Annotated in this window: 49 protein-coding genes (2 of these 49 cut by a window edge); 17 read left to right on the top strand and 32 right to left on the bottom strand. The window is 58.1% G+C overall.

The annotated features are described in order from the left end of the window. From ACZYGA_RS00195 to ACZYGA_RS00215, 5 genes are all read left to right on the top strand, one after another. Nucleotides 1-1,184, top strand: the 3' portion of a protein-coding gene (locus tag ACZYGA_RS00195) for a TRAP transporter large permease subunit (protein ID WP_479398226.1). The gene continues 97 nt to the left of window position 1, outside the view; 1,184 of the gene's 1,281 nt are visible here — the last part of the coding sequence; the start codon falls outside the window, past its left edge; the stop codon is at nt 1,182-1,184. A 77-nt stretch (nt 1,185-1,261) separates the two neighbouring features. After that, on the top strand, nt 1,262-2,308 hold the full coding sequence (locus tag ACZYGA_RS00200; protein WP_479398227.1) for a TRAP transporter substrate-binding protein: 1,047 nt from the start codon (nt 1,262-1,264) through the stop codon (nt 2,306-2,308). Nucleotides 2,309-2,412: 104 nt separating this feature from the next. After that, a complete protein-coding gene (locus tag ACZYGA_RS00205) occupies nt 2,413-3,348 on the top strand; it encodes a YncE family protein (protein WP_479398228.1) in 936 nt (311 codons plus the stop codon). Between the two features lie 43 nt (nt 3,349-3,391). Continuing rightward, on the top strand, nt 3,392-4,408 hold the full coding sequence (locus ACZYGA_RS00210; protein WP_479398229.1) for an amidohydrolase family protein: 1,017 nt from the start codon (nt 3,392-3,394) through the stop codon (nt 4,406-4,408). Then, complete coding sequence (locus ACZYGA_RS00215) at nt 4,405-5,991, top strand: aldehyde dehydrogenase (NADP(+)) (protein ID WP_479398231.1); 1,587 nt, start codon at nt 4,405-4,407, stop codon at nt 5,989-5,991. Before ACZYGA_RS00210 ends, ACZYGA_RS00215 begins: the two co-directional genes overlap by 4 nt. Nucleotides 5,992-6,102: 111 nt before the next feature. On the opposite strand, the gene ACZYGA_RS00220 is transcribed toward ACZYGA_RS00215, so the two are convergent. From ACZYGA_RS00220 to ACZYGA_RS00255, 8 genes are all read right to left on the bottom strand, one after another. After that, nucleotides 6,103-7,386: a hypothetical protein gene (locus tag ACZYGA_RS00220; RefSeq protein ID WP_479398232.1), complete on the bottom strand. Its 1,284-nt coding sequence runs from the start codon at nt 7,384-7,386 to the stop codon at nt 6,103-6,105. A gap of 18 nt (nt 7,387-7,404) precedes the next feature. Continuing rightward, complete coding sequence (locus ACZYGA_RS00225) at nt 7,405-8,754, bottom strand: undecaprenyl-phosphate glucose phosphotransferase (protein ID WP_479398233.1); 1,350 nt, start codon at nt 8,752-8,754, stop codon at nt 7,405-7,407. Nucleotides 8,755-8,809: 55 nt separating this feature from the next. Beyond that, nucleotides 8,810-9,304, bottom strand: coding sequence for an adenylyltransferase/cytidyltransferase family protein (locus tag ACZYGA_RS00230; RefSeq protein ID WP_479398234.1), 495 nt, complete (start codon nt 9,302-9,304; stop codon nt 8,810-8,812). Nucleotides 9,305-9,393: 89 nt separating this feature from the next. Next, a complete protein-coding gene (locus ACZYGA_RS00235) occupies nt 9,394-11,322 on the bottom strand; it encodes a CDP-glycerol glycerophosphotransferase family protein (RefSeq protein ID WP_479398236.1) in 1,929 nt (642 codons plus the stop codon). Nucleotides 11,323-11,456: 134 nt separating this feature from the next. Continuing rightward, the gene (locus tag ACZYGA_RS00240) at nt 11,457-12,224 is read right to left on the bottom strand and encodes a hypothetical protein (protein WP_479398237.1); all 768 of its coding nucleotides are present in this window, start codon (nt 12,222-12,224) and stop codon (nt 11,457-11,459) included. Between the two features lie 16 nt (nt 12,225-12,240). After that, the gene (locus ACZYGA_RS00245) at nt 12,241-13,686 is read right to left on the bottom strand and encodes a CDP-glycerol glycerophosphotransferase family protein (protein WP_479398238.1); all 1,446 of its coding nucleotides are present in this window, start codon (nt 13,684-13,686) and stop codon (nt 12,241-12,243) included. Between the two features lie 833 nt (nt 13,687-14,519). Continuing rightward, nucleotides 14,520-15,833 carry an O-antigen ligase family protein gene (locus ACZYGA_RS00250; RefSeq protein WP_479398239.1) on the bottom strand — a complete coding sequence of 438 codons (1,314 nt, stop codon included), beginning with the start codon at nt 15,831-15,833 and terminating at the stop codon, nt 14,520-14,522. A gap of 581 nt (nt 15,834-16,414) precedes the next feature. Next, nucleotides 16,415-16,648 (bottom strand): hypothetical protein, encoded by a 234-nt coding sequence (locus ACZYGA_RS00255; protein WP_479398241.1) that lies wholly within the window; start codon nt 16,646-16,648, stop codon nt 16,415-16,417. Between the two features lie 204 nt (nt 16,649-16,852). Here ACZYGA_RS00255 and ACZYGA_RS00260 point away from each other — a divergent pair, with 204 nt between their 5' ends. Further along, nucleotides 16,853-17,044, top strand: coding sequence for a hypothetical protein (locus ACZYGA_RS00260; protein WP_479398242.1), 192 nt, complete (start codon nt 16,853-16,855; stop codon nt 17,042-17,044). A 163-nt stretch (nt 17,045-17,207) separates the two neighbouring features. Here ACZYGA_RS00260 and ACZYGA_RS00265 read toward each other — a convergent pair whose 3' ends face one another. From ACZYGA_RS00265 to ACZYGA_RS00290, 6 genes are all read right to left on the bottom strand, one after another. Continuing rightward, nucleotides 17,208-18,503 carry a TRAP transporter large permease gene (locus tag ACZYGA_RS00265; RefSeq protein WP_479398244.1) on the bottom strand — a complete coding sequence of 432 codons (1,296 nt, stop codon included), beginning with the start codon at nt 18,501-18,503 and terminating at the stop codon, nt 17,208-17,210. Continuing rightward, entirely contained in the window at nt 18,500-19,129 is a 630-nt protein-coding gene (locus tag ACZYGA_RS00270) for a TRAP transporter small permease (protein ID WP_479398245.1), read from the bottom strand. The genes ACZYGA_RS00265 and ACZYGA_RS00270 overlap by 4 nt, the downstream gene beginning before the upstream one ends. A gap of 3 nt (nt 19,130-19,132) precedes the next feature. Further along, the gene (locus ACZYGA_RS00275) at nt 19,133-20,107 is read right to left on the bottom strand and encodes a TRAP transporter substrate-binding protein (protein WP_479398247.1); all 975 of its coding nucleotides are present in this window, start codon (nt 20,105-20,107) and stop codon (nt 19,133-19,135) included. A gap of 413 nt (nt 20,108-20,520) precedes the next feature. Continuing rightward, nucleotides 20,521-21,420 carry a GTP cyclohydrolase FolE2 gene (folE2, locus tag ACZYGA_RS00280; RefSeq protein WP_479398248.1) on the bottom strand — a complete coding sequence of 300 codons (900 nt, stop codon included), beginning with the start codon at nt 21,418-21,420 and terminating at the stop codon, nt 20,521-20,523. 139 nt (nt 21,421-21,559) lie between these two features. Continuing rightward, nucleotides 21,560-21,988, bottom strand: coding sequence for a DUF4440 domain-containing protein (locus ACZYGA_RS00285; protein ID WP_404627525.1), 429 nt, complete (start codon nt 21,986-21,988; stop codon nt 21,560-21,562). A 91-nt stretch (nt 21,989-22,079) separates the two neighbouring features. Next, nucleotides 22,080-23,027, bottom strand: coding sequence for a zinc ABC transporter substrate-binding protein (locus ACZYGA_RS00290; RefSeq protein WP_479398249.1), 948 nt, complete (start codon nt 23,025-23,027; stop codon nt 22,080-22,082). A gap of 132 nt (nt 23,028-23,159) precedes the next feature. Here ACZYGA_RS00290 and ACZYGA_RS00295 point away from each other — a divergent pair, with 132 nt between their 5' ends. After that, nucleotides 23,160-23,948 carry an ATP-binding cassette domain-containing protein gene (locus tag ACZYGA_RS00295; protein ID WP_479398250.1) on the top strand — a complete coding sequence of 263 codons (789 nt, stop codon included), beginning with the start codon at nt 23,160-23,162 and terminating at the stop codon, nt 23,946-23,948. Beyond that, on the top strand, nt 23,948-24,766 hold the full coding sequence (locus ACZYGA_RS00300) for a metal ABC transporter permease (protein WP_479398252.1): 819 nt from the start codon (nt 23,948-23,950) through the stop codon (nt 24,764-24,766). Before ACZYGA_RS00295 ends, ACZYGA_RS00300 begins: the two co-directional genes overlap by 1 nt. 45 nt (nt 24,767-24,811) lie before the next feature. Here ACZYGA_RS00300 and ACZYGA_RS00305 read toward each other — a convergent pair whose 3' ends face one another. Continuing rightward, nucleotides 24,812-25,297: a MarR family winged helix-turn-helix transcriptional regulator gene (locus ACZYGA_RS00305; RefSeq protein ID WP_479398254.1), complete on the bottom strand. Its 486-nt coding sequence runs from the start codon at nt 25,295-25,297 to the stop codon at nt 24,812-24,814. Between the two features lie 133 nt (nt 25,298-25,430). Between ACZYGA_RS00305 and ACZYGA_RS00310 the strand changes: the two genes are divergently transcribed. Beyond that, a complete protein-coding gene (locus ACZYGA_RS00310) occupies nt 25,431-26,300 on the top strand; it encodes an EamA family transporter (protein ID WP_479398345.1) in 870 nt (289 codons plus the stop codon). A gap of 178 nt (nt 26,301-26,478) precedes the next feature. Here the strand turns inward: ACZYGA_RS00310 and zigA are convergent, their stop codons facing one another. The 14 genes from zigA to urtA form a co-directional block, all read right to left on the bottom strand. Further along, nucleotides 26,479-27,696 (bottom strand): zinc metallochaperone GTPase ZigA, encoded by a 1,218-nt coding sequence (gene zigA / locus ACZYGA_RS00315; protein ID WP_479398346.1) that lies wholly within the window; start codon nt 27,694-27,696, stop codon nt 26,479-26,481. Nucleotides 27,697-27,984: 288 nt separating this feature from the next. Further along, complete coding sequence (locus ACZYGA_RS00320) at nt 27,985-28,569, bottom strand: HupE/UreJ family protein (protein WP_479398256.1); 585 nt, start codon at nt 28,567-28,569, stop codon at nt 27,985-27,987. Nucleotides 28,570-28,673: 104 nt separating this feature from the next. Further along, nucleotides 28,674-29,312: an urease accessory protein UreG gene (gene ureG / locus ACZYGA_RS00325; protein WP_054556181.1), complete on the bottom strand. Its 639-nt coding sequence runs from the start codon at nt 29,310-29,312 to the stop codon at nt 28,674-28,676. Between the two features lie 81 nt (nt 29,313-29,393). Next, a complete protein-coding gene (locus ACZYGA_RS00330) occupies nt 29,394-30,095 on the bottom strand; it encodes an urease accessory protein UreF (protein WP_479398257.1) in 702 nt (233 codons plus the stop codon). Beyond that, nucleotides 30,085-30,684: an urease accessory protein UreE gene (locus ACZYGA_RS00335; RefSeq protein ID WP_479398259.1), complete on the bottom strand. Its 600-nt coding sequence runs from the start codon at nt 30,682-30,684 to the stop codon at nt 30,085-30,087. The genes ACZYGA_RS00330 and ACZYGA_RS00335 overlap by 11 nt, the downstream gene beginning before the upstream one ends. Before the next feature lie 48 nt (nt 30,685-30,732). Continuing rightward, nucleotides 30,733-32,436: an urease subunit alpha gene (gene ureC / locus ACZYGA_RS00340; RefSeq protein ID WP_479398261.1), complete on the bottom strand. Its 1,704-nt coding sequence runs from the start codon at nt 32,434-32,436 to the stop codon at nt 30,733-30,735. A gap of 102 nt (nt 32,437-32,538) precedes the next feature. After that, nucleotides 32,539-32,868, bottom strand: a complete 330-nt coding sequence (locus tag ACZYGA_RS00345; protein ID WP_054556303.1) for an urease subunit beta — start codon at nt 32,866-32,868, stop codon at nt 32,539-32,541. Between the two features lie 11 nt (nt 32,869-32,879). After that, nucleotides 32,880-33,182, bottom strand: a complete 303-nt coding sequence (ureA, locus tag ACZYGA_RS00350) for an urease subunit gamma (RefSeq protein ID WP_024952521.1) — start codon at nt 33,180-33,182, stop codon at nt 32,880-32,882. 42 nt (nt 33,183-33,224) lie between these two features. Next, nucleotides 33,225-34,121 (bottom strand): urease accessory protein UreD, encoded by an 897-nt coding sequence (locus ACZYGA_RS00355; RefSeq protein ID WP_479398262.1) that lies wholly within the window; start codon nt 34,119-34,121, stop codon nt 33,225-33,227. A gap of 11 nt (nt 34,122-34,132) precedes the next feature. Further along, the gene (gene urtE, locus ACZYGA_RS00360; protein ID WP_479398348.1) at nt 34,133-34,885 is read right to left on the bottom strand and encodes an urea ABC transporter ATP-binding subunit UrtE; all 753 of its coding nucleotides are present in this window, start codon (nt 34,883-34,885) and stop codon (nt 34,133-34,135) included. A 92-nt stretch (nt 34,886-34,977) separates the two neighbouring features. Next, complete coding sequence (gene urtD / locus ACZYGA_RS00365; RefSeq protein WP_084208277.1) at nt 34,978-35,805, bottom strand: urea ABC transporter ATP-binding protein UrtD; 828 nt, start codon at nt 35,803-35,805, stop codon at nt 34,978-34,980. Further along, a complete protein-coding gene (gene urtC, locus ACZYGA_RS00370) occupies nt 35,802-36,971 on the bottom strand; it encodes an urea ABC transporter permease subunit UrtC (RefSeq protein ID WP_479398263.1) in 1,170 nt (389 codons plus the stop codon). The genes urtD and urtC overlap by 4 nt, the downstream gene beginning before the upstream one ends. A 3-nt stretch (nt 36,972-36,974) precedes the next feature. Next, on the bottom strand, nt 36,975-38,627 hold the full coding sequence (gene urtB, locus ACZYGA_RS00375; RefSeq protein ID WP_479398265.1) for an urea ABC transporter permease subunit UrtB: 1,653 nt from the start codon (nt 38,625-38,627) through the stop codon (nt 36,975-36,977). A 134-nt stretch (nt 38,628-38,761) separates the two neighbouring features. Further along, complete coding sequence (gene urtA, locus ACZYGA_RS00380) at nt 38,762-40,036, bottom strand: urea ABC transporter substrate-binding protein (RefSeq protein ID WP_479398349.1); 1,275 nt, start codon at nt 40,034-40,036, stop codon at nt 38,762-38,764. 653 nt (nt 40,037-40,689) lie between these two features. Between urtA and ACZYGA_RS00385 the strand changes: the two genes are divergently transcribed. From ACZYGA_RS00385 to ACZYGA_RS00400, 4 genes are all read left to right on the top strand, one after another. Continuing rightward, complete coding sequence (locus tag ACZYGA_RS00385; protein WP_024952515.1) at nt 40,690-41,682, top strand: site-specific integrase; 993 nt, start codon at nt 40,690-40,692, stop codon at nt 41,680-41,682. Between the two features lie 115 nt (nt 41,683-41,797). Next, on the top strand, nt 41,798-42,613 hold the full coding sequence (locus ACZYGA_RS00390; RefSeq protein ID WP_024952514.1) for a hypothetical protein: 816 nt from the start codon (nt 41,798-41,800) through the stop codon (nt 42,611-42,613). Continuing rightward, nucleotides 42,603-45,053: a hypothetical protein gene (locus ACZYGA_RS00395; RefSeq protein WP_479398266.1), complete on the top strand. Its 2,451-nt coding sequence runs from the start codon at nt 42,603-42,605 to the stop codon at nt 45,051-45,053. The genes ACZYGA_RS00390 and ACZYGA_RS00395 overlap by 11 nt, the downstream gene beginning before the upstream one ends. Nucleotides 45,054-45,160: 107 nt before the next feature. Further along, nucleotides 45,161-47,749, top strand: a complete 2,589-nt coding sequence (locus ACZYGA_RS00400; RefSeq protein WP_024952512.1) for a site-specific integrase — start codon at nt 45,161-45,163, stop codon at nt 47,747-47,749. Nucleotides 47,750-47,830: 81 nt separating this feature from the next. Here ACZYGA_RS00400 and ACZYGA_RS00405 read toward each other — a convergent pair whose 3' ends face one another. Beyond that, a complete protein-coding gene (locus tag ACZYGA_RS00405; protein ID WP_479398268.1) occupies nt 47,831-51,337 on the bottom strand; it encodes a DEAD/DEAH box helicase in 3,507 nt (1,168 codons plus the stop codon). Between the two features lie 270 nt (nt 51,338-51,607). Here ACZYGA_RS00405 and ACZYGA_RS00410 point away from each other — a divergent pair, with 270 nt between their 5' ends. The 4 genes from ACZYGA_RS00410 to ACZYGA_RS00425 all read left to right on the top strand — a co-directional run bounded on the left by ACZYGA_RS00410 (nt 51,608) and on the right by ACZYGA_RS00425 (nt 56,241). After that, nucleotides 51,608-53,029, top strand: a complete 1,422-nt coding sequence (locus ACZYGA_RS00410; protein WP_404627490.1) for an aminotransferase-like domain-containing protein — start codon at nt 51,608-51,610, stop codon at nt 53,027-53,029. A gap of 547 nt (nt 53,030-53,576) precedes the next feature. Next, nucleotides 53,577-54,992, top strand: a complete 1,416-nt coding sequence (locus ACZYGA_RS00415) for a cytochrome ubiquinol oxidase subunit I (RefSeq protein WP_035160064.1) — start codon at nt 53,577-53,579, stop codon at nt 54,990-54,992. Nucleotides 54,993-55,009: 17 nt separating this feature from the next. After that, on the top strand, nt 55,010-56,017 hold the full coding sequence (cydB, locus tag ACZYGA_RS00420; RefSeq protein WP_024952510.1) for a cytochrome d ubiquinol oxidase subunit II: 1,008 nt from the start codon (nt 55,010-55,012) through the stop codon (nt 56,015-56,017). An 11-nt stretch (nt 56,018-56,028) separates the two neighbouring features. Then, the gene (locus ACZYGA_RS00425; RefSeq protein ID WP_479398270.1) at nt 56,029-56,241 is read left to right on the top strand and encodes a DUF2474 domain-containing protein; all 213 of its coding nucleotides are present in this window, start codon (nt 56,029-56,031) and stop codon (nt 56,239-56,241) included. A 169-nt stretch (nt 56,242-56,410) separates the two neighbouring features. On the opposite strand, the gene ACZYGA_RS00430 is transcribed toward ACZYGA_RS00425, so the two are convergent. Both ACZYGA_RS00430 and ACZYGA_RS00435 read right to left on the bottom strand, forming a co-directional pair. Next, complete coding sequence (locus tag ACZYGA_RS00430) at nt 56,411-56,794, bottom strand: RidA family protein (protein WP_479398271.1); 384 nt, start codon at nt 56,792-56,794, stop codon at nt 56,411-56,413. A 99-nt stretch (nt 56,795-56,893) separates the two neighbouring features. Beyond that, on the bottom strand, nt 56,894-57,671 hold the 3' portion of the coding sequence (locus tag ACZYGA_RS00435) for a DUF3726 domain-containing protein (RefSeq protein WP_479398272.1). The gene runs 11 nt beyond the window's last position; 778 of the gene's 789 nt are visible here — the last part of the coding sequence; its start codon lies beyond the right edge, outside the window — the gene reads right to left on this strand; its stop codon occupies nt 56,894-56,896.

The following is a 57,671-nucleotide window of genomic DNA, read 5'->3' on the forward strand; positions in this document are numbered from 1 at the left end:
TGCATCTGGATCTGTTCAACTCGCAGATCCTGGCCCAGAACCTCGTCAACGGCGCCGACAGCTACACCCTGCTGGCCATTCCCTTCTTCCTCACCGCCGGGGAAGTGATGTCGCGTGGCGGGCTCTCCCAGCGCATCGTCACGCTGGCGATGTCGTTGGTGGGTCACCGCAAGGGCGGACTGGGTTTCGTGGCCATCTTCGCCGCCATCGTCATGGCCAGTCTGTCCGGCTCCGCGGTCGCGGATACCGCCGCGCTTGCTAGCATGCTGCTGCCGATGATGCGCAAGGCGGGCTATCCGCTGGGTCGCTCCTCCGGCCTGATGGCTGCCGGCGGGATCATCGCGCCGATCATCCCGCCCTCGATTCCTCTGATCATCATCGGGGTCGCCGGTGGCATCTCGATCAGCAAGCTGTTCCTCGCCGGGATCGTGCCGGGGCTGATCATGGGCGTGACTCTGGTGGTGATGTGGCTGTTCATGACCCGCAAGGAAGATCTGGTCGTCACCAAGAAGGCCAGCGGGCGTGAGCGCCTCAAGGCACTCAAGGACAGCTTCTGGGCCATCATGCTGCCGGTCATCATCATCGGCGGCATCAAGAGCGGCATCTTCACCCCGACCGAAGCCGGCGTGGTCGCCGCGGTCTACGCCATCTTCGTCGCCACCGTGGTCTACCGGGAACTGGACTTGAGCCAGCTCTACGCCGTCCTCGCCCAGGCCGCGCGCAGCACCGCCATCGTGATGTTCCTGGTGGCCGCCGCGATGGTCGCCTCCTGGCTGATCAGCATCGCCCAGCTGCCGCTGATGGTCGCCGGTCTGCTGCAGCCGCTGGCCGATGATCCGCGCATCCTGATGCTCGCCATCATGGGCATCGTGCTGGTGGTCGGCATGGTGATGGACCTGACGCCGACCATTCTGGTGCTCACGCCGATCCTGATGCCCATCGTCAAGCTGGCCGGTATCGATCCGGTCTACTTCGGGATCATGTTCGTCCTCAACTGCGCCATCGGCCTGATCACACCGCCGGTCGGCAACGTGCTCAACGTGATCACCAGCGTCGGCAACCTCAAGTTCGAGAAAGCGGTCAGTGGCGTCGCGCCCTTCGCCCTCGCCTATGTGGTGATTCTGCTGCTGTTCGTGGCCTTCCCGCAGATCATCACCGTGCCCCTGTACTGGATGACCGACTGACCCGCAATTCTGCAGGTCGCCAGCGCCACTCACGAAAACCGAGCCACTCACGACAACAACGACAAGAGAGCCTTTCCATGACGCCAATGCTTAAGACCTCCCTCGCCAGCCTGCTTCTCCTTGCGCCAATGAGCGCCGCGCATGCAGCCACGGTGCTCAAGCTGGCGCACGCGGCCCCGACCACCGATACCCAGCAACAGGCGGCCGAGCGCTTCGCCGAGCTGGTCAAGGAAGGCACGGATGGCGAGATCACCGTCAACATCTTCGGCAACGGCGTGCTCGGCGGTGACCAGCAGATGATCGCCGGCGTGCGCAGCGGCACCATCGATATCGAGCTGTCCGGCAACCCCAACTTCGCGGGCCTGCAGCCGGCGCTGGGCGCCTTCGATCTGCCCTACATCTTCCCCGACCGCAAGACGGCCTATCGGGTGCTGGACGGCAAGGTCGGCGACAATGCCCTGGCACTGCTCAGGGGAGACAACCTCAAGGGCCTGGCCTTCTGGGAGGTCGGCTTCCGCGCGATGACCAACTCGAAACATCCGATCAAGACACCCGCGGATGTCGATGGCCTGGTGATGCGCACCAACTCCAACAAGTCACTGATCGAGGCCTTCTCCCTGCTCGGCGCGAACCCGGTGCCGATGCCGCTGGGTGAGCTCTACACCGCGATGGAGACCGGCACGGTCGATGCGCAGGACCACCCGATCAGCATCGTCTGGTCGGCGGGCTTCTACGAAGTGCAGGACTACCTGTCACTGACCAACCAGGCCTATACCTCGCTGTTGATGGTGATGAACGACGACACCTTCGAGAGCCTGTCACCGGCATATCAGCAGGTGCTGGTGAGCGCAGCACGCGAGGCCGGTGATTATCAGCGCGAACTGAACGCGAAGAACGAGCAGAAGATTCTCACTGAACTGGCCGCCAAAGGCATGGAGATCGAGACCGACGTCGATACCGCCGCCTTCCAGAAAGTCGTGCTGCCCACCTGGGATAGCTATATCGCCGCCAATGGCCGTGACTGGATCGATGCCATCCAGGGCGCCAGTCAGGCCAGTGCCGATGTCGCGACCGACGCCCAGCCGCAAGGCACGCAGAAGACCACGGCCGCCGTGACTCAGTAACGCCTGAACGGTTGCTCGTTTTATCTATCTGTCACCCCAGCGAGGGCATAAGCCCTCGACATACAGGCCCTAACAAACAGGCCCTCGCTGATTGGAGAAATGTCATGTCCCGAGATGTTCTGCTGCTCAACCAGAAATGCGCACACACCCTGAGCCTTTACGACGCCACCAGCGGCGAGGAGCTCAACCATCTGCGCCTGCCGGATTACCCGCATGAGTTCGTGGTGGATTCCACTGGCCGCTATGCCTTCGTGGGCCACTACGGCATCCTCGGCGCCGACTGCATCGGCGACCAGGGCGGCTGCTCGGTGTTCGTGGTCGATCTCGAGACCTTCACGCTGGTCAACACGCTCAGCACCTGGCCGTACTACCGCATCCATGGGCTGGGCATCGATGAGCAGGATCGTCTGTATGCGATGAGCGAGGGCCACAACACCCTCTTGCTGTTCAACACGCCCCTGACCCAGACCACGCCGGACCTGGCCGTGTCCTCCGGGGGCTACAAGACCCACCTGTTCGCGCTCACCCAGGTAGGCGACTGGGCCTACGGCATCAACCTGCTCAGCAACACCATCACCAAGTTCAAGCCGCACGATGCCACCTTCGCGCCCATCGCGATGATTCCGGGCCGCAAGCCGGAAGGCAACAGCCTGTCCGCCGATGGCCGCACCCTGTTCATCAGCAATCGCGATGACGACAGCATCGTGGCGGTGGATACCGAATCAATGACCGTGCGCGCCTCGGCGACCACCGGTCGTGACCCCAATCGCGTCTACCGTGACCCCAGGGGCCGCCTGATCACCACCAACTACGGCGAAAGCTCGCTGTCATTGTTCGATGAAACGCTGGCACCGCTGGGAACCATCCAGCTTGAGGCGATTCCCATCGCGATGAGCTTCCATCCGGATGGCGAGCAGGCCTTCGTCTCGCTCAAGGGGGATCGCATCGCGGTGCTGGATCTGGAGAGCGGTCAGGTACGCCGAAGCTTCGCGACACGCGCCGAGCCGGACGTGTCTTGCTTGCTGGTGCGTGACCACTGAGTCAGTGGGCACTTGATACTTCTTGCCAGGACACGAGCCAGTCATGACGGATACCCCAATACAGCGCGAACCTTCACAAAGCCAGCCGCTGATCGATGCGCACCACCATCTCTGGGCGCTGGATGGCCAGGTGGCGTATCCCTGGCTGGAAGACTCGCCGCTGGAGAACTTCTTTCTCGGCGACTATGCCGCGATTCGCCAGCCCTTTCAGGTCGCGGATCTCAAGCGTCTGGTGCCTGCGGGCTATCGCCTGGTCGGCAGCGTGCACTGCGAAGCCGAAGCGTCACGCCCACAGGCTGAGAAAGAGACGCGCTGGATTACCGAGCAGAACGTAACCGAGGGCCTGCCAAGTGCGCATGTCGGTTGGGCGGCTTTCGGCACTGAGGCGTGCGCCGCACAGCTTGACGCGCAATGTGACTCAGCGCTGTTTCGTGGCGTGCGTGCCAAGCCGGTCACCGCCGCCACACCCCAGACCCGCCAGTCGGTAACGGGCACTCGCGGCAGTCTGCAGGACCCACGCTGGTGCGAGGGGCTGACGCTGCTCAAAGCTCGTGACCTGAGCTGGGACCTGCGCGTGCCCGCCTGGCATCTCGAAGAGGCGGCCACGACGCTTCAGGACTACCCCGGCTTGCGCGTCATTCTCAATCACAGCGGCCTGCCGTGGGATCGCACGCCGGAAGGCCTCGCCCAGTGGCGCGCAGGCATGCGGGCGCTTTCTGAGAACCCGAATGTCGCCGTCAAGCTCTCGGAGCTGGGCACGCCCTGGCATGCCTGGGATGCCAGCGCCAATCACGAGCTGCTCTGCGAGGTACTGGACATCTTCGGCCCCCGTCGTTGCCTGTTCGCCAGCAACTTCCCGGTCTCCGGCCTCAAGGTCAGCTATGGCGACTGGCTATCACTGGTGACCGGTGCCATTGCGCAGACGGCGTCTCACGACCTACGCCAGATCGCGTTCGACCAGGTTCTGCACGACAACGCCATTCACTGGTATCGGCTGCCGATTGCCGCTATCACCCCCGATGCCAGACTCACCCAACATGCCAGACAGGAGGCACCATGACACTCAACGGCCATCAGCTCATCGGACAGCGAAGCTTTGCCGCCAAGGGCGAGGCGATCCACGCCATCAATCCGGCCACCGGAGAGCGCCTGGCACCCGGCTACCCGGGGGCCAATGCAGGGGATGTGGAAGAGGCCTGCCGACTGGCCGGCCAGGCCTTTGATGCCTATCGCGCCACGACGCCCGAAGAAAGAGCCCTCTTCCTCGAGACCATCGCCGAGGAGATCGAGGCACTCGGCGAGACCCTGACCCAGCGCGGAATGCAGGAAACCGGCCTGCCAGAGGCACGCCTGAACGGTGAACGCGGTCGCACCTGCGGACAGCTCAAGCTGTTCGCCAAGGTGCTGCGTCGCGGTGAGTGGCAGGATGTGCGCGTCGACCCTGCGCTGCCGGAGCGCACTCCCCTGCCGCGTGCCGATCTGCGCCAGCGTCAGATCCCGCTTGGCCCGGTCGCCGTCTTCGGTGCCAGCAACTTCCCGCTGGCCTTCTCGGTGGCCGGCGGCGATACCGCCTCCGCACTGGCTGCAGGCTGTCCGGTCGTGGTCAAGGGACACTCGGCCCACCCGGGTACCTCGGAACTGGTCGGTCAGGCCGTCGCTCGCGCCGCCAAGCGTTGTCAGATGCCGGAAGGCATCTTCTCGTTGCTGTTCGGCCCGGGAAATGAGGTCGGTCAGGCACTGGTCAAGCATCCCGAGATCCAGGCGGTCGGCTTTACCGGCTCGCGCAGTGGGGGCACCGCCCTGCTGACGCTCGCCCAATCGCGTCCGCAGCCGATTCCAGTCTACGCCGAAATGAGCAGCATCAATCCGGTCATCCTGATGCCGGCTGCCCTGGAAGCCCGCGCCGAATTGCTGGGTGAGGCCTTCGTCGGCTCGCTCAACATGGGCGCCGGGCAGTTCTGCACCAACCCGGGCCTGGTGCTGGCAGTGAAAGGCGCAGCGCTGGAACGCTTCAAGCAGGCGGCCATCCCTGCCATCCAGGCAAGCCCGGTGCAGACCATGCTGACACCCGGCATCCACAAGGCCTATGCCCAAGGCGTCGCGAGCCTGTCCGAACAGCCAGGCATCACCTGTCTGGCCAGCGGTGAAAGCGACTCTCCCATCGCCAGCCCGTGTCAGACACAGCTGTTCAGCACCCAGGCGAGTGACTTTCTTGCCAATGAGGCCATGCAGGCGGAAGTGTTCGGCTCAAGTTCGCTGATCATCGAATGCGAGGATCTCGCTCAGCTCAAGCAGGTCTGCAGTGCACTCGAAGGCCAACTGACCGCCACGCTGCATCTCGATGAGGCAGATCACACCGCGGCCTGCCACTTACTACCAGTGCTGGAGCGTCGTGCAGGCCGCATCCTCGTCAATGGCTGGCCGACAGGGGTCGAAGTCTGTGACGCCATGGTGCACGGCGGCCCCTGGCCCGCCACCTCCGACAGCCGCACCACCTCGGTGGGCACCGCCGCCATTCACCGCTTTCTGCGTCCAGTCTGCTATCAGGATCTGCCGGATGCCCTGCTCCCGCCGGAGCTCAAGCACGATGCGTCCTCAGACATCAGCCGCTTGGTGGATGGGGAGCGCCAGGTCATGCGATGACAAACAAAAAAGCCCGCCAATTTGGCGGGCTTTTGTCATTCATATCCATGATACCGTCACGCGATACCTGCAGCATTCCCACGATGCGAGAAGCGGTATCTTCGCGATCCTCTAACAATAACGATAGACACCGTCTTGCTTGAGGATCATCCCATCGCTTTCCAGTGCAGAGAGGTATTGCCGTGCCTTCTCGACATCACCGTCAAGCAGATAGCGATAAATGACCTTGCTCAAGTACGTGATTGAACGCGCAGTTCGAGAATAACGGATATTCGGAGGATCAATACTACAATCGAAACGCGTCACGGGGGTACGCCAATCGCCATAGTTCTCAGTCAAGTAACGATCTGCATCTGCGGCACCTTTGACTACCTGACTGCCCAAGGTGTAGTCAGTCAACGAAAACTCCGAGTTGTCCCACCGATGGATAGCGGAGCCATGCCAGACGACGCTCCCCTCTTGCACATGAACAAAAAGGTCAGCGACAAGGCCGGTATGGTGCACGAGTTTGACAAGTATCGGCTGAGTCAATCTGGAATATCGCACAGCACTCTCGGATACGACTTCCCGGAAAGTACAATAACTTTCTGACTTTATGAACCAGGTATTATTGGATCCAGCAACAGCATCTCGAAGTTGCTTGATATCGAAGTCCTTGGCATCGACACCGATATCAATATCGTAGTCATGTCCCAGAAAATCCTGTTCTCTCACGGCTCCAAGAAGCGTGCCACTGATGACATACCAGGGCCACTCAAGGCTACCCATCAAACTATCGCAATCCTTGATCGTGCGATAGGCATCATTCTTGTCAAACGACTGCGCTGACTTCTGGAACTTATGCGCCACGACAGGCACTGCTGTCGGATTGTCCATGTCAGCGCTAATGATCGACAATGCATGATTGACGCTGGCGCAGAAGGATTTGTCATATTGCCAGAGTGAGTCTTGCGGAGAGATGACCAGACTGCTGGTAGACGTATCACGATCATTATCACACTCTGAGAAATCGGCTTCTTCCAGCTTCCCACCATGCAGATCAGCTTGCCAGATATGGCGCTCAAAGTCAGTGATGCGCCGGTTGTCAGCCAACCAGGCAATGAGGCAGTCGGCCGCCTTGGTAGACATTTCTTCAGAAATATCGAAGAAGAAATCAGATCTGGTCGACACAGGCAGCCACCCGGTATGCGCAAACCAGATGCCTCGCCGCACGACGATTTTCAGTCCATTGCTTCGCGATGCAAGCTTGATACTGTCTGCCGCTACGGCCAGAGGCGCACCCAACATCCACACACCAATGCCGGATAACAAGGCCAAAGGATAACGAAGTAATGGGTGGCGTGGTTTATTCAAAAACCGTAGAAGCCGATAGGATTTTTCGACTTCGATATTCATTTCACTTTCACCAATGTGTCAGTACGCATGTTTATGGATCAAACCCTTGAAGAGAGTCAGCATGATGATACGTAAGTCCAGCCATAATGACCAATGCTCTACATACCACAGATCGCATTCAATTCGCTTGGCCAGGTCCGTATCGCCTCGCCAACCATTGATCTGTGCCCAGCCCGTGATACCGGCCTTGACCATATGCTTTTGCATATAACCAGGAATTTCGTGACGAAGTTTTTCGACGAAGATCGTGCGTTCCGGACGCGGCCCCACGATTGACATGTCACCTTTGAGCACGTTGAGGAACTGCGGCAACTCATCTAGGCTGGTCTTGCGAAGGAACCTGCCCACAAGGGTAGTTCGTTTCGTCTGGGCATTTCCCCATTGCACCCCACCCTTTTCACTGTCGACTGGCATCGAGCGGAATTTCAGCATATTGAAAGGCTTTCCGTTCAGCCCGACCCTTTCTTGGGTATAGAACACCGGACCCGCAGAGGTACATTTCACCAATAGCGCGATAAGCGCCAATAAAGGTGACAGCAGAATCACGATGATCAATGACAACAGGCGATCCTCGATCCACTTGAGAAGCTTTGCGCCCAGCGACATGCGACTGCAACTCAGATCAAGCATGAACAGACCGGCAACATCTGATACATCATGGTTGATAAGGCGGAAATCACGCATATCGGGCATATAACGCACATTGCAGGTCGTCAGGCTCAACTCTGACTGGATATCACGAACCAGGTTACCTTGCGTCAATGGGAGACAGATCCAGACTTCCTGCTCCTGATGGACGATCTGTTGGTCAGGCTGGTAGCGCTCTGGCTCGATCGCGCTCCACCCCCAATGCTCAACCCCCCCAGTCAAGATGACTCGTTCTACATCAAATCCTGCTGTCGGGATCTTGGCTAGCTGACGCACAGCACCAACACAGGTTAAGGCATCGCCAATCAAGAGGACACTTTTGCGATTCTTGCCCTTGGCTCGCAAATGATTGAGGACAGGATAAGCACTCGCACGTATCAGGATGGAGTAGGTCGTAGCACTTACCATCCAGTAACCAACCCACAGCCGGGAGAACTTGTCACCTGTCTTGGTCATGAACATGACCAGCGCCAACAGCCCTCCCAACATCATGTATCCGGCCATGATCTGGAATACCAGGCGGAAGCGGACTTGCCCTCTCCAGGAACGATAGATATTGAAATGCGGCAATACCAGAAGAGCTAATATCCCCCCCAGCAACATGCCCCATCCATATCTCTCGGAAACATCCAGCCCCCCAAAATGGAACCAGTGCGCACTGAACCCTGCCAGAAAGATAATACAGAAATCAACCAGGCGTACCAATTCAGTGGTATACATAGTATAGCCACTCAAGACACGATTTTGAGCTTTCATAGCGTTCGTAATATAATCATTATTCAAGATCTCTACGGAGCAATTCCAAGACTTCGAAAGCCTTGATGAGATCTTCATGAGGAATTGACAAGAACCGCTTCAGTGAGCGCTTCAAATCCGTCGTGGAAATATCCTTGGTGCGCTCCAGATACAGCACCTCACAATATTCCTGCAGGAAGTCGAACTCCCCTTTCCAATCTTCCCCTATTGCGAAAGTATCGACATTATATTCCTTGACGTCGCGTACTTTTTGCTCCCAGTCGTTTTCAGGGATCACGAGATCTACACAATCGATCGCTTCCACGATCTTGGCACGCTGATCGTAGGGAATCAGTGTCTTCTTGCCTTTCAGCAAGTTGAACTCATCAGTCGACACACCGACGATCAGGCGATCACCTCTCTCACTGAGACGCTTCAGGAGGTTGAGATGCCCGATATGGAACATATCAAACGTGCCATAGGTAATAACCGTTTTCACACTCTCATGTGAAATATCTATTGGGTTTTGCTTCATCTAATATAACCTCATCTTAGCTTAACCCTATTCAGGCATCATCAAGGCGGAAGCTAATATCTCTTCACTCTTTTCACATCTGCTTGACGTCAAACAATCTTGAGTGAAGAAAGTGCACTAAACAGCCTATCGACATTGTTGCCATCACTAAACTGATTGATTTCTTTATATCTCGCTTCGTGCTCAGCAGTTCTTACGTCGGCTAAGCTTATCTCATTATCTATTATCACCTCGTCAAGAATAGATCTTAGTTCTATTATAGAAAAACATCTTCGCCCAATATATTCATCATCGCTTGGGATTAAAGTACCAGTTTCTTTCTCATACTCAGCGATGTCTGGCTGGAAAAAAATAATACCTGCACCGCGATAGAAAGAGTTATAACATACAGACGAATAATCTGTAATAAGTAGTTTTGTATCTTTCAAAGCCTCAGAAATTTTCCCGGACCATAATTGACCCTTGAGATCAGTATTGCTTATTGCCTCATATACTTTGGGATGAGCGACAATTCTAACTTCAGAACTATGTAGACGATTTTTTAGCGATCTAGCTATGGCAACTGTATTTTGATAATAACTTGTTGAGGAGAAATCCCTGAAATGCTCTTCGTAAGGCTTCCAAGTCAACATTATTGTAACTATATTTCTGGAAGTACAATCTATGCTGTTGGGCTGAATACTATCAAAAGAGGGCAACCCTACATTTAGCAACCTATCTTCTGGCAATTTTAACATTTTTGATACAATTTGCTTTTCTTTCTCACTACTAACAACCATATAACTTGGCTCTGCTTCTTTACCTCTTGAAAATGCCCCCTTTCTATCCATATTCTTCATATATATAATACCATGCTGCAGAAAAACAAAACTTGTATTTATTAATGCTTTTTTTATATATTTATTATTGCTTCTCAATAAATTGACATGCGCCGGAGCTTCGGTTGAAATTAAATTATTCGCTCTATATAGGTACCAGTAATATTTCGGCGAATACTTTACCACCACTTTAGGATTTCCTTGAATTTCAGGGTAATCATCCGACTCCTTACTGATGACAAAAACATTATTGGAATTATTGCTTTGAATAGACTTACAGAATATTTCGTAAGTCCCTTCTTCTGCTTTAGCGGCAAACTTCTCAAAAAAAACATTACAGCTTTTACGACTAAGATATTTGACACACTTACCGGCGCCATATAATGACAAGCTTACTAAGCTAGACTCCAGTATCTTGAACTGACGAGTTTTTTCTACTGGATCTTTTAGTCGACGAACTAAAGTTGGAGTTCCATTGAGTGTGCGCCTGATATGAAAAGCATAATCTTTATAGGAACACGTAGATATAGGTACGTAATAATTTCTTTTATTTTTTGGCTTGTGTATCTTTAGTGTTTGAGCTGAGTATGTAGTAGCCATATCGTTTATTTCTAGCCTAATCTTCAAATGGCTATTAATAGGCGGTTCTCCATCGCACAATAGCTGTTGCATACTTATTCTTTTTACCTTTGCTAATCTCAATAGCTTAAGCTTTGTTTTAGGGAAAGATAGATGTATGGGCACGTCTATCGGAAAAATATTTTGGTCATCTAAATATATCTCAGTTTTTGAAATACTTAAACCATATGGGTTAGATATAGCAGCTATATAAACGAAGCTAAAATTTTGCTTATTTATACTTAAATATAGTATTTTAAATTTTACTTTAACAAACTGCTTTAGCGGATGACTACCATTGTTTAACTTCCTCATGCAGATGACTGAATGTTTAGTGGTGTAAACAACCAGTATCTCGTTAGTAGCAGACAAGTCCTGTACCAACAACACTCTATTTATTTCATTTTTCTTCAGTTGTAACTTAAAAGCAACTTTATTACTGCCAGACAATTTATCTAAATTCAAGGTGATCGATCTTAATTTTGTGTCATCGCTTATTTCTAAAATATTACCATTTAGGGACGCGACGATATTGTCTTCAATATCATCAATTGTAGAAACGGGAGAGGATACCTGGTTCATTACTTATTCCAATATGTGAACTTGACGCTAAAAATGAAATTGCCATCCTATAAAAGATGGTGGCACAATCCAGCTTAACTATTTGCATTTTTTGCTTTAGATTCAGTCGAGATATAATCGCCGATATGAATTATTTATCTCATCTTTGAATCTAATAAATTAATGTCGATATACATCAATTCTATGCAGTAACGCTGAAGTGCTTGAAATAGCATTCGTGACATAAGTAATACGTAAATTGCTATGATTACTCCCATCCCAAAATACATCACCTGAGTCAGTATGGCCACAAATACCAATATAAAATTCGCAGAAGTTGCATATTCTATACATTGTTTCCGATGCAACTTGAAGTAACTGGTTCTGTCAGTATCTTTCATAAATATCGCTATCTTGAACATAGCAGCTATCGTGATTATCATCATTAATAGCAATATTAATGCAGTAGAGATACTTACCATTAACACCAGCAACATGGATAACGAAATTAAAACGAATTCAGATGCTGCTTTTCCGATGTGTCCATGCATTTTTTTAAGCTTGTTAGCTTTTTTATCTTTGGATGTAATAGCACTATTTTCAATGAAGATAGATTGACTATAGTCGAGGCTTCTTCGACTTATTACCCCACATACTATATACATGATATAGACAATAGGAACAAGGCAGGAAAAAATTACAACAGCTTCGTTCAAACCAAGGTCAAATGGTAATATTTGTATGTAGCTTGGCTTAACATCCGATGAGACCAAGATAAGTATCTTCAATGGTAGGAAAAAAGCAGCCAGTTGAAACAGCCTGGATGTTGCTAAAAAGAATGCACCACCGATAAAGTAAGGAGACTCTTTATTTATTAACGACCATGTTGCAAGCATTATCTTGAAATGAGTAAAAAAATTCATCGCGACAACATCCATACTATAGTAGTGACTTGAACATACTCAAAGGATCATCTATTCGATCACCCAAGGAAGAAACTCTCAACCTCTGTCTTGATGCTTGGAGTGGATCTTCTCTTTCAATCAGTTGTATGACATCTACGATATTACTTTCTACATTGACAAGGCTAGCTGCCGCAGCAGAAGGATACTCTGAATGCAATTGTTCAAAATCAAGTGATTGGATATTACAAAGAATGATAGGTTTCCCTGTAACAAGATATTCATTCAATACGCTTGAAATATCACACACCAATATATCGCTTGTGTTCATTGCGCAATGCAGTGAGTTATTTTCATCCAGCACTTCAACACCATGATCTTCGCACAACTTCAGGATCTTGCTTAACCAATACTTATGAGTACTGCTTATACTCCCAGTATAAGGATGAGGCTTGAATATCAGTGAAAAACCATCATGCTCTATAATTTCTTTACATAACTTGTAACCTAATTCTCCAATGGAGCTGTAATCAACTTTCTTGACATGCCCTTCCCAAGTAGGAGCATACAGAATAGTGTTTATTCTATTTATCTCCTTTTGATATTTCAGTGCCATTTCCGCTTGAGGACGTCCAACATGTAACACCTGCCCTTCTCTCAGCGGAAGCCCTGCAGCTCTCAAACGCTCTTCCGAGAGAGGGCCAGCCACAAACAGATAATCATAGGCCATCAGCAATTTGCTTTGGTTAACGGCTTTATCACTCTCACCATGATTGATGAAAATATGATCCAGGTGGTGATAACGCAATGCTTGCACATTTTTCATCGTATTGGCGGGATATAATAATTTCTTTATGGAGGTAGCCCCGCCCAATATGGCCTCAAGATCGATCTGTGTTCTAGCTGTTACTGTAAGAATATCCGTAGGCAGCATCCCTGAGAAAATATCAGCCTCACGAAGTATGATAATCACTGGCTGATCTAGCTTTTCCAATACAGGAAGCCATTGGTTGATTTGATATGCGACCCCCTTCATTCCAGTTACGTACACGGCGACGGTCGGACGCTTTGTCTCAAGCACCTTCACGGCATACGCTCTTATCTTTTTTCTATTGAATAATTTGAGGATGACCGGCCATGCGACAATCAGCGAAGTCACGATATATAGTAGTACTATAGGGAGTACATATAAACCCAATTGACTTGTCAATAACGGTATAAGTGAGGCAGCAAAATTGATTTTCTGCCCGTATTTACCAATAGGGTTTTCATTGGAAGCCACTTTGACTTCCAAGCCAGACAGATAATACTCTAGCTTTGCTGATTTTCCCGTCAGGAATTGCAACCCGCATACTAGTGCAAATATGGCTATCGTGAATGAAGTGACAGAACCGGTTACCATACTACCAACCAGAAGTGAAGTAACGGAAAATACGACTGGCAATAACTTATGCTTACCTATCTTGCGCAAGATGCCTTTCATAACGTCTCGGGTCTCTGTTTATTTAGGCACGCTACCGCCCCAGGATTTTGGGGCAATTCCTGAGGCCAGACGACAAACAGGGCGCCGTAGTGAGAGCACGGTGCCCTGTTGGATAAAATAGCGAGGTTTTTTATTGAAAGCTTCATGGATTATACATATTTTCGTCATATTTGGCTAGATTCAGGGCAATGAAGCCCATCTTCCTGCAGGTGCTAGATCAAGAAAACATCGGATAATCATCACCCTAGTGTGCATCGTAGGCATGAAGCGACCAAGGGATCGACAGAAACGGTGCTGTTCTTGTGAAATGCACCCGGCACCGGATGGGACAGAGCAGACTCGCAAGCATCAGATCATGTTAATTATTTATCATGAGAGCGACTCTCAGCACGATAGTAATGCGTCTCAGTCGTCAGATGGTTTCTGGCTTTAACCTCCCGCCTTCTAGCTTGGTCAGTAATTGATCGCTTACATCGTATGCCACTCCCCAGCCCATGTTTTCATTGAATTGTTCATTTACATTACTCTAACACTCACTGTATTTATCTATCGATGCAACAGTGGAGGAAAGTCTAGAGGATATCAGCAGATGGTGATGCGTATCAGATCGTGTCTATCTGATGACCGCTTGAGATACCTCAAATCAGAGACCCGGATCATTATTCATAAATATTTCAATGATGCACCGTATCAGAAGCATGGACTCACTCGTCCCCTTTCAGCTTACTGGCACCTCTTGCTCATATTAGGTGACATTCGATAATCTTTTATTCAAAAATAAAGCGCGCCAGAATTTTCTGACACGCTTTATTCATACTTCTTTACAGATTCGGCTACGCCGTCTGGTGACTCAAACGCCAATAATGCGTGATCAAACCACCGACAATCAGATTATGGACAAACAGGCCTGTCGGGAATGAATTATAGGATTCAAAGTTACTGATTATCATCCAATAGATGAAGAACATCAGGCCGAAGCAGGCAATGTCATCAGGCATCGCATTACCCCGCCATGCGAGCCAGGTGGCACGGCCAATCCAGAATGCCAATAGAGACATCGCGACAAGACCAACAATCCCATATTCGACCCAGGTTTCAAGGAAGTAATTATGCAGGTGGCCATATTTTGCCAGTACCCAATCTGGCAGCCAGGTCGTTTCCGACATGACCAACTGACGCCCTTCAGGTCCCCACCCTGTCATCGGGCGTTTCGCAATCCACTGGCTCGCCGCGATCCAGCTATTGATACGAATGCCGATGCTTGTATAAGGAACTTCCGTGATTTCGCCATCTACCAACTGAGATATCACACTGCTCTCTTTATGGAAGCGATGATTGAGAGAGTCTCCCAGTGTAGAGACCAGTACCCCTGCCCCGATTACGATGGATAATGAAATTGTGACGAGATACTTTGTCAAATGTCTGGTTCTACCCTCCAGTACGGACTTAATAACCCAGAGTATCAGACCGATGCCACTCGCAATCGTTGCACTGAGCCAGACAGCTCTTGTCTGACCAACGGCGATGCCAGTCACCACCATCACCATAGCCAGGCACCAAAGCGCTATTCTCAAATACCGCGCGTTACCGTCGCTCCAAAAGCGACGAGCAAAACAGAGCAAACCCAATAGCGAAACCCCAAACAACATGGATGCATGCTGGTTGTTACGGATTCCGAATCCCACTCTTTCCCCAGTAAACCCGGTGAGCCATCCGTCGTCACCTGGTGCAAACAGCGTCGTGATCAAGACCCCGCCGACTGCCAGTCCCCACACGATGAGAGTATTTCGTGTACTTCCGTTCAACCACCAGGCCACACTGATGAAGATAAACAATTTGGCCAGATCCTGGAGTCTAGGGTCATCTATCGCCCATTGCGGGTACTGCCATAATCCCAGGCTCCAGGAAAACAATTGTACGCAGAGAACCCCCAGTAATAACAATAGGGGGGCCTTGCGCAAGCCTTTACCGTATACGCAGAATGCGACAAGCCCCGAAAATGCCAAGACTCGTTCCATCACTTCTTGAGTGTTTGGCAAGACAAATTGTAAAGCGGCATATAATAATAACGACATGACGCCTATATAGGCCAGCCAACGAGCTCCGAGACGATCATCAATCGAATACCAACACTTTACAGATTGCATAATGACTCTACTTATCCAAGGTGTCTTTATCACACTGGGGTTTATCTTGGGGATATCAAAGAGTCTTGTCTCTATGCGATCTAGATAGACTCTTTCAAGCTGAGTTATCGAATGACGAACTCTGGATGCAAAATTTTACACAGTCTTTCCTGCCACCACAACGAAGACCGCTCAAAGGAGGAGACGCCACCCACTTTTTGAGTAGTGAAACAGGAGGTTGCCATTAGTCAAGCCATCGCAAGGCCCTGCTTGCCCATCATCGGGTCAGCCTCCCCGGAATCTGTCAACATAGTTGGCAAAATGAAGCAGGTCTACAGACTCGACGACGCCTCGCACAATATTATCTGTGTCATGACTACCCCGAAGTCCACATGACAAAGATAACTTCTGATCACTGGAATGATACGTTAAATCACTCTCTGTTACATAAGGCTCATCTCATCTGTTGAGCTCATCTCTGGGACAAGAACTCCAGGGAGCGATGATGTCTGAATGCGTCACTACTGCGACGACACTTCGGCAACTAATCCGATGTCCGTCATTCGACTTTGCGTCTTGAGCTCTGATTCTGACCTTAGTTGTCAGTATCCGCCATCCACTGACTTGATATTGCCCACCCTGGCGATCAGCCAATCCCTGAACCGTCGCGCGGAGGCCGGTAACGGGCGATGAAGGCCGTGGACAAGATGCTCAGCCTGGCCAATGATCGCGCGATGGTCTGTGACACGCACCAGCTCGCCCTTTGCGATGGCGTCTCCCGCCATGAAATCCCAGGCCAGACCGGTGCCGGCGCCTCGCTGAATGGCGGCATGCATTGCCAGCACGCTGACGGTGTCAGGGTGCTGTCGCGCGTAGGCGTCGCCGTCTTGCAGCCGCGAATACTGCCGCTGGTGCTGTCATCAGAGTGCTGGTGGGCTTTCGGTTCCGCAGTCGTCTTCATGTCGGTGGGCGGTTCGTGGATTGCCAATGCCTTGTGAACCTCCTCCGCCCAGCGGTTGCCGGTCTCCGTGGGTGGGCAGATGACCATCTTCGAGACCTGCTGTGTGTTGCTCTACGGATACCTGCTGGCATGGCAATGGCCGCAGACCAACGAAGTATTGGGCATGCTGCTGATGCTTGGAGGTGTCACCTGGATTCTCCGTGCCGAACAGCATGTGTCCGCCCCCCGCCAGATAGCACAAGGCGTGCCGGTTGCTGGACCGGAAAAGTGAAATCCCCCGCCTGATGCAGCGTGGATTGCCTGAGGGACATGCACCTCGGGGCTCGCTTGCTGGCTTCAGACACGCCAAGGCCGCCTCAAAGGGCGGCCTTGGCGTGTCTGGTGAGCAGTCTCCATCACTGCCCTATTTACCTACCTATCTACATATCTACCTATCAATCAAACACTCCCCCATAGAAGTGCTCGACAAGGCTCATGGGAATCGCCGGCACGTAGGTGACCAGCATCAGCACCAGGAAGAGCACGAAGATCATTGGCAGATTGACCTTGGTGGTTTCCCACATGTCCGTTCTGGCAATCGAGCAGGAGGTCGCCAGCACCGAGGCGACGGGGGGTGTCTGCTGACCGATGGCCAGGTTGAGCGTCAGGATCAGGCCGAAGTGGATCGGGTCGATCCCAATCTGCTGGATCAGCGGCATCACGATCGGTACGACCAGGATGATGGCCGCTGCACCATGCAGGAACATCCCCAGCAACAGCAGCAGGATATTGAGCAATGCCAGCACAGCCACAGGGTCCGTGGTCAGGGAGGTGATTTCCTGCGCCAGTTGCTGCGGCAGCTGCATCTCGGTCAGAAAGAGTCCCAGGACGGCTGAGCTCGCGACCAGCAGCATGACGACGGACGTCTGGATCACGCCATCGATCACCGCCCGATACAGCACCTGCAGATTCAACTCGCGATAGACCAGCCCACCGATGACCAGCGCCGCCAGCACGGCGATGCCCGCCCCTTCCGTGGCAGTCACGAAGCCGCCGAAGATTCCGCCCAGGATGATGACCGGCAACGTCAGCGCCCAGAAGGCTTCCCGGAACGCCTTACTAAGCGCTGATAGCGAGAAGGCAGCCTCACGCGGCATGTCGTACTTGCGGGCATAGTAGTAGCAGAGCACTGCCAGGCCGAATCCCCCCAACAGGCCCGGAATGATCCCCGCCACGAACAGTTTGACGATGGAGGTATCCGCGATGGCGCCATACAGGATCATCGACAGCGACGGCGGAATGATGATCGCCAGTGACGCGGAGGATGACGTGATGGCCGCCGAGAACTCTGGCGTGTACTTGCGCTTCTTCATCTCGGGAATCAACACCGACCCCGTGGCTGCCACGTCCGCGACAGCCGAGCCGGAAATCTCGGCAAAGAACAGTGACACCCCGACATTTACCATGGCTAGGCCACCGCGCACGAACCCCACCATCGCTGTGACGAGATTGATCAGCCGCATGGAGATGCCTGACGTGTTCATCAGCGCACCGGCGAGGATGAATAGCGGAATCGCGATCAGCGGGAACTTGGTCGCGCCATTGAAGAGCGTCAGCGGCACGTTCACCAGCGCGTCCACGCCCATGAAGATCACCACACCCACGACCCCCACCGTGCCGATGGCAACCGCGATGGGAACGTTGATCAGCACCAGTGCGAACAGGGCCGCGATAATGATCAGTAGCGTCATGAGCGGTGCTCCTTGAGGTCTTCCTCGGCCAGACGGATGGCTTCCGCGATCTCTTCCTTTTCGCTGTTGACGCCTTCACACATCTTGCGCCATGCGTGGGGCAGGCTTAGCAGCTCACACACGATGAAGAGTGCCGCACTGAGCGGGATCACCGACTGGGTGACATCCAGGCCGATGCTCGGCAAGGCGATCAAGGCATCCCAGGCCAGCACGTCCAGCACCTGATACCCAAACCAGCCAACCACGGCAAAGAATCCGATCACGATGAGTTCAGAGGTAATGAACAGCGTACTGCGCAGTGCGATAGGCGCCTTGGTGATCAAGCCGGGAAAGCCCATATGCGAACGCTTCAAGGCCGCGAGACAAGCGCCATAGAAGCTGAGCCAGGCCAAATTGATCGAGGCGACCTCGTCATACCACGGCAAGGAGCCACCAAAGGTACGCAAGGCCACTGCCGCCAGCACGATCACCGTCAGCGACAACAGCAGGCCGACGGTAAATACCTCAAGGCAGCGTTCTACCACACGGTTGATCCTGTCCAGCACTGTCAAGTCAGCCTTGGCCGTCAGTCCTTCCCCACTCTCGGTGGGGAAGGTTGCCTTAGCCGCATGGGAATGCGAGCTCATGACTTACTCCTTGGCCAGTGCCATGGCCCGGTCAACCAGCGCCTGGCCGCCATCGACCTTGTCGGAGAACGCCTGATAGACCGGCGCACTTGCAGTGACGAAGGCATCCCGATTCACCTCGTTGACGGCCATGCCACCCGCCTTGAGGCTTGCCAGCAGCTTGTCATCAAGCTCCGCACCCTTGGCGAAGGCCCAGCTCTGGGTCTCGGCGGAGACTTCGGCAATCGCTGCCTTCACGTCCTCGGGCATCTTGTTCCAGCCGGCCTGACTGCTGGTCAACCAGATGGGCGAATAGACATGATTGGAGAGTGACAGGTACTTCTGCACCTCCTGGAACTTGGCGCCATCGATGTTGGACAGCGGGTTCTCCTGACCATCGACGACCCCGGTCTGCAGCGCCACGAAGACTTCCGAGAAGGCCATCGGTGTCGGGTTGGCGCCCCAGGCGTTGAACATGCCGGTCCGCCATTCGCTCTGTGGGGTACGCAGCTTCAGCCCGTCCAGGTCTTCTGGCGCAACGATCGGATGCTCGTTGTTGGTGATCTGACGGAAGCCGTTCTCCCAGGTGGAGACCAGCTTGAGGCCCTTGGACTTGGCATCCTCGGCCAGATCCGTCATCACGATCTCGTCATCGATGCGCTTGAGGTGCTCACGGTCCTTGACCATGAACGGCATGTCGAACAGGGCGAAGCTTGGTGACACGGACGACATCACCGAGGAAATCGCGGCCAGGTCGACCGTACCCAGGCGCAGCTTCTGGATCAGCTGGCGCTCATCCCCCAGCTGCCCACTGTGGTAGTACTCGACCTGATGCTCATCACCGAGCCGGGCTTGCAGGCTATCGGCGAAGTACTGCGCGGTCTGGCCCTGCAGACTGTTGGGACTTCCCCCGATGGCAAACACGATCTTCTCGGCATGCGCGGTCGTGGTACCCAAGGCGGCGGCTAACAGCGTGGCGGCAAGCATGACTCGCTTCATTGTCGAATCCCTTTGATTGTTCTGATTATGGGTATGGACGTATCGCGTCTGGCATGACGCTTGAGGACGGTGAGCGTGTGCTGGCGACGGAGCTTCGAGCGCTTCACGCGCAAGAGCCGCCCTCCTCAAGTGGACTGCAAACCATACCAGATAGAGCAGAACTTAGACGCCTTCCGACTCAAGGGTCAATCCAATTGGCGCAGAAATAGACCTTTGTCTAGACATATACGCAATATATCACTCTACACCATAGCATCTGGACTGTTTTACAAACCACATGATGCCTGATGGCGGTGCTCCAGACGCGAAGGCCCACCGGCATCGCCGGCAGGGCCTGGACAGATCAGGACATCAACCTCGATGTCTCTTCAGCGGGGCCATGAGCTGGCACTCACCATGGTGCAGGGGGTTTCTTACGCACCACCTCCCCAGGCCACGGCATCATGGGGGTGAAGGCTCTCGATATGCCGCACATGGACATGCGCCTCACCCTGTGAGACCGCCAGGCCATTGATCAAGCGGCGCGCCGCGTCTTCGACGAACATCAGATTCTGACCATTGAGTGCCGCAAACGCCTGCTCATCGGCACGTTTCACGGCCGTCTGGACGGGCGTCGCTACGGCCTGCTCGATGGCATCGATCAGCGCGATCAGTCCCAGATCCTCGGCCTCAGGCTTGAGGGTGACCTGGACAATCGCTTCACTGCGCTGGCTGTGGGGTGTGGCCAGGGTGGCATGGTGGGTGAGCCACTCGGCGACCTGCTCAGGCGTCAGCGTTGCATCATTGTGGTGAGCCTCCAGAAACGCCTGCTCGATCAGCTGACGCGACAGGGCCGCCGAGCAGGGACAGGTGGAGGAATAGCCCACCGTGACACTGGCCTGCAGCGTGAACCTGCCCTCGTGCAGACTGGCCTCCAGCGTGACGGGATACGACTTCCATCCGTAGAGTGCCGGCGTGACTAGCGCCGGACGCTTCACCAGCAGTGCGAACGCCATCTTCACGCGGGCATTGCGCGAGGCGCAGTCATGATGACTTTCGACCATTGCAGCGAGCACATCCCGCAGACTGCCGGGGATCAGCGCCTTGCCCTCCGCCAGCCCATCCAGCAGACAATAGAGGCGCGACATGTGAATGCCCTTGGTGTGCGGCATCGGAAGGTCGACCTGCGCATCCACGCGGGCATGCAATTCACGGCGGTAATCGCCCTCCTCGATGAGCACGGGCAGATCGATCCCCTGCATGCCCACCCACTCAAGGGGGCTCAGGGAACGGGAGCGCTCGGTCAGGGAAACGTCGGGGAGTATTGCGGTCATTCGTCAGATATCCAGAGCGGCTCTCATCAGTGCCGCCTCCCTCACGCCGGTGGGAGGCAGGCACTGAGTTCCGCCGAAGTGTGGGGAGTGTCAGGAGAGGTGAAGAACAGAGCGCGGACGGCTCGCCGTCAGCGCAGGATCATCCCGCCAGTCGCGAGGAGTGATGGCCGGTGATCTTCCACTCGCCGAGGATCTCCTCGAAGGTGAACAGAAAGCGGGCCGGAATCGTGACCGTCTCGTTAGCGACGCGATACTCGAAGGTGTAATGGCCGCCGATCACCACGGTGCCCAGCTTGCGACTGACCCGTGGCGAGTACTCACCCAGCTCGCAGGCCAGCGCCTCATTGGCGAGAAAACCATCGAAATAGGCCTGCCGCTGCTGGCGATTCTCACGCACATCATCGGCGACCGTCGGCACCAGAATCGCGTCCTCGGCATACAGCGAGAGAAGCGTTTCCTTTTCCCCACGCGTGACGGCGATCGCCCAGCGCTCGAGCGTGCGAGTCGCGGCATTGATGCAGAATTCAGCGTCACGTTCCGTCAATGGAGGGGACGTCGGATGGGGCATGCAGTGGCTCTCCCTTGAGGATGGTGCTCTTGAGGATATGGAAAGAAAGACGGGGGCTGCCGGCCTCCCCGCCCTGATATCACGTGATCGCTCAGGCGTCGGCACACCGCAGGATGCCCTGCCCCAGACGCTTGATCAGCTGCGGATAGAGTGTCTCGCCCAGCGGCAGCCCGACACCCAGCGGCTCGAAGACGATGGAGGTCTTGACGCCGACCCCCTCGAAGACACTCTCGATCAACGCCGGGTTGTACTGTGGCTCACGGAAGACGCACTGGATGTTGTCCCGCGCCACGCGCGTCTGGATCTCCTTGACGCGCGCCGGGCTGGGCGTGGAGGCATCCCCCAGCGAGATGGCACCGGACGCGGGGACATCGAAGCGGTGCTCGAAGTACTGGTAGGCATCATGGAAGACGATGTAGCGAGTGCCCTGAACTTGCGCCAGACGCACCGACAGTGACTCTGTCATGGTGTCGAGCTCCCGCTGGCCCGCCTGGGCATTCCTGCGATAGGTCGCGGCATGCTCCGGGTCCTGTGCTGCCAGCGATTCCGCGATCTCTGCCAGCCAGAGACGCGCATTCATCGGGTCCAACCAGCCATGCGGGTTCATGCCAGCGTGGGCATGCTCATGGTGATCATCATGGCTGTCATGGTCGTCATGCTCATCATGATGCGCCTCGAAGGTGGCGCCCTCGCGATAGCGCAGATGAAGGGTGCCGGGCACTTCCATCAACTCGACGGCATCGGCATCCGCGGCCAGCGTCTCACGCGCCTTGGCAAGCCAGGGCGTCAGCTCATCACTCACGAAGATCATGACATCCGCGTCGGCCAGTGACCTGGCCTCGGAGGGCCGCATGGAATAGCCATGCGGCGAGGCGCCGGGCTGGATGACAAGCTCGGGACTGCCCAGCTCCCCCATGACGCGCGAGACCAGTGAATGCACCGGTGGGATATCCACCGCGACGGATGGCACCTCCGCCATGGCCACGGCGGGTAACATCAACACTGGCAGCGAGAGTAAAGGCAGCAACCGATTGCGCATGACGGTTCTCCAGAAGATGCGATGACACCGAAGGAAGTTCGGAGACGCTACCGTCTCGATCCAATATGTTATAACATAACACTTGCGATCACTGAACCGCCAACGTTGTCATTCTTCAAGGGTCCGCTCTCCATGCCGCTGTTATCGATCGAGAACCTCTGCGTCACCCTCGGCAAGCACCGCATTCTCGAGGAGATCGAGCTACAGGTGGAACGCGGTGAAATCGTCACCCTCGTAGGCCCCAATGGGTCCGGCAAGTCCACGCTGCTTCGCAGCATCATCGGGTCCATCACCCCGTCGCACGGTCGGATACAACGAGAGCCGGGACTCAAGATCGGCTATGTTCCTCAACGTCTGAGCCTGGACCCGACGCTGCCGATGACGGTGGAACGCTTCCTGAACCTGCCACATCGACACTCGCTGGATACCGTGGCCCATGCCCTCCTGCAGGCCGGTATTCCCGGTGCCGAGGTTCAGCAGATCGCCAGTCTCTCCGGTGGTCAGTTCCAGCGCATTCTGCTGGCTCGTGCACTGCTGGATTCGCCTGATCTCCTGCTGCTGGATGAGGCGACCCAAGGCCTGGATCATCGTGGCATCGCGGATTTCTATCGTCAGATCGATCGCGTCCGTCACACCCTAGGCTGCGGAGTGCTGATGGTCAGCCACGAACTGCATGTGGTGATGCGCGCCTCCGACCGCGTCGTCTGCCTGCATGGGCACGTCTGCTGCCAGGGCACGCCTGAGCGCGTCATGGCCTCACCGGCCTATCAGAATCTGTTCGGAATCGACACTGCTGACGCCCTCGCCTTCTACCGACATGACCATCGACACAGCCACACGGCGCCGCCGATGGATGACAGGGTGCCGCCTGCACAGCCCCTCACGACACCCGCGACACCGATCACAGAGAGATTGCACTGATGCTGGACAATGTCATGGACGATTTCATGGTCCGCGCCGCTCTGGCTGGCATTGCCGTCGCGCTTGCGGCAGCGCCCTTGGGCTGTTTCGTCGTCTGGCGGCGCATGGCCTATTTCGGTGATGCCACGGCCCACGCCGCGATTCTCGGGGTGGCGCTGTCACTGTTGATGTCCACCTCGATGCTGGCAGGCGTGCTCATCGTCTCGCTGATCATGGCGACGCTGGTGACCCTGCTGAGCGGGCGGGGCTATGCCATGGACACCCTGCTTGGCGTCATGGCGCACTCCGCGCTCGCCTTCGGGTTGGTCGCCGTGTCCTTCCTGCCTGGCGTACGGATCGACCTGATGGCCTATCTGTTCGGCGATATCCTGGCCGTCAGCAAGACGGATCTTGCGATCATCGCCACTGGCGGCCTGCTGGTCCTCGGGCTGCTTCGCTGGCGCTGGTCGGCATTGCTCACTGCGACACTCAATGAAGACCTGGCGCGTGCCAGCGGCATCAACCCGCGACGCGAGCAGCTGGTGCTGACATTGTCGCTGGCCGTGGTGGTCGGGGCGCTTCTGATCACCGCGCTGCTGATCATTCCAGCGGCCACGGCACGCCGCTTCTGCCACACCCCAGAACTCATGGCGGTTACCGCTGCCATCATCGGCGGGATTTCCACCACCGGCGGTCTGCAGGCAGCCTACTGGCTGGATACGCCCACCGGCCCCACCATCGTGTGCCTCGCCACGCTGCTGTTTGCCCTGAGCACTGCAGCGGCACGCATCTCACACCTCGTTTCTCAGACCGGCAGCGAGACTTCTACTCGAGGTTGACCTGGTGCATGCCCCTACAGAGGCCCAATGAGTGCTGCATGATCCCTAGCGTTCTTCATCAGTCATTAGCTTGCGCAGCAGACAGGCAAGCTGATGTTGCTCATCGCTGTCCAGCGCACTCGCCATCCGGTGCTGATTCTCGACATGCGCTTCCAGAGTGGTGTCGATCAGACGACGCCCTGCTTCCGTCAGCGCGACGCGATTGCTGCGCCGATCCTCATCACTGGCCCGGCGTTGCAACAACCCTCGCTTCACCAGCTGATCTATCCGCGTGCTCATGGCACCGGAAGAAAGCATCAACGTCTGATACAGCTGAGTCGGGGTCAATTGCACCTGTGAACGTCGCAGCGTCGCCAGGATGTCAAACTCGATAGTCGACAGGCCCTCCTTCTCGAATACCTGCTCCATCCTCGAGCCAAACACACGACCTGCCCGGCTGATACGCCCGAATATGCCCATCGGCCGGCAATCCAGATCGGGACGAGCTTCCTCCCACTGCGCAAGAATGCGATCCACGGTATCCAACATCATGAAACCTCCCAGTTATCTTTTCCAAAAGATACTTTGACGTCGGCGGTTTTACGAGCACTCTTACATTTATCTTTTTAAAAAGATACTTCGAGGAGAGACAAGCATGCCATCTTCACACCTGAAGGTTCTCGCCATGACCGCTACAGCCCCGATCATATGGGGGAGTACTTACCTGGTGACACAGACCCTTCTCCCTGCCGACACGCCATTCACCGCAGCCACCATTCGCGCCCTTCCCGCGGGAATACTGATTCTGCTCTGGACTCGACAGACCTTGTCGGGAGGGTGGTGGGTGAGGGCCATGGTACTGGGCACCCTCAACATCGGACTCTTCTTTACCTGCCTATTTGCCGCGGCATACCGCATCCCCGGCAGCATGGCCGCCTTGCTGCTGGCAAGTCAGTCGGTGTGGGTTCTACTGTTGAGTCGCTGGTGGCTAGGGACAGACTTCAACATGACAGCCGCAATGCAGTGTGGACTGGGCATGGTCGGAGTGGTGATGCTGCTCAATCCCGGCCAAGGTGGACTGGACATGACAGGGGGCGGGGTCGCACTGCTCGGTGCTGTCTCGATGGCCGCCGGCATCGTACTCAGCAAGCGCTGGCAACGTCCGCCCGACGTCAGTCAATTGAGCCTGACGGGCTGGCAATTGATCTTCGGTGGACTGTTGTTGCTGCCTTTGGCCGCCTGGTCGGAAGGTATTCCGACCACCCTCGAGCCGCAACATCTGCTGGGCTATGGCTACCTGATCCTGCCGGGTGGCGTGCTCGGCTATGGCCTCTGGTTTGCCGGCGTCCAACGACTGCCCGCCTTTTCCGCATCACTGCTGGGAATGCTCAGCCCGCTGACGGCAACTGTGCTGGGGTTTCTATGGATGGGCGAGTCATTCGGCTCCCTTCAATGGCTTGGCACTCTCTGCATCGCTTCTGCCCTGACATGCCCCCTCTGGGTATCGCTCAAGCGACGTAGCACTCAGCCAAGCCGTCATGAATTGACTCGATGACACAACAGGGCAAATCCCACGTGCATAGGCAGTCTGCCTTGAACGGGAAAGTCATCTCTTCAAGGAACGAAGAGCAGGTGCATCAAGCAATGAACGTAGAAACAGAACATCCCACTGATCGCGGATCAGTGGGATGGTTTGGCGAGTCCCAGCAGATCAGGGACTCAGGTGCTATCGCTCATTCCCAGGCGGGAAACGGGTCCGGCAGAATATGCCAGGCTTCCTTGCCTGCCAGCAGCGTGGCGTCATCGAGCAGACACTCATCCAGCGCCTGGCGGATACGGTCTTCCTCCAGGTTCTGACCGATGAACACCAGCTCCTGGCGCATGTCGCCGAAGGGCTCTTGCCATTTTTCCTGGATCGACGCCAGGTACTCGGGGTCTTCGGGCCATTCGACCTTCGGTACCGCCTTCCAGAACATGCCGCCGAACCCATAGTGGGCGATGCCACCGGCCTGGTTCCACTGCCCCGCGAACTGTGGGCGCGTGGCCAGCCAGAAGAAGCCCTTGGAGCGCAGCAGCTTGCCACCGAACCAGTCACCGTGGAGCAGCTGGTGGAATTTCTCGGGATGAAACGGTACACGCGCATGGTAGGAGAAGCTCGAGATGCCGTACTCCTCGATCTCCGGCACGTGCTCGCCGCGCATCTCCTTCAGCCAGCCCGGTGCCTGCTGCGCTCGATCGAAACTGAAGCGACCGGTGTCCAGCACCTTGGAAAGCGGCACGGTGCCCTGCGTCATGGGCAGAATCTCGGCTTCCGGGTTGAGCGAGCGCAGCACGGCCGTCAGCTCATCCAGCTGAGTTGCCTCGATCATGTCCGTCTTGCTAATCAGCAGCACATCGCAGAACTCGATCTGGTCGACCAGCAGATCCGCGACATTGCGCTCATCGTCCTCGCCGAGGCTTTCTCCGGCTTCGGCCAGTGACTGCGCCTCGCGATACTGAGCAAGGAAGTTGGCGCCATCCACGACGGTGACCATGGTGTCGAGACGTGCGACATCCGAGAGGCACTGGCCATCTTCGTCCTCGAAGGTGAAGGTCTCCGCCACCGGCAGCGGCTCGGAAATGCCGGTGGACTCGATCACCAGACAGTCGAAGCGCCCCTCCTCGGCCAATCGCCGGACCTCAATGAGCAGGTCCTCGCGCAACGTGCAGCAGATACAGCCATTACTCATCTCCACCAGCTGCTCCTCGGCGCGATTGAGCGCCACCTCGCCACCTGTGCCGGATGCGCCGCGTACCATGGCGGCGTCGATATTGACCTCGCTCATGTCATTGACGATCACCGCGACTCGCCGCCCTTCGCGGTTGGCCAGAATGTGATTCAACAGCGTCGTCTTGCCGGCGCCCAGAAAACCGGACAACACGGTTACCGACAAGGGATATGAAGGAGACATTTGGGGGGAAGTCATCAGGCACTACCTCAATGGGTTGGGTCATTGCCACGCCGTGCGCGCATGACGACATTCTTGCCGGCGCAGGGTCAGGTGATTCGCTGACGTGGGGACCGCTGGTTTCTTGATCATCAGATGCGGAAAATGATACGTTATAACATAATCTCCCGTCAGCCATTTTCTGATGAAGCGCCCCACCTCTCTTGTATCGTCAGCATCAGAAAGAAAAAAAACGCCCCGCTGGCAAGCCAGCGGGGCGTTTCTCATCCCGAGCAGAATGTCAGGTGACGATCAGACCGCCATCATCACGGCAGAGGCCATCACTGCCCCACCCACCAGGCGAGACGCGATGGTTGGCACACTCATCAGGCGCAGACCCACTGCACGGCCCAGCAACGCCAGGGCCAGTGTCGCGACCACGAAGCCCGCCATGTAACCCATGGCACTGCCAGCCGCCGGCATTTCCAGCGCGTGGGCGAAGCCGTGGAAGGCCATGAAGCCGGCCACCATGACGGCGCCAGCCAGAGTCGGCAGACGCAGCAGCAATGCCACCAGCGCACCGGACACCAGCACCGAGAGCAGGATGCCCTGCTCCGCAATCAGCGCATGCAGCGCCTGTCCACCGCTGAGAAGCGCAATACCGGCCCCCGCCAGCATGCCGATGACCATCAGCAGCGGTGTACCAACCCTCAAGGCCCGTGACTGGCGCGCGCTCCAGATGCCGATGGCCAGCATGGCCAGCAGATGATCCAGCCCGGTGAAGGGATGCGTCAGGCCGGCCATCAGTCCCTGGGCATCATGGCCGGGATGTGCGGAGGCCGAGGTCGCCACCAGTAACAGTGAGGTGGCCAGCAGTGCGGAGTGAGAACGCTTCATGTGTCATTCCTGAACAAGATGATGATGAATTCACCCGATATCCGTCATGTGTCGACTACCGGGAGACAATGGATCCCAAGCAAGCGGTAGAAAACGCTGCGCCGTCAGGCCTGTGCGGCCAACTTTTCCGGGCGGCGCTCCGGCAGCATGCCGCGATCCAGAATGAAGGCGATGATCTCTTCCAAACCGACGCCGTCATACAGGTTGGCGAACACGAAGGGCCGCTCGCCACGCATCTTGCGCGAGTCGCGGTCCATCACCTCAAGCGAGGCATGCACCTGCTCGGCGATGTCGATCTTGTTGATGATCAGAAGGTCGGACTTGGTGATGCCCGGCCCGCCCTTGCGCGGAATCTTGTCACCTGCCGAGACGTCGATTACATAGAGCGTGAGATCGGAAAGTTCGGGGCTGAAGGTCGCGGACAGGTTGTCACCGCCGGATTCCACCAGCACCAGCTCCATGTTCGGATGGCGGGCCTGAAGATCATCGATGGCCGCCAGATTCATCGAGGCGTCTTCGCGGATCGCGGTATGCGGACAGCCGCCGGTCTCGACGCCGAGAATACGGTCCGCCTCCAGTGCTTCATGACGCAGCAGGAAATCGGCATCTTCGCGGGTGTAGATGTCATTGGTGACTACCCCGATGTCGTAGTGATCGCGCAGGGCCAGACACAGCTGACGCAACAGCGCCGTCTTGCCGGAGCCCACCGGCCCACCCACTCCTACGCGTAGACAATGCTTCATGACAGCTTCCTTTCTCGTGAGATATCAGGCGTTCGTGTCGGTCGGTTCAGGCGCCGCCGCCTCAGGACAGGCGGCGTTCGCTCAACTCCTGAACAGACGGGAATATTGGGTTTCGTGCTGTGCGGAGGCGAGTGCCAGCCCCGGCAGTATCGGGCCAAGCGCTGCATCCGGGCGCTCAAGCGCCTGTGCGACGACCTCCACCACGCGGGGGCGCAGTTGCTCGGTCAGGCGCTGCGCGGCGGTATGCCCCAGCGGCATGGCCTTGCAGGCCACCGCCAGCTGGTTTTCCAGCCAGGCCCAGGAGAAGCCGATCAAGGTCTGGCGCAGTGGCACCCCACGCTGGTGCGCCACCCAGGCAAACACCGTGACGTAGCCCGGTGTCTCGGGCATCAGCGCCGCTGGCGGTTCACGTTCGAGGCTTCTGAGCAGCCGCAGCAGCGCCGCCCCGAGACGCGCGTCCTCATCGCTGAGTTCGGCGGTTTCGCGTGTCGCCTTGAGCCAGCCATCCCACTCATTGAGCGCCGCCGCATCCTCCTCGGCCCATGCCTGCTGCAGGCGCACCAGCAACGGCAGTTCGCAACGGCCGAGCCCGTCTTCCAGCACGCCGTCGATCCACTCGCCAAGCTCCTGCTCCTGAGTGACCCACCCCAGTTCGAAGGCACTCTCCAGCCCCTGGGACCAGGCAAAGGCGCCGATGGGCAAGGCCGGACTCACCAACTGCAGGAGCCCCAGCAGTGCCAGGTCCTCCTGCGCCGGCAGGCCCGCCATGGCATCAGTGCTCATGCGTGTGCTCATGGGCGTGGCTATGAGAATGACCGTGGCTGTGCTCATGCCCGTGCGAATGACCATGATCGTGAGAATGAGCCCCCTGTCCCACCTGGGCATAGGCGCCCGGCTCAGGATCAAAGGGCGCCTCGTGATGGGTGAGGGTCGCGCCCAGTCGCTCGGCCAGTGCTTCCAGCACGTGGTCCGGCGGGAAGCGCACCCAGCCGGTTTCGCCCTTGGCTTCAGTATCAGCGTCAGCCGTCTGCATGCCGATCGCCAGCTGCACGTGGCGATTGCCTAGGTGATAGCAGAGCGCCGCCATCGGACGCCCGGCGGCGATGTGGGCAGTCACTACCGGCTCATCCGCGGCGCGGATGCAGATCACCTCGCCTTCGCGTGAGGCCAGCCGATCGCCGTCACGCAGCACCGGTCCGCGATCCAGAAACAGGCCGACCTCGCGCCCGCCGTCCGTGGTGGCACGCAGCCGCCCGCGGATGCGCAGCTCCAGCGGCAGAGTCAAGGTATCCAGAGGCTCCGCCTCGGTGTGAGCGCTCGCTGGGTCGCCTGATCCACTGGCGTCTGGCAGGCGATGTATCAGTTCCATCATGGCGTCAATCTCGAATAGGGAATCAGAACAGGCACTGGAAACAGGCCCTCAGAACAGATGATAGCGCTGGGCCAGCGGCAGCTCGGTGGCAGGCTCACAGGTCAGAAGTTCACCGTCGGCGAAGACTTCGTAGGTTTCGGGGTCGACCTTGAGCTCCGGGCAGGCATCGTTGAGTTTCATGTCACGCTTGCGCACCTGGCGTACATCGCGACAGGCGGACAACGGGCTATCGAGTCCGAGGGCCTCGCCGACACCGGCCTTGAGTGCCGCCTGAGAGACGAAGGTCAGACGCGTGGCGCTGGCTGCCTTGCCGAAGGCGCCGAACATCGGGCGGTAATGCACGGGCTGCGGCGTGGGAATCGAGGCATTCGGGTCGCCCATCGGCGCGGCGGCGATCATGCCGCCCTTGAGAATGCAGGCCGGTTTGACGCCAAAGAACGCCGGTGACCAAAGCACCAGATCCGCCAGCTTGCCGACCTCAATGGAGCCGACTTCATGGGCGATGCCGTGGGTAATGGCCGAGTTGATGGTGTACTTGGCGATATAGCGGCGGGCACGGAAGTTGTCGGTGCCGCGCTCGGCATCCTCCGCCAGCAGGCCGCGCTGCTCACGCATCTTGTGCGCGGTCTGCCAGGTGCGGCAGATCACCTCGCCCACACGGCCCATCGCTTGGGAATCCGAGGACATCATCGAGATGACACCCAGGTCATGCAGGATGTCCTCGGCGGCGATGGTCTCGCGGCGAATGCGCGAATCGGCGAAGGCCACATCCTCGGGGATGCTCGGGTCCAGGTGGTGGCAGACCATCAGCATGTCGAGATGCTCATCCACCGTGTTGACGGTATAGGGACGCGTCGGGTTGGTGGAGGACGGCAGCACATTGGGCCGCGAACAGGCGGTGATGATGTCCGGCGCATGGCCGCCACCGGCGCCTTCGGTATGGAAGGTGTGGATGCAACGATCCTTGAAGGCCGCCAGCGTATCCTCGACGAAGCCTGATTCATTCAGGGTGTCGGTATGGATCGCCACCTGCACATCGTAGGCGTCGGCCACCGTGAGACAGTTGTCGATGGAGGCCGGCGAGGTGCCCCAGTCCTCATGCAGCTTGAGGCCGATCACACCGGCCTCGATCTGCAGCTCCAGCCCCTCGGGCAGCGAGGCATTGCCCTTGCCAAGAAAGCCGATGTTCATCGGCAGGCTGTCCACCGACTGCAACATCTTGCCGATATGCCAGGGCCCCGGCGTACAGGTGGTGGCATTGGTGCCGGTGGCCGGCCCCGTGCCACCGCCGAGCATGGTGGTGATGCCGCTCATCAGCGCCTCTTCCACCTGCTGGGGGCAGATGAAGTGAATGTGCGGGTCGACACCGCCGGCAGTCAGGATCTTGCCCTCGCCGGCGATGACCTCGGTACCCGGACCGATCACGATGTCCACGTCAGGCTGGGTGTCGGGATTACCGGCCTTGCCGATGGCCGCGATGCGCCCGGCCTTGAGACCGACATCCGCCTTGACGATGCCCCACCAGTCCAGAATCAGCGCATTGGTGATCACAGTATCCATCACGCTCTCATCAGCGCGCTGACTCTGGCCCATGCCATCGCGAATCACCTTGCCACCGCCGAACTTCACTTCTTCCCCGTAATGGGTGAAATCCTTCTCCACCTCGATCCACAGTGCCGTATCGCCCAGACGTACGCGGTCACCAGTGGTCGGGCCGTACATGTCGGCATAGGCCTGTCGCGTTATCTTCATGGGTTGCCTCTTGATCCCTGAGCCGCAGTCTCTGAATGAGCTCCAAGGTAAATGCCTGTCGGTGCCATTGCCTGACGCCTTGACGGAAAGATTGTCACTCGCTCAGCGCTCGACACTGCCGTCATCCTTGAGCTGTCCCATCACCTCGCCACGGAAGCCATAGATGTGGCGACTGCCGGCGAAGGGAATCAGCGTGACGTCACGCGTCTGCCCGGGCTCGAAGCGAATCGCCGTGCCGGCGGCGATGTCCAGCCGCTGTCCGAGGGCGGCCTCGCGATCGAACACCAGCGCCGGATTGGCCTCGGCAAAGTGATAGTGCGAGCCGATCTGGATCGGTCGGTCACCGCGATTGCCGACCGAGAGCGTGGTGCGCAGGCGGTCCTCGCAGAGAGAGATCTCGCCGTCCGCCACCTGATATTCACCGGGAATCATCATTGCTCACCTCACACGATGGGGTTGTGAACGGTCACCAGCTTGGTGCCATCCGGGAAGGTCGCCTCGACCTGCACCTCGGGAATCATCTCGGCGATGCCTTCCATCACGTCATCACGGGTCAGCACCTCTGCCCCGCGCCCCATCAGCTCAGCCACACTCAATCCTTCGCGTGCCCCTTCCAGAATCTCGGCGCTGATCAATGCGATGGATTCCGGATAGTTGAGCTTGAGGCCCTTGGCCTTGCGGCGCTCGGCCAGCAGCGCTGCGGTAAACAGCAACAGCTTATCCTTGTCTCTTGGCGTCAGTTCCATGTCGTGGCTCTTGTGGTTGTCATTGCGTGGGGGCTCTCGAGGTCAGGTCAGCCAGATACGCGGCACCTGTGCCTCACGCCCCGTCATCAGTGGGCGCAGGATCCGCCATGCCTGCTGGCACAGCGCCCAGGCCTCGTTGCGTTCATGGCCCAGATAGCGCAGCAGCAATACGCCTTCGCGGCGTGTCACCGCCCAGCGCGGGGAAAACGACAACGCCTCACGCAGCGCCTCAATGGCCGCCGCCTCATCTGCAAGCCCGACCGCCCACAGCGTGGCCTGGACACTGCAGCCGCCCTGCCCCCAGCGCCCCGTGAAGCGCGGATGCAGCGGGTCCAGCGACTGGCGCTCGATCCAGACTGGCTTGCCGTCACGCGTCAGGCGAAAGCGTTGTTCCAGATGGCCGCTGACGAAGGGCAACTCACCGACGGGCCGGCCGAGTGCCAGCACTTCCCAGCCCAGACAACGGGCATTGCCCTCAAGCTCGAGAGTGGTGGTCTGCTCGCCGCGCGAGCCATTGAAGGCCAGCGTCTCCTGTGGCAGCCATTCCAGAGTGGCGCCGTTGGCGACCTTGAGATGCGTATGCTGGCCCCAGGCCACGCCGTTGCGATCCGCCTTGTAGAGCTTGGCGGCCGCAGGCGTGGTCAACAGCACCTGCGCGCCTTGCTCAACCTCTGCCGTGATATGCAGCGCATCACCACTGACCAGCCCGCCGGGAGGGTGCAGCAGATAGACATGGCAGCATCCGTGGCGGCCTTCCGGATAGAAAGGGCGCTGCACACGCAGCGGGCCGTGATGACGACGACGCGTCAGTCGCGTGATGGGGCCTGCGCCATCACGGGTGTCGGTCTCGAAGCGCAGCGCCAGCGAGGCCTGCCACTGACGCTGATCATCGAAGCGATGGCCGGACGCGACATCCGTCGCGCCGTCTGCGGAAATCATGCACTGGATGGTCATACGGTCAGGTGCTGCTTGATCAATTCATCGGACAGCGCCGCGATTTCGCCTTCGGCCACCCGCCGGCCGCGATCCATGATCACGAAGCGATCGGCGTACTTGCGCGCGAAGGGCAGCTTCTGCTCGACCAGCAGCACCGTCAGGCCGTCTTCCTTGATCAGGCGGCGAATGACATCGCCTATCTGGGCGACGATATTGGGCTGGATGCCTTCGCCGGGCTCATCGAGGATCAGCAGGCGCGGTTCGATCACCAACGCGCGGCCGATGGCGAGCTGTTGCTGCTGCCCGCCGGACAGGTCACCCCCACGCCGGTGACGCATCTCCTTGAGCACGGGAAACAGCTCATAGATGCGCTCGGGAATCTGACGCAGCCCATCACGACGTACGGCGAGCCCGGTGCGCAGGTTCTCTTCCACCGTCATCATCGGGAAGATCTGACGCCCCTGGGGGACATAGCCGACGCCCAGGCGGGCGCGCTCCTCGAGCTTGCGACGTGTCAGGTCAAGGGGCTCGTGGCCACTGGCATCGCCACTGATGTTCTCACCACTACCGCCCTCGCCCTCGGCGCGATACAGCAGCTTGCCGTCACGGACACTCTCCTCACCCATGATGCACTTCATCAAGGTGGTCTTGCCGACGCCGTTGCGGCCCATCACGCAGGTGCATTGGCCGGCGGGAATCTCCAGCGTGAGATCCCACAGCGTATGACTCTCGCCGTAGAACTGATTGAGCGACTCGATGCTCAGCAGCGGCGCCACGTCATTCGTCGCCGCATCATTCGTCTCCGCGTCACGGGTCGGCGATGCGGGGGACATCGGGGTATCGGTCATCTGCGCTTGCGTCATCCGTCACTCTCTCCCAGGTAGACCTCGACGACCTTGGGGTCGCTCGATACCTCATCCATGCTGCCTTCCGCCAGTACCGAGCCCTGATGTAGCACCGTGACCTTGCGCGCGATGGAGCGCACGAAGCCCATGTCATGCTCGACCACCACCACCGACTGGCGTCCCGCCAAGCTGGTCAGCAGCTCCGCGGTGCGCTCCATCTCCTGCTCGGTCATGCCGGCCACCGGCTCATCGACCAGCAGCAGACGCGGTTTCTGCATCAACAGCATGCCGATCTCCAGCCACTGCTTCTGGCCGTGGGACAGGATGCCCGCCTCGCGCGCATGCCATTCCTTGAGATGAATCGTCTGCAGCACTTCCTCGATCCGATCCCGAGTCTCGCCGGTCATGCGCGCGGTCAGGGTCGGGAAGATGCGCTTGTCGGTGGCCATCGCGAGTTCGAGATTCTCGAACACGCTGAGCGCCTCGAAGACGGTGGGCTTCTGGAACTTGCGACCGATGCCCAGGGTGGCGATCTCGGGCTCACTCATGTGCAGCAGATCGTGGCGGCTGCCGAACCACACCGAGCCACTGTCGGGGCGCGTCTTGCCGGTGATGATGTCCATCATCGTGGTCTTGCCGGCGCCGTTGGGGCCGATGATGCAGCGCAGCTCACCATCGTCGATGGTCAGGTTGAGGTCGTTGATCGCCTTGAAGCCATCGAAGCTGACACTGACATCCTCCAAATAGAGGATCGGCCCGTGGGTCACATCCACTGGCGAGACACGTGGGGTCAGGAAGTCGAACACGCGATCCCGCGTCGCCATCTCTTTTAACAGGCTCATGCAGTGGCCTCCTGCTCGGTGGGACGAGTCGCGTTCGTCGGATCAATCTTCGCCTTGGACGACGAGCGCCGGCCCCAGCCACGCTGGGCGAACAGGCCGGCGATCCCCTTGGGCAACAGCACGGTGACCAGCACGAACAGACCGCCGAGAGCGAACAGCCAGGCGTCCGGCATGATGCCGGTGAACACCGTCTTGGCGTAATTGACGATCAGCGCGCCCAGCACGGCGCCGTAGAGCGTCGCACGGCCACCGAGCGCCACCCACACCACCACCTCGATGGAGAACAGCGGCGAGAACTCGCCGGGATTGATGATGCCGACCTGCGGCACATACAGCGCTCCCGCCACTCCGGCCAGCATCGCCGAGACCACGAAGATGAACAGCTGGACACGTTCGACGCGATAGCCCAGAAAGCGCGTGCGCGCCTCGGCGTCGCGACAGGCGATGCTCAGCCGCCCGAGCTTGGAGCCGACGATGCCGCGACACAGCAGATAACCGAGTCCCAGCGCCACACCGCTGGCGATGAACAGCGCGATGCGCATGGCATCCGTGCGCAGATCGAAGCCCAGCATGTCCTTGAAGTCAGTCAGGCCGTTGTTGCCGCCAAAGCCCATCTCGTTGCGGAAGAACGCCAGCATCAAGGCGAAGGTCAGCGCCTGGGTAATGATGGAGAGATAGACACCGGTGACGCGGGAGCGGAAGGCCAGGAAGCCGAACACCAGCGCCAGCAGCCCCGGTGCCAGCAGCACCATCAGGAAGGCGAAGGCCGGCATGTCAAAGCCCTGCCAGAACCACGGCAGCTCCTGCCAGTTGAGGAAGACCATGAAGTCCGGCAGTTCCGGATTGCCATACACGCCGCGGTCGCCCACCTGGCGCATCAGGTACATGCCCATGGCGTAACCGCCCAGCGCGAAGAAGGCGCCGTGGCCCAGGCTGAGGATGCCCAGGTAGCCCCAGACGAGATCCACCGCCACCGCCAGCAGCGCATAGCACAGGTACTTGCCCAGCAAGGTGACGGTGAAGGTGCTGACATGCAGCGGATTACTCTCGGGCAGCAGCACATGCAGCAGCGTGACCGCGAGTACCGACAGTGTCAGAACTGCCAGGAATATCTGGGTGGAGCGCTCCGTGAAGGGGCGCGCCAGCCAGGAACGTGAATCAGGCATGGATCAACCCTCCGCGGCGCGGCCCTTCTGCGGGAAGAGTCCCCGCGGGCGCTTTTGAATGAACAGGATGATGAACACCAGCACCACGATCTTGGCGAGGACCGCGCCCGCCCAGGGCTCGAGGAACTGATTGAGAAGTCCCAGCGACATGCCGGCCACCAGCGTGCCCCACAGATTGCCGACCCCGCCGAACACCACCACCATGAAGGAATCGATGATGTAGTTCTGGCCCAGGTTCGGCCCGACGTTGGTGATCTGCGAGAGCGCTACTCCGGCAAGGCCGGCAACGCCGGAGCCGAGTGCGAAAGTCATGATGTCGACACGCGTCGCCTTGATGCCCATCGAGCGCGCCATGGCACGGTTCTGGGTTACCGCCCGCACCTCGAGACCGAGACGGGTGCGGCGCATGATCAGCATCAGGCCAGCGAATACGAACAGCGCGAAGCCGATGATGTAGAGGCGATTGAGCGTCAGTGACAGCGCCTCGTTGATCATCAGCGAGCCGCTCATCCACTCCGGCGTCACCACGATGCGATTCAAGGGCGAGATGGTGGTGCGTACCAGCTGCTGCAGGATCAGGCTGATGCCGAAGGTGGCCAGCAAGGTCTCCAGCGGTCGCCCCTTGAGGTGCTGGATGACGCTGCGCTCGATGATCACGCCCACCGCCGCCGCGACCAGAAAACCCGCCGGAATCGACAGCAGCAGCGCCAGCCCCGGCTGCCCGGGCAGCAGCTGCTGCATGCCCCAGGTGGTGTAGGCACCTAGCATGATCAGTTCACCATGCGCCATGTTGATCACGCCCATGACACCGAAGGTGATGGCAAGCCCGATGGCAGCCAGCACCAGTACCGAGCCCAGCGAGAGGCCGAAATACAGCGTCTCGAGCCCGCTGTTGAGCTGAAGCTTCTGCTCGATACCGGCCAGCGCCACCTTGGCGGCCTGGGCCAGCTGCGGATCATCACTCACCGCGGCGCCATTGATAGCAGCGATCGCGGCGGCGTTCAGGCTGCCGGACAGCGTCTCCAGCGCCGCAGGATCGCCATTGGCTTCCAGCTGCTGAATGGCGAGTGCCTCCGCCAAGGTGTCGCGGATATCAGCATCGGCTTCCTGCTCGATTAGGCTTGGCAGCCGCTCAGCCATGGCCTCATCGACACTGCCGCGCAGGCCGCGCGCCGCGACGAGCCTGACCTCCGTATTCGAGGACAATAGGTCGATCATCGAGAGCACGCCATCGATATGTCCGCGCAGCGAGTTGTTGCTGCGCAGTGCCTTGAGGTCACGGCGCGAAACCTTGCCCGCCGATTCTCCCGACAGAGCGTCAGAAACGGTCCACTCACGGCCACGATTGTTGTCGATGATCAAGAAGCGCTCGGCGTCCTTGAGACGAGCCAGCTTGCTTGAGGAGAAGGCTTCTAGCCAGCCACGCGCGCGCTCATCGCCGCTCATGGCGATCTCATCGATCACGGCCGGCTTGGCGGGATTGCGCGCTTCGGCAAGTCGGGTCAGCAAGGTCTGGGCAGCGCTGTCAGACAGACGTGCTGACTGCCCAGTCGCGGATTCGGACTGGGCAGCGGCAAACAGGGGGAATGACAGAAGACAGATCAGCAGCATCCTCTGCCAGCACCAGCGGAACAATATTGCAACGGAGATAGACATCAAGAAGGCCATCCATGGTGAACGCGCGAAGGCGTCATCAGTCTCCGAGGGCGTCGCGCCCCCGGAACCGACACTCAGCGAGGCGGCACGCAGGTTCGAATGCGCGCCGCCTCACTCTCAGAACGTGCTACGCATCATTGCGTGGCGACGTTCGGTTGAGCCCCACAGGAATGGGTCTCGACGTTGTAGTTGCCGCACTCCATCGGTTTGCGCCAGTCACTGATCAAGTCTTTCGAGCCTTCCAGATAGTCCGACCAGGCATCGCCTGCCACGGTGGACGGGGTCTGCCAGACGACGGAGAACTGGCCGTTGTCCTGGATCTCGCCGATAAGCACCGGCTTGGTGATGTGATGGTTGGGCATCATGGTGGCGTAGCCGCCGGTCAGGTTGGGCACCGAGACACCGATGATGGCGTCCTTGACCGCATCGACCTCGACACTGCCGGCCTTGCGCGCGGCTTCCATCCACATATTGAAGCCGATGTAGTGGGCTTCCATCGGGTCGTTGGTGACCGCATCTTCCTTGCCGGTGTAATCAATCCACTCATCGATGAAGTCGTAGTTGGTGTCGCTGTCCACGCTCATGAAGTAGTTCCAGGCGGCCAGGTGGCCGATCAGCGGCGCGGTATCGATGCCCGAGAGCTCCTGCTCGCCCACCGAGAAGGCCACCACCGGGATGTCCTCGGCATTGATGCCCTGGTTGGCCAGCTCACGATAGAACGGCACATTGGCATCGCCATTGATGGTGGACACCACGGCCGTCTTCTTGCCGGCACTGCCGAAGGACTTGATATCCGAGACGATGGACTGCCAGTTGGAATGGCCGAAGGGGGTGTAATTGACCATCACATCCGCGTCCGCCACGCCCTTCGACTTGAGGTAGGCGGCCAGGATCTTGTTGGTGGTACGCGGATAGACATAGTCCGTGCCCGCCAGCACCCAGCGCTCCACGCCCACATCGTTCATCAAGTAATCCACTGCCGGAATCGCCTGCTGATTGGGCGCCGCTCCGGTGTAGAAGACGTTCTCCGAGGACTCCTCGCCCTCATACTGCACCGGATAGAACAGCAGGCCGTTGAGCTCCTCGACCACCGGCAGCACCGACTTGCGCGAGACGGACGTCCAGTTGCCGAAGATCACGTCGACCTTGTCCTGCGCCAGCAGCTCACGCGCCTTCTCGGCGAACAGCGGCCAGTTGGAGGCCGGGTCGACCACGACAGGCTCTAGCTTGCGTCCCAGCAGCCCGCCCTGCTCGTTCTGCTTCTCGATCAGCATCAACATGGTGTCTTTCAGTGTCGATTCACTGATCGCCATGGTGCCGGACAGTGAGTGCAGGATGCCGACCTTGATCGGCCCCTCTTCTGCCTGGGCGACATTGGCCAGCGAGAAACCGACACAGGCGGATAGCATTGCGGCAGCGATTTTCTTGTTCACGACATTCCCTCGTGTCTTGTTGTACTTGTTGTCCCGATTGAAGTAGTGCAATCGATGTGCCAGCCCGTGATCAAGCGCACCCGTATAGGGGAATCACCCTCGTAACGCGTTGTCTGGAGAGATGCACACATACCTTAAGTGCACCGAAACAGAGCAACAAAATCTCCTTCATGTTGAAAGCGCACCAACATGGTGAGCTTTCTACAAACACCTCATATAAGCCTCTGTTTCACAGTGCTTCTTAGACTGGTTTTATATTGTTGCGTACTGGTGCATATCGCATTCGACAGACTTTCCGTCCACATGATGTCTCTGCGAAATCAACCCCTTTTTAACAGCCCTTCCCCTCTCTATGAGGACAGCGACTTCTGACATACAGACTGCAGGAGTGCGGCCGTCAGGCCGTTGCAGATCGCCTTCCCTGAAGCACGAAGCCCGATAGCGTAGGTGGGACTTGCGAACAACAGCGCAAGTCACAGGCGTCACAGCGTCGACGCCCCACACTACTGATCAACCGAGGTGCTTCATGACCATCCCATTGCCATACCGGTATTCATCCAGGCGTGAAAACGCCCCGTGCTGGATAACACCCTCTGACTTCGATGGATTGACACCATCAGGAGGTGAGCATGTCGCTTGAAAAGGAACCGGGACGCTTACCGAGCGAAGTCACGCCATGGCTCGGGAAAGAGCAGAGCCATGAGCTGACAGGCAACATGCAATTGTCACGCGCCGCGAGACGGCTACTGGCTGACAGCATGGCAAAGAACACCATCCTGGCATTTCGATCAGATATCCGGGGCTTCTTGAAAGCCGGCTACTCACTCCCCGCCACTTCCCATCAGGTCGCCAACTATCTGGCGGAGATGCATGCCAAAGGACGCAAGCCTGCCACGATTTCTCGTCACGCCAGCTCGCTGGGTACCTGGCATGTCTATATGCAGTTGCCCTCGCCCACGCTGAGCCTGGAAGTGAAAGGGGTATTGAAGGGGATTCATCGCAAGAGTGATGGACGACAGCGCCAGGCCCCCGCTTTGCGGCTCCATCATTTGCAACAGCTGTTGCAAGCTCTGGACCTAGATGCTCCCCGAGATCTACGTGATGCCAGCATGTTCTGCCTGTGCTTCTACGGGGCGTTTCGCGCAAGTGAGGTCGTCGCGCTCTACCGAGAGGATATCGAATGGCGTGATGCCGGTATCGTGATCACGTTGCGCCACAGCAAAACCAATCAAAGCGGACGGATCGAACAGAAGACGCTCCCCCGCAATCCAGCCGGCGGGCGTTGCTGCCCAGTGACGTTACTGGAGGCTTGGCTTGCCTGGAGTGGCATTCGTCGAGGTGCACTATATCGCTCCATCGATCAGGCAGATCGAGTGGGGGCCGGCAGAATGCACCCCGTCACGTTCGGCAATCTACTCAAGAAGGCGTTACAGCGCGCCAACCTCAGTGCAGAAAAGTTCACCACCCACAGCTTTCGTGCCGGCTTCATTACCGAAGCGCATCTTCGTGGGAAAAGCGATCAACAGATAAAGCGCATCAGCGGGCATCGTGATCAGAAGACTTTCGAACGCTACATTCGACTGGCGGATGACATGCATGACCCGGGCAATGACATCTTTTGATAGCTCGCACCCTGAAAGGCGCTGCCAAGGACGGCAGCACTTCCAGCGGGGTCGATGAGATGATATTTATCCTACTATAAGGATGAGATAATTAATAAGACGCAAGGGAGAGCTCATGACCGATACCTACACGCCCCTGCCTGAGGCTGAGTTTTCCATCTCAGGCAAGATACGGAATCTTTCACGACGCTCTCTTGGCGATCTCATCTCCCTTCCGCCTCCACGCAAAGGCAAGGCCCCTTCATACAAGGGCCTGCTGCTCAGCCACCTCCCCATCGTGCTTGTCGGTGCCCAGGGCCACACCGAGCTGCTCACCCATGGCATGCTCCTGCGACAACTCAGAGAGTCATCTCTCGAGAACTTCCGTTCCCTCAAGGTGTTTGAGGTGGACCGTGAAGGTCTCACCTACGAGGAGCTGGAGGTGTTGCGCTATCTGTCAGAGGTGCTACCTCAGGAGCTTTTCAACACCTCACACGTGATGGAAGCCCGTGCATTCATCAAGCAGCTCAATGAGAAGCCTGGGCTGGAAGAGAAGTTGGCCCGTATCGTGTTCGGGTTATCGAAACCCACCCTGGATATCAAGAGTCTCATGATCCTGACCCAGGGCCGCTGGGCGAAGAGCACACTGCAACGTGCCCACAGCCCCAAAGGCCAGCGGAGTCTCGACGATGATCGCGGAGCCTCAGAGCCACTCTCCCCCGAGACAAGCAAGGACAACGAGGCACAAAAAGCGGCGCCAACATCAGTGCCCCTCACTCCCCCAGCGCCCAAGCCGATTCCATCCGCTCGGTACCAATCAGCATCGGGCTCCGCCCCAGACACCACGAGGCCAGCCACCTCACCCACTCGCAGGTCCCATGTAGCACAAAGGGTTGACGACCTGTTTGGCGATCTATTGGACGAGGAAGGGAGTCCTCCTCATGATGGATGATACTCCCGAAAGCAAGACATGGCTCCCCGAAACCATCCTTCATCAGTGGGAAGAACAACTAGATGACGTGGTATTGTCGGCTTCGGAGGAAACGCGCTTATGGCCGTTTCTTCACTGTAATCTTCCCCCATGTAGTCAGGCGGATCTCTGGATATCCGCTCATATTCAGGCAGCGGATGACAATGATCCTGAGTTGCTCGACCTCATCAACAAACTCCTGAGGATACTCCCTCTTGCGCCGGGACCATTACAGGCGATTCGTCAGAGCCACCCACTGCATAGCCAGCTGACCTTTCCCGATAAATTCGCTCCCTCCATGGTGCGAGCCAATATCGCAAACCAGGCAATACAGCTCGCGCGCCATGGCACGACCTCAACACACGCTTTCGAACTCTTGCCAAGCAATGGCGAGCCATCCCCCATCGAGCACAATCGCCGATTGATTCGTCTTGCCTTGCGCGACATGGCCGGCTATCACTCGGGGCCTTCTGTCGATTGCAATCTCTATTACCAGCATTTATCGACCCTACATGTCGCATTGAAGTACATGCTGCCACTTTGGCAGCACCCGATCGCGTGGCATCGTTCTGCCAATCTCTCGTTACTCAGCGCCTGTAAACATATCCCGTGGCTGAAAAACGGCAACCCAAGACTGTATGACCAATTGCAGCAGGCCCAGGAATTGCTCTCCGGTTACCTGCCCATCGGAACTCGTCGCGCGCCCTACGCGAAGCGGCTCCCACAACGCTCCGTCTTTTTTCACGACTCATTCAAGCGCGACTTTTCATCGGTTGCCTCCAGTCCTGAACTATCTGAGACACTCGTTACCGCACGACTCTCGGACGACAACGAGGACGTTGACACCAGTCTCGAACCAGACAAGATCTCTCAGCCACAAGAAGAAGTGGAAGCGCCCTTTCATCACAAGGGAGATACCCTGTTGACACCGCAAGATTGCAGGGTGATCGCGCGCAAACGCCAGCAAACCTCTATCGCACAGAGCCTGGGAAGTCTGTCGAATTTCGCCACCACTCAAGGGCAGATCCGAAGAATACTGACATTACCTTTCCCGCCTGATGCCAGACTGCTGGTGCAGCTTGTGCTCGCAACAGGTATTGCCCCCGAACGTCTCAGTCAGCTCCGTGTGACGGGTGTCGAGCAGGAGGCACTGCTCTGCACTGCGACGGTGTCGCGGAATCAATCACTGCAGTGGGTCCCCGATAGCAACACACTCTACGTTCCTGTCATTCATGCACCGTCACAAAGCCCACCCCTGCCTCTTCGCCTACCGGACGCCCTCGCGATACCCCTCAATCAATTGAGCGAAGCGACAACTCAGCCTCTGACCAAGAGTCTGGCGGTGCTCAACCGCCAGCTGAGGCAACATATGGCAACGCACACAGGCACGACTCCCACGGCCCAGCGCGTGGCCAGAGCCGCACGGCTTCATCTTCTCGGCATGGCGAAGACCGATATCGAAGCGGAGTGGCTTCACGGGGAGCTCAGCCTGAAAACAGCAGCGCCTGCCGCTTACCGCAAGACGTCCCTACGTGAACTGCAGCGTCTCATGAACACGTCGCTGGGGTGGTGGGAGATCACGACACCGATTAACGCGACCCTGCCTCCCAGGAATGCACACGCCATCACGACCTTGGGCTCGAGCATGACACTTTCGCTCCACACTGCCAGGGTGGCACTGAAGGGCTTGCATGATCTGGCCCAAAAGGGTCTTTCCGACTTTCCCATTGCTGCCCGTGGCCGAACCCCTTCACCTGAGGACTGCTCGGCCTTGATCGAGCTCAACAGTGCGCTTTGCTGCTACGTACTCATGGGAGTCCAGCTGACGGTAGGACTTCGTCCACCAGGTGCCACTACGCAAATGTCTCGGCGTGGACGCCTGCTGTGGATCGCTGACAAGGATTCAGGCCTCTACAGAGAAAGCCGGGTCATCCCGTTGCCTCTCCCGGTTTGCCAGAATCTCGATACCCTGCAGGCATGGCAGGCCTCCTGGCGGCAGCACTGGCCACGAAATGGCGGGACCTGGCTGTCATGGCCTGAAGACGAGCAGGCACTGGCCATATGGTGGTCAAGACGCCAAGCCAGCCTCAATCTGACCGCAAAGCCTTGCCAGCAGACCCACATCCGAGGCTGGATCAGCACACATCATCAAGCGCCGTCACTGACAGCCGCGTCACGCAGTGCACTCGCAACCCTGCTGGCACTTCCCGATAACGCGCCACGTCATTTCGTCGCCCAGACACTCGATGGGCGAATGCAAGCGAACACGCTGGATATGCTGCTGGGCCATGTCAAACGCGGCCAGCAGCGCCATGCCCCCTATGCCAGCAACATCTGCCTACCGCCGGAGATGCAACGCCTCTTGGGGGAGTTGTCCGATGAGTTGCGAATCAAGGTGATACCTCTCAAGGATTTGCCATGAGTAGAGATGGGAAGTTTTACCTTGCACCTGCAAGGGAGACGTCAGGAATCCGATCACTGGCCAAGCTCGACCCTGACTTGCACCTAAAGCTCATGAGCACCCACCACATGCAAGAGCTATGGTCGCGCTGGGAGGAACGCCGACTTGATCGAGTCAAAGGCACGCAACGCCAGCAAAGCCTGCACCTGCTGTACTGGATCGAGCGTCACGCCAAGCGCCAACCGGCCAACGATATGCCGGCAGAGGCCGGAAGCATGATGCTGTACCTCAACCATACGCAAGCCAAGGCAATGGTCACGGAACTGATTCGATGGAGAAAGGTGCATCATCGCCGGCCGATAAGGCCCCGTGAAGCTTACCGCGTCATCGGCCGCTTTCTGGAGGAAGTCAACCAAAGCCCGGGAGTCGTGGCGATGCTGCCACAGTGGCCCACACAGGCCCGGCGCAAAAGCGTGCTACCAATGGAGGCCAAAGCTCTGGACCGCGCGACCAGGGTCTTGCCGATCATCCGCGCGCTACGTCAACCCGGGACTGGCTTTCCGCTGTTGCGCGCTGCCGTAGAGCTCGGTGTGCGTGCAGGGTTAGGCCAACAGGTGATTCTGGTCACATTGGCCTGCCTGACGCGTCGTCACTTCGAGAGCGATCGCAACGCCCCCAATGAGTGGGTCTGGATCCCCGCTCACGCGGCACCGTCGACGGTCATGTCGCCTCACATGACGGCCTACCGTCTGCCATTGGAGTCGACACTGACGACTGCGCTCAAGACATTGAGAGCCAGAAAACCCACCACAGCCAAGGACGAGTGGTTATTGGCCGAGAGGCCAGAAGACCAGTCCCTCTCGATTCCCGAACGGATTCGCATCGTCAAGGGTCGCATGAGACAGGAGCTGGCCTCCCTGATCACCACACTGCCCATGACAACCGAGGAACGCCGAAGGCTTAAGCTGACCACCTTGCTGAGCGCATTGCCTCATGCGGCAGTCCTGGGGGGATTGCCCGGCTACTGGGTCAGCCAGTTCAGTCGCTATCCGATTCCCTACAGCAGCGCGCATGGGCTTTATGAGCCCCACTCCTACTTCGCTCGGCTCGAGGCTCCACCGGTCAGCACGGTCATGGCGACTGATTCCGGCTACCATCAGCAGGAACCCATGGCGGATGACGACTCGGTGAGCGCCATGGATCTTTTCGCGACCAAGGCATCAGAAACGAACGCTACCCCCCACTCAACCGTATTGACACAACCTCCGGGGCAGCGCTTGATGACCCAGGATTCCTGGCAGATAGACTGGCTTCCGTCGGCGAGACGCATCCTCAAGCAATGGATCGGGGTCATTTCCTCTGATCATCTTCGCAAGACAAGTGACGAAAGGGTCAAGAAGCGTCTGGAGGCGCTGCTGCTCGAGACAAGCAGACGCCTCACAAGACTCATGGGCATCCGCCATAGCTACCCGGTCATGGTGCTCTATTGGCTGCATGATCTGCGCGTGACTCGCATGCTGCGCGTCAGTTCGCTGCACACCTATCTTTCTCGCAGCTTGCCGATGGCGATGGCGGACTACACCTTGTCGATCGACATTCAGGAGTGGGACAACGACAGTGCCCAGGAAATGTGCTGGTGCGTGCCACGCGATATGGGGTGGTCAGCCAGCACGACACACAGCTTTCTTGGCAATATGGGGCAGCTCATCCGCTTCATGCACAGCATGGGAGTATTGCTGGACGTGGAGCCGCCGATATCAGGCAATCACAAGACCCCCAGCGCCAAACGAATTCATTTCGCCACCCTGAGACAGATGGAAAAGGTACGTACTCATCTTCTCGCAGTACCCGATGCAACACCTGATGCCACCATGCAGTGGCTCAGCATCGCGCTGGGCTTCCACGGGGGGATGCGCGCCAGCGAGGTCTGCGCCCTGACGCTACGGGACATTCGCATCGAATGTCCTCAGGGCACCTTTTCGCTCGAGCAGTGGTTGGAGGACCACTGCCCAGCCGAGCTCGCAAAGGCGCTACCTGATACGGGATTCTCACCTCCCGCACCGCATGAGAGAGAGACCCTGCACGTGAAGTTGCGTGAACTTCTGAAGTCATTGCCGGAGATTGAGTGTCGCGTTTATATTCACGCCGGAAAGACGCCTTCAGCGCGGCGCGTACTTCCCCTGCACCTTCTGACATTCTTCGGCGATATTGAAATGTTGGCAGCATGGTGGGTATATCGACGGCGATGCTTCCCCTCGACAGCCCTCTCTGATATCGCGCTGTTCGGCCCGAGCGAGAGTTGTCAGGCATTCAATCATGCCGGCCTGATCGCTCCGGCAATCGACACCATGCGAAGTGTGCTGGGGAGTGCCATCGATTTTCACTCGTTGCGCCATGCAGCGGTCAGTTGGTGGCTGATTCGTCTTGAGGCGGCGCAGAACCGTGACATACTCGACGACTTGCAGGAGCACGGCTCCTGGGGACTGCAAAAAGCGCCCCTGAAACGCTTTCTGAAGGGGGTTCGAGGCTATGCCGGACAGGACAGTCAGGATCGCGGCATGTTGTTGTATCAACTTGCCGTCTGGATCGGCCACCGCACCCCGGAACAGACATTGACGCACTATGCCCATAGTCTGGAATACCTGCACCGGCAGGCCATGCGGCGCGCCAGTGAGTACACCCGGGCGATCACACCCTGGGTAGCCCCAGTAACATGAGGTGCCATGGCCTGACTCAACGCCTCTCCCCCCAATAGGCAACCGCCTTGCCATGCCCCAACGGGGGGGGCCATATCGGGATCACACCGGAGCAAACAACAAGGCCAGATCCTCCTCATCAAACAGGGGCCCCTCCTCCTGACGCCCGCTTCCCCCTTCCAGTACTGATGCGGCAAGATCCGCCTTGCGAGACTGCAGCTCCAGGATGCGTTCCTCAACAGTTCCTGCACAAACCAGCTTGTAGACAAACACCGGATTCGTCTGGCCCATTCGATGAGCACGCCCGGTGGCTTGGGCCTCTACGGCAGGATTCCACCAGGGGTCGTAGTGGATGACCGTATCTGCCGTCGTGAGATTGAGCCCAGTCCCCCCTGCCTTGAGGCTGATCAGGAATACGGGTACCTCGCCACGCTGAAATTGCGCCACACGCTCGGTTCGCACTGCCCCGGGCGTCTGCCCTGTGAGAGTCAAGTGAGAAATCCCCCCCCGCTCCAGTGCTCCCCCGATCAATTCAAGCATTTCCGTAAATTGCGAGAAGATGAGGATACGCCGACCGTCCTCGACCAACGATGGCAACAGTTCACGTAGCGCCTCCAGTTTGGCTGAGCGCTGAACCGTCGCCGCACTTTGATGTTTGACAAGCCGTGGGTCACAGCACACCTGGCGTAATTTCAACAGCGCATCTAGCATCACGATGCCGGAGGCTGCCAGCCCGCGTGTCTCGATCGCCTCCTTGACCCGTTGATGCTGTGTCAGTCGAAGACTCTCATAAAGCTCTCGCTGTGCACCGGTCAGCGTGACGTCTCGCTGAGTCTCCGTCTTGTCCGGCAATTCATTGAGGACTTGCTGTTTGGTACGCCGGAGGATGAGTGGCGAGATACGACGAGAAAGTCGCTGACTCACAGCGTCGTCAGCATGTTTCTCGATAGGGGTACGAAAATGCCGACCAAACCACTGCTGGCTTCCCAAGGCGCCTGGTGCAGCAACATCCAATTGCGCCCATAACTCACCCAGGTGGTTTTCCAATGGCGTTCCGGTCATCGCGATCATGCGATCTGCATTGAGCCTGCGTACGGTACGCGCGGTCTGACTGGCAGCATTCTTGATGGCTTGGGCCTCATCCAGTACCACGATACCGAAGTGCTGCTCGCACAGATGCTCAATATCTCGCACCAGGAGGGGGTATGTCGTGATGACGAGATCCACATTGGCGACAACAGTATCGATCTGCTCACGACGGCTGGCCTTGGCTCCCTGAAGCGCCAGCACGCTCAGTGTCGGCGCAAATCGAGCCGCTTCGGCGCACCAGTTACCGACGAGACTTGTCGGGGCCACCACCATGACAGGCCCGCGCAGCTCCCCTCGCGAACGCTCATCGAGCACGTGTGCAAGGATCTGGATGGTTTTTCCAAGCCCCATGTCATCGGCCAAAATACCGCCAGTACTCAACTCCGAGAGGAATCGCAACCAGGCTAGTCCTCGCGCCTGATAATCGCGCAATTCACCCTGGAAACCGTCAGGGGCTGGCAATTTATCAGGAAGCTCACGCAATCGTTGGGCAAGGGCCACGGCATCCTCTCGCCCCACCCAGCGCTCATGATCTGCCAAGGGGGCCAGCTGATCGATGGAGGTCAATGGCACACGAAGTGCGCTTGTGGGTGCCTCGCTATCGTGAAGCCAGTCCATCAAGGGAGCCAACCAGGCACGTAGCTTGGCAAGTGGAAGCACCAGCCGACGGTTATCCGGCAGGTGTACTACCCAGCTTGCCCCCGCTTCCTCATCCTCCTCCGGCGTCAACGGAAAGTCTTCGCGCTGAATGAGTTGACGCAGAATGGGGAGCAGATTGAAGGATTCATTCTCCACCTCAACGCCCAACGCAAGATCGAACCAGCCGTTCTCGGCGGACTCGAGCGCTCCATACCAGTTGTCTGGCGATAGATATTCGGGCTCTTGCGGGAAGTCGTCACTGAACTCGACCACACATCCCGCCTGACGTAATTGCAGGATCATGTCCCACCATTCCTCAGGAGCAGAAAGACAGGTCCTCCATTCCGCCGCATTTTCTGGCACCTGCCTATCTATCGGCAGCAACAAGCTCCACGAGGGCAACTCCAACCCATCCGGTACATCGTGGTGCGCGGCGAGTTCTTCCAACGTGACCATGCCTGGCGGAATGGCGCGAATCAGCGCGATTTCCGCCTGTTGATCACGTGGTATCGTCAAACGCTGCCCATCGCGCAGCCCCTGGGCCACCTCTCCCTCCTCTGGGGGTATCTCGATACCGGCATAGCTCAGGCTCACGACACCAGCGCCCAACCGAATAGGAGTTTCGTTCCAGACATGGCGGCGCGTTGGCAGACGTGCCTGTGCGACACACATGGTGATCTTCAGCTTGGGTTTCACATCCTCGAGCGTTGTTTCCACGAGGGTTCTCGGAGAGGGGACTTGGGCTGCCAGCCCCGAGACATTCTGGAGGCGAGAGGTCAACCACTCGCTCATTTCCGGCGGTAACGCGGGAACGTGCTGGAGTTGGCGCCAAAGCTCAACATCCCCCTCCAGAGGGCCAAACTGCTTATTCTGAGGGTCAAGATAACAAAGCGACTTGCCGACACTGGCTACGATAGCCGCGGGAGACAAGATATCTTCAGGTATCGTGGACATCTGCAGCCGCTGCACACCCTGCTCATCCATCTGCCAGGTCGGGGCGATACGGCAGGTCGGCCCAATACCAAGCTGTGGGCCCGTCTGCTTCTGATGGAAAAGCAAGGGGGAGGCATCGCTTGCCAGCAGGGACCAGAGCGCTTTCGCCTGGAATGCCTTGTTCAACGTCAAACCTTTGGATTGCCCAGGAAAGTACCATTGCGAATCTTTGCTGCCATGCAATAACTGCTCGATGGCCTCCTCCTGCGCCGGCTGCCATCCCATTGCAGGAACAGGTGACAACTCCCCCACGTGAGAGACTTCAACTTTCACTGGCGAGACCCATCGATCAAGCTGCGTCTTGCTCTTGGAGGGCCTCAACCACACCGGCTGCACCGTCAGCGCGGGAAGCCCCCTGTGGCCGGACTGCACATCAAGGAACAACCCGAGACGGTGGTTGGCACCTACTTGGACGGCTGACGGCACCGCCGGGGCTTGACTGTGATGTTGCAGCCAGATTGTCCACTCACGTTTCGCCGCCTGAAGTGACGGCGCTTGCTCCACTTCGTCGGGCTCAAGCGTGTCAGGAACCTCCAGGGCTTTCCCCAAAGGGCCGCTACTCAGGAAGGTATCGATCAATGCGACTGCGTGCTTGCAGGTACTGCCCACCGGACAACTACAAGCTGTTCGCATCTGGTGCCGAGTACCCACAGGAGCCAACATGATCATCGTGCGATAAGGGGTGCCCAGACTGCCCGCGACATCGCCAGAAAGCGTCAAACCACCCTTCTCATCCAACTCTACCTGCCACTGCTCATCCACTCGCTGCTGGCGCGCGTAACGCAGACCACGCTCCAAGGTGCCTGCATCAAACTCATCACGCCATCCATGCTGAAGGAGTGCGATATTCAAGGCGAACGATGCATTACTCAAACCAGTGGCTGCCACAGCGGCACTCTCCATAGAAATATGACGATATTGGAGCAAATTACGGGACTGCTAGTAAACCAGACGGATTCGCCGCCATAGGGCAGGCCTAACAAGCCTCATGGACCGAAGCAAACCTCTATGCAAAGGGGCTTGCTCCGATAGCCAGAGAAGTGAGCGAACACCATGAGAATTAAGGTATCAGTCGCGATGCCACCTGAGACTCTCTGGTATAGCGCCGTCCCCCACTTCGGTATCCTTGCCCTTCCACAGCCCACCAGGATAGCTCCCATGAAGCGTTATGAACGCTTTGCTGCCGAGATCTCAAACCTGATTCGTACCGGCATTCTCGCCCCAGGTGAGCGCGTGCCGTCAGTGCGTCAGGCCAGCAAGGCGCATGGCATCAGTCCCTCTACCGTCTTCCAAGCGTATTACCTGCTGGAGAATCAGGGATTGATCAGTGCGCGGCCGCGCTCGGGATATTTCGTGCGTGACAATGCCTCGCGGATACTCGATGAGCCGCATGTCGCCCTGCAGCAGCAAGCTCCTTCCGATGTCGCCGTCAGTGAACTGGTGTTCTCGGTGCTGGGCTCACTGCGCGACAACGATACCGTCCCCTTCGGCTCTGCCTTCCCGAGCCCGGAGCTCTTTCCCCTCGCGCGGCTTGCGACCAGCATGACGCGCGGGCTGCGCCAGCTGTCATCGCATGCCGTGATCTCCGACATGACCACAGGCCATCCTGACCTGTGCCGACAGATCGCTCAGCGCTACATGGTCAATGGCATGCAGCTGCCGACAGAGGAGTTGGTGATCACCAATGGTGCCATGGAGGCGCTCAATCTTGGTCTGCAATGTGTCACCCAGCCCGGGGACCTTGTCGCCATCGAGGCGCCGGCCTTCTATGCCACGCTTCAGGTGCTTGAGCGGCTCAAGCTGCGCGCGGTGGAAATTCCGGTACACCCGCGCGAAGGGATTGATCTCGAGGTACTCGAGAATCGTCTGGAGACGCTGCCCATCAAGGCCTGCTGGTTCATGAGTCATCTGCAGAATCCGCTGGGGGCCAGCCTGAGCGATGCACGCAAGGCCGAACTGTATGCGCTGCTCTGCCGTCATCAGCTACCGATGCTGGAGGATGATGTCTACGCGGAACTGTATTTCGATCAACGTGCCGAGGTGTCGCCCCCGCAACCCGTCAAGGCGCTGGATGTCGAAGGTCTGGTGATGCATTGCGGGTCGTTCTCCAAGTGCCTGGCACCGGGCTATCGGGTGGGCTGGATATCCGCGGGGCGGCATACCCGGGAGATTTCGCGCCTCAAGCTGATGACGACCATCTCGCCATCGCTGCCCGCCCAAGTGGCCCTGGCCGACTACCTTCAGCATGGCGGCTACGACCGCCACCTGCGCAAGCTACGTCTGGCGCTCGAGACCCAGCAGACAGCCATGCTGGCAGCCATTGATCGCTACTTCCCCGAAGACACTCGCGTGACCCACCCCCACGGGGGTTATTTCCTGTGGTGCGAGCTTCCCGAGCACATCGACTCGCTGGCCCTGTTCCAGCAGGCGTTGGCCCACGGCATCAGCCTAGCGCCGGGGCCTATCTTCTCGGCCACCCAGGGCTTCAAGAATTGCATTCGCTTGAGCTACGGCCACCCATGGGATGCGGCGTCAGAGCGCGCCATGCAGACATTGGGTGAATTGCTCAAGGCAGCCTGAAACGCGGACCGCTCAGGCTGCATGCGAGGTGCGAGGAGTGCCTCGAGTATATCCGCGCATGAGTGCGCGCAAATGCCGCAGCCCTTGTGGCCGCCTTGCCACACAGTCTTCACTCGTCATCCGCGGGGGCGAAAACAGCCTTTTGCGGCACATGTCACTCGCGCGCCAGCCGCTTGCCACACCTGGATGTCGCACCTTGTTGCGCACCCTGGCTGCATGCCTTGATGCCGCACGCGTGCCCTAGCAGGGTGCGCAAGAGCCCGCCATGGCGGGGCCTGCCGCTAAGGGCGATGTGGCACGCGCCTGACCCCGTCATAGTGCTGACGTGAATCAGAGTGCGCCCTCCTGCCCGACTCGCCTTGCTGGATTCTCGCCAGACCACCTGGCTGGCTCACGGGCATTTAACGACTGACCAAGATTCAGCTCGCAACTGATATGGTTTTTTCTCGCACAACTGAGCCTGTTATGGCTTCCGGTGGCTCCCTAGAGTAGCGGCGAAGATTCAGGCAGGGCCGTCCCCCTTGCCGCCTACTCAGGAGACATTGCCATGTTCGGCACCGAGGCCATCGACCTGGCCAGGATACAGTTCGCCTTCACCATCTCGTTTCACATCATCTTCCCGGCCATCACCATTGGCCTCGCCAGCTATCTGGCGGTGCTGGAAGGCATGTGGTTGAAGACGGGCACACAGGTCTACCGCAACCTCTATCATTTCTGGTCGAAGATTTTCGCGGTCAACTTCGCGATGGGCGTGGTGTCAGGGCTGGTCATGGCCTACCAGTTCGGCACGCATTGGAGCGGTTTCTCGGCCTTTGCCGGCAGCGTGACCGGGCCACTGCTGACCTATGAAGTGCTGACCGCCTTCTTCCTCGAAGCCGGCTTCCTCGGCGTGATGCTATTTGGCTGGAATCGCGTCGGCCGCGGCCTGCACTTCTTCTCGACCTGCATGGTGGCGCTCGGCACCCTGGTCTCGATGTTCTGGATCCTGTCGTCCAACAGCTGGATGCAGACCCCTCAGGGGCATGAGGTCATCGATGGCATCGTCGTGCCGGTCGACTGGCTCGCGATCGTCTTCAATCCCTCCTTCCCTTATCGCCTGGCCCACATGGCACTGGCCTCCTTCCTGAGCACCTCGCTGTTCGTCGCTGCCTCCGCCGCCTGGTTGCTGCTCAAGAAACGCGACACCCCGGAAGTGCGCAAGATGCTCGTCATGGCGGTGCTGATGTTGATGGTGACCGCCCCGCTGCAGGCCTTCGTCGGCGACATGCATGGCCTTAATACGCTCAAGCACCAACCGGCCAAGATCGCGGCCATCGAAGGCCATTGGGACAACAGCCATGGGGAACCGACACCGTTGATCCTTTTCGGTGTGCCCGACATGCAGCGCGAAGAGACGCGATTTGCGCTCGAGATTCCGGCCCTCGGCAGCCTGCTGTTGATGCATGACATCGACAAGCAGGTGCCGGCGCTCAAGGACTTCCCCGCCGCCGACCGCCCCAATTCGACCGTCGTGTTCTGGAGCTTCCGCCTGATGGTCGGCCTGGGCCTTGCGATGATTCTGCTCGGCCTCTCGGGTGTCTATCTGGCCCGCAAGGGCAGGCTCTTCACCTCGCGGCGCTGGCTGAGACTGGCCGTCGCCATGGGGCCGGCCGGTCTGATCGCGATACTCGCGGGCTGGTTCACCACCGAGGTCGGCCGCCAGCCGTGGGTGATCTACGGCTTGATGAGAACGGAAGATGCCGTCTCTGCCCACAGTGCCGTTCACCTCAGCATCAGCCTGACAGCCTTTGTCACGGTCTACTTCATCGTCTTCGGCACGGGGATCAACTACATCTTCAAGCTGATCAAGAAAGGGCCTGAGGGTGATGACAGTCACGCCCCCAGCGGCGGCCCCGGCAAGCCACGCACGCCATCCCGTCCACTGTCGGCCATCGAGGAATCTCTCGACGGCACCACTCACTGACCGGAGCGATGAACGCTATGGGTATCGACCTTTCTGTCATCTGGGCGGGCATCATCCTGTTCGGCCTGATGATGTACGTGATCATGGACGGCTTTGATCTGGGCATCGGCATTCTCTTCCCGTGGGTGGAGGAAAAGGTGGACCGCGATGTGATGATGAATACCGTGGCGCCCGTGTGGGATGGCAACGAGACATGGCTGGTGCTGGGCGGCGCGGGGCTGTTCGCGGCCTTCCCGCTGGCCTACGCCGTCTTGCTGGAAGCCCTGAGCATTCCTCTTGTCGCCATGTTGATCGGCCTCATCTTCCGCGGTGTCGCCTTCGAATTTCGCTTCAAGGCCTCGGACGCGAGTCGCCACTGGTGGGACAAGGCCTTCGTGGGCGGCTCGGTGCTGGCTACCTTCAGTCAAGGCGTCGCACTGGGAGGCTACATCCAGGGCATCGCCTTCGATGGGGTTCACTTCAGCGGCGGTTCGCTGGACTGGCTATCACCCTTCCCGCTGTTCTGCGGTGTGGCGCTGCTGTTCACCTATGCGCTTCTCGGCAGCACCTGGCTGATCATGAAGACCGAAGGCATTCTCCAGGCGCGCATGTTTGCCCTGACGCGCCCGCTGACGCTGTGGGTATTGATCATGATCGCGGCCGTCAGTCTGTGGACTCCGCTGGCGCACCCCGCCATCGCCGAACGCTGGTTCACGCTGCCGCAGCTGTTCTGGTTCCTGCCGGTGCCAGTGCTGGTAGTGCTGGCCGGTTATGCGCTGATCCGCGCCGTCGCCTTTGAATATCATGCCCAGCCTTTCCTGCTGGTGCTGGCCTTGATCTTCCTGGGCTACAGCGGTTTCGGCATCAGCATGTGGCCTGACATCATTCCCGGTCATGTGACGATCTGGGAAGCGGCCTCTCCGCCACAAAGTCAGGGCTTTGCCCTCGTCGGCACGCTCTTCATCCTGCCGATCATCCTGGTGTACACGGCGTGGAGCTACTTCGTGTTCAAGGGCAAGGTCCGTCATACCGATGGTTACCATTGAGAGGCGCTGACATGACATCCCCGACACGTGAGTCACCTTCAGCGCCACTGCACGCCCCCACAGCCAGGCCCAGCATCGAGCCTTCCAGAACACCTGTGCGCCCGGCCAGCTGGCTCAGAAAAGTCGGCTGGCTGGTGGTGATCTGGGGAGGCAGCGTCAGCGCGCTGGGCCTCGTCTCTCTGGCACTGCGTCGCTTCATGCAGGCCGCGGGCCTTACGCCCTGAAAGCACAGCGAAAGAAAACATCACGTAGAGACCAAAAGACGCCGAAGCGGGGAATGCTTCGGCGTCTTTCTTGTTGGCCTGAGGGCTTGGTAAACCGATGGGCCTCAATGACCACTCAATGCAGGGCGCAAATGTGTCGGGTCATATCCTCACCCGCATCCCGGTGGCTTTAACCATCTACCTCCAGTGCGGCATAGGCGACCATCTCCACCAGCATCTCTTCGCGTGCAAACCCGGAGACGATGATGGCAGCCCGATTGGGATACGGCTCACGCACGTACTCGGCATAGATGCCATTGACCGTCGCCAGGTGCTCGCGATCAGTCACATAGATCAGTACCTGGGTCAGCGAGGAGGCGTCACCACCGGCGCATTCCAGGGTATGAATCAGATTATCCAGGGTCTGGCGGGTCTGAGCCGCAATTCCACCCTCCACGACATTGCCAGCGGCGTCGATTGGAATCTGCGCAGTGAACAGGATGCCATTGCCGACACTCGCCCATGACAGGGGCGCACGAGAGGCAAACAGATCAGTCTTGACGGGATGAACCATGGGTGATTCCTCGAAAATCTTTCGATAGGTGCACTCCATGACTCGCCGGCGCAAGAGCGGCGAATCATGGAATGTTGGGGCGTATTGAGAAGCGAGAGGTCAGTCGTTGTCGGTGATACCGGCGCCGGCACCACTGCGAGAACCTTCCGTTGCCTCGACCAGCAGGCGTGTCGAGAGCGCTTTCAGGCGTGACCAGAGTTCGTCATCCACCTCGATCCCTTCCTGCATGGCTCGTTGGCGACAGGCAAGCAGCTTCGACTCTTCATGACAGGCCAGCAGGTCAACGTCATAGTCGGAGCGAAGGGATGGCAGCAGATCGACATGGTTGGCCATCACCAGGGTGATGCCGTCATTGGGCTCATTCTCTTCTGGCACTTCACGCACGGCATAGACCCGTATCTCGGGGACCGAGCTGTTGGCCCTGAAACCCACGACCTGCTCGATCATGGGGCAGCCGATCGCCTCATCCACATCCTGGGCGTTGCGCCAGAAGGCGGTAACATTCATGCCACGCCCCGCAAGACGCGCCAGATAGCCCATGATCAGCTGCCGATTGTGGCAATGCTGGATCTTGATGACAGCGAGGCCACGCGCACGGGCCTTGGCGAAACCGAGTTCCAACGCCAGCGATGAGCTCTTCAATACGCTGTGGCCGTGACTATCGAGTATCGCGAGGTCTCCATCGGCATAGACAATTTCCGGCGGACGCTCCTCGGTATCCTCCAGCAAGAAACGCAGTCCGCGATTGAGCGCCGCCAGCCCTTCCAGCTCATAGAGCTGCATCCAGGCAACCATGTCGGCGGCATCACCGGCATCACCGTCTTCGAACCCCATCGCCTGAAAGGCCTTGCGACACAGTCCGTGAAGCTCGTTGTAG

The sequence above is a fragment of the Cobetia sp. BL01 genome, assembly GCF_056493605.1.

Excerpts from the sequence above, each read along its gene's own strand:
- urtA (WP_479398349.1), bottom strand. The coding sequence starts at position 40,036 with ATGCTATCCGCCTGTGTCGGTTTCTCGCTGGCCAATGTCGCCCAGGCA.
- ACZYGA_RS00270 (WP_479398245.1), bottom strand. The coding sequence starts at position 19,129 with ATGAGCTCGCATTCCCATGCGGCTAAGGCAACCTTCCCCACCGAGAGT.
- ACZYGA_RS00430 (WP_479398271.1), bottom strand. The coding sequence starts at position 56,794 with ATGGTTCATCCCGTCAAGACTGATCTGTTTGCCTCTCGTGCGCCCCTG.
- ACZYGA_RS00400 (WP_024952512.1), top strand. The coding sequence starts at position 45,161 with ATGCAAGAGCTATGGTCGCGCTGGGAGGAACGCCGACTTGATCGAGTC.
- urtD (WP_084208277.1), bottom strand. The coding sequence starts at position 35,805 with ATGAGCCTGTTAAAAGAGATGGCGACGCGGGATCGCGTGTTCGACTTC.
- ACZYGA_RS00275 (WP_479398247.1), bottom strand. The coding sequence starts at position 20,107 with ATGAAGCGAGTCATGCTTGCCGCCACGCTGTTAGCCGCCGCCTTGGGT.
- ACZYGA_RS00335 (WP_479398259.1), bottom strand. The coding sequence starts at position 30,684 with ATGATGGAACTGATACATCGCCTGCCAGACGCCAGTGGATCAGGCGAC.
- ACZYGA_RS00225 (WP_479398233.1), bottom strand. The coding sequence starts at position 8,754 with ATGTATACCACTGAATTGGTACGCCTGGTTGATTTCTGTATTATCTTT.
- ACZYGA_RS00220 (WP_479398232.1), bottom strand. The coding sequence starts at position 7,386 with ATGAATATCGAAGTCGAAAAATCCTATCGGCTTCTACGGTTTTTGAAT.
- ACZYGA_RS00240 (WP_479398237.1), bottom strand. The coding sequence starts at position 12,224 with ATGAATTTTTTTACTCATTTCAAGATAATGCTTGCAACATGGTCGTTA.
- folE2 (WP_479398248.1), bottom strand. The coding sequence starts at position 21,420 with ATGACCGCAATACTCCCCGACGTTTCCCTGACCGAGCGCTCCCGTTCC.
- ACZYGA_RS00245 (WP_479398238.1), bottom strand. The coding sequence starts at position 13,686 with ATGAAAGGCATCTTGCGCAAGATAGGTAAGCATAAGTTATTGCCAGTC.
- zigA (WP_479398346.1), bottom strand. The coding sequence starts at position 27,696 with ATGTCTCCTTCATATCCCTTGTCGGTAACCGTGTTGTCCGGTTTTCTG.
- ACZYGA_RS00330 (WP_479398257.1), bottom strand. The coding sequence starts at position 30,095 with ATGAGCACTGATGCCATGGCGGGCCTGCCGGCGCAGGAGGACCTGGCA.
- ACZYGA_RS00395 (WP_479398266.1), top strand. The coding sequence starts at position 42,603 with ATGATGGATGATACTCCCGAAAGCAAGACATGGCTCCCCGAAACCATC.
- ACZYGA_RS00310 (WP_479398345.1), top strand. The coding sequence starts at position 25,431 with ATGACCGCTACAGCCCCGATCATATGGGGGAGTACTTACCTGGTGACA.
- ureA (WP_024952521.1), bottom strand. The coding sequence starts at position 33,182 with ATGGAACTGACGCCAAGAGACAAGGATAAGCTGTTGCTGTTTACCGCA.
- ACZYGA_RS00390 (WP_024952514.1), top strand. The coding sequence starts at position 41,798 with ATGACCGATACCTACACGCCCCTGCCTGAGGCTGAGTTTTCCATCTCA.
- ACZYGA_RS00250 (WP_479398239.1), bottom strand. The coding sequence starts at position 15,833 with ATGCAATCTGTAAAGTGTTGGTATTCGATTGATGATCGTCTCGGAGCT.
- urtB (WP_479398265.1), bottom strand. The coding sequence starts at position 38,627 with ATGTCTATCTCCGTTGCAATATTGTTCCGCTGGTGCTGGCAGAGGATG.
- ACZYGA_RS00320 (WP_479398256.1), bottom strand. The coding sequence starts at position 28,569 with ATGAAGCGTTCTCACTCCGCACTGCTGGCCACCTCACTGTTACTGGTG.
- cydB (WP_024952510.1), top strand. The coding sequence starts at position 55,010 with ATGGGTATCGACCTTTCTGTCATCTGGGCGGGCATCATCCTGTTCGGC.
- ACZYGA_RS00345 (WP_054556303.1), bottom strand. The coding sequence starts at position 32,868 with ATGATTCCCGGTGAATATCAGGTGGCGGACGGCGAGATCTCTCTCTGC.
- ACZYGA_RS00410 (WP_404627490.1), top strand. The coding sequence starts at position 51,608 with ATGAAGCGTTATGAACGCTTTGCTGCCGAGATCTCAAACCTGATTCGT.
- ACZYGA_RS00235 (WP_479398236.1), bottom strand. The coding sequence starts at position 11,322 with ATGAACCAGGTATCCTCTCCCGTTTCTACAATTGATGATATTGAAGAC.
- ureG (WP_054556181.1), bottom strand. The coding sequence starts at position 29,312 with ATGAAGCATTGTCTACGCGTAGGAGTGGGTGGGCCGGTGGGCTCCGGC.
- ACZYGA_RS00255 (WP_479398241.1), bottom strand. The coding sequence starts at position 16,648 with ATGCATGCCGCCATTCAGCGAGGCGCCGGCACCGGTCTGGCCTGGGAT.
- ACZYGA_RS00285 (WP_404627525.1), bottom strand. The coding sequence starts at position 21,988 with ATGCCCCATCCGACGTCCCCTCCATTGACGGAACGTGACGCTGAATTC.
- ACZYGA_RS00300 (WP_479398252.1), top strand. The coding sequence starts at position 23,948 with ATGCTGGACAATGTCATGGACGATTTCATGGTCCGCGCCGCTCTGGCT.
- ACZYGA_RS00355 (WP_479398262.1), bottom strand. The coding sequence starts at position 34,121 with ATGATTTCCGCAGACGGCGCGACGGATGTCGCGTCCGGCCATCGCTTC.
- ACZYGA_RS00260 (WP_479398242.1), top strand. The coding sequence starts at position 16,853 with ATGACCATCTTCGAGACCTGCTGTGTGTTGCTCTACGGATACCTGCTG.
- ACZYGA_RS00215 (WP_479398231.1), top strand. The coding sequence starts at position 4,405 with ATGACACTCAACGGCCATCAGCTCATCGGACAGCGAAGCTTTGCCGCC.
- ACZYGA_RS00230 (WP_479398234.1), bottom strand. The coding sequence starts at position 9,304 with ATGAAGCAAAACCCAATAGATATTTCACATGAGAGTGTGAAAACGGTT.
- ACZYGA_RS00265 (WP_479398244.1), bottom strand. The coding sequence starts at position 18,503 with ATGACGCTACTGATCATTATCGCGGCCCTGTTCGCACTGGTGCTGATC.
- urtC (WP_479398263.1), bottom strand. The coding sequence starts at position 36,971 with ATGCCTGATTCACGTTCCTGGCTGGCGCGCCCCTTCACGGAGCGCTCC.
- ACZYGA_RS00415 (WP_035160064.1), top strand. The coding sequence starts at position 53,577 with ATGTTCGGCACCGAGGCCATCGACCTGGCCAGGATACAGTTCGCCTTC.
- ACZYGA_RS00205 (WP_479398228.1), top strand. The coding sequence starts at position 2,413 with ATGTCCCGAGATGTTCTGCTGCTCAACCAGAAATGCGCACACACCCTG.
- ACZYGA_RS00385 (WP_024952515.1), top strand. The coding sequence starts at position 40,690 with ATGTCGCTTGAAAAGGAACCGGGACGCTTACCGAGCGAAGTCACGCCA.
- ACZYGA_RS00210 (WP_479398229.1), top strand. The coding sequence starts at position 3,392 with ATGACGGATACCCCAATACAGCGCGAACCTTCACAAAGCCAGCCGCTG.
- ACZYGA_RS00295 (WP_479398250.1), top strand. The coding sequence starts at position 23,160 with ATGCCGCTGTTATCGATCGAGAACCTCTGCGTCACCCTCGGCAAGCAC.
- ACZYGA_RS00305 (WP_479398254.1), bottom strand. The coding sequence starts at position 25,297 with ATGATGTTGGATACCGTGGATCGCATTCTTGCGCAGTGGGAGGAAGCT.
- ureC (WP_479398261.1), bottom strand. The coding sequence starts at position 32,436 with ATGAAGATAACGCGACAGGCCTATGCCGACATGTACGGCCCGACCACT.
- ACZYGA_RS00425 (WP_479398270.1), top strand. The coding sequence starts at position 56,029 with ATGACATCCCCGACACGTGAGTCACCTTCAGCGCCACTGCACGCCCCC.
- ACZYGA_RS00200 (WP_479398227.1), top strand. The coding sequence starts at position 1,262 with ATGACGCCAATGCTTAAGACCTCCCTCGCCAGCCTGCTTCTCCTTGCG.
- ACZYGA_RS00290 (WP_479398249.1), bottom strand. The coding sequence starts at position 23,027 with ATGCGCAATCGGTTGCTGCCTTTACTCTCGCTGCCAGTGTTGATGTTA.